The 57,671-nt window shown below is 60.0% G+C and carries 51 protein-coding genes and 5 tRNA genes (2 of these 56 cut by a window edge); 9 read left to right on the forward strand and 47 right to left on the reverse strand.

What is annotated here, in order from left to right:
* The 4 genes from ACE3O2_RS13145 to ACE3O2_RS13160 form a co-directional block, all read right to left on the reverse strand.
* Nucleotides 1-447, reverse strand: partial view of a GNAT family N-acetyltransferase gene (locus tag ACE3O2_RS13145; RefSeq protein WP_168877456.1) — the 5' portion only. 30 nt of this gene lie to the left of the window's left edge; 447 of the gene's 477 nt are visible here — the first part of the coding sequence; it begins with the start codon at nucleotides 445-447; its stop codon lies off the left edge, out of view.
* A gap of 4 nt (nucleotides 448-451) precedes the next feature.
* The gene (gene kdsA / locus ACE3O2_RS13150) at nucleotides 452-1,291 is read right to left on the reverse strand and encodes a 3-deoxy-8-phosphooctulonate synthase (protein ID WP_168877457.1); all 840 of its coding nucleotides are present in this window, start codon (nucleotides 1,289-1,291) and stop codon (nucleotides 452-454) included.
* Nucleotides 1,292-1,297: 6 nt separating this feature from the next.
* On the reverse strand, nucleotides 1,298-2,935 hold the full coding sequence (locus ACE3O2_RS13155) for a CTP synthase (protein WP_374338206.1): 1,638 nt from the start codon (nucleotides 2,933-2,935) through the stop codon (nucleotides 1,298-1,300).
* 88 nt (nucleotides 2,936-3,023) lie between these two features.
* Complete coding sequence (locus ACE3O2_RS13160) at nucleotides 3,024-3,356, reverse strand: PilZ domain-containing protein (RefSeq protein ID WP_168877459.1); 333 nt, start codon at nucleotides 3,354-3,356, stop codon at nucleotides 3,024-3,026.
* 203 nt (nucleotides 3,357-3,559) lie between these two features.
* Between ACE3O2_RS13160 and ACE3O2_RS13165 the strand changes: the two genes are divergently transcribed.
* Entirely contained in the window at nucleotides 3,560-4,330 is a 771-nt protein-coding gene (locus ACE3O2_RS13165; protein WP_374338208.1) for a DUF2189 domain-containing protein, read from the forward strand.
* 5 nt (nucleotides 4,331-4,335) lie between these two features.
* Here the strand turns inward: ACE3O2_RS13165 and ACE3O2_RS13170 are convergent, their stop codons facing one another.
* The 10 genes from ACE3O2_RS13170 to ACE3O2_RS13215 form a co-directional block, all read right to left on the reverse strand.
* Complete coding sequence (locus ACE3O2_RS13170) at nucleotides 4,336-6,282, reverse strand: diguanylate cyclase domain-containing protein (RefSeq protein WP_374338210.1); 1,947 nt, start codon at nucleotides 6,280-6,282, stop codon at nucleotides 4,336-4,338.
* Complete coding sequence (locus tag ACE3O2_RS13175) at nucleotides 6,282-6,917, reverse strand: alpha/beta hydrolase (protein ID WP_374338212.1); 636 nt, start codon at nucleotides 6,915-6,917, stop codon at nucleotides 6,282-6,284. Before ACE3O2_RS13175 ends, ACE3O2_RS13170 begins: the two co-directional genes overlap by 1 nt.
* Nucleotides 6,918-7,053: 136 nt before the next feature.
* On the reverse strand, nucleotides 7,054-7,377 hold the full coding sequence (locus ACE3O2_RS13180) for a ferredoxin (protein ID WP_374338214.1): 324 nt from the start codon (nucleotides 7,375-7,377) through the stop codon (nucleotides 7,054-7,056).
* Complete coding sequence (locus ACE3O2_RS13185) at nucleotides 7,374-7,877, reverse strand: disulfide bond formation protein B (RefSeq protein WP_374338216.1); 504 nt, start codon at nucleotides 7,875-7,877, stop codon at nucleotides 7,374-7,376. Before ACE3O2_RS13185 ends, ACE3O2_RS13180 begins: the two co-directional genes overlap by 4 nt.
* A gap of 27 nt (nucleotides 7,878-7,904) precedes the next feature.
* Nucleotides 7,905-8,252, reverse strand: a complete 348-nt coding sequence (locus tag ACE3O2_RS13190) for a hypothetical protein (protein ID WP_374338219.1) — start codon at nucleotides 8,250-8,252, stop codon at nucleotides 7,905-7,907.
* Nucleotides 8,253-8,291: 39 nt separating this feature from the next.
* On the reverse strand, nucleotides 8,292-8,717 hold the full coding sequence (locus ACE3O2_RS13195) for a YdbL family protein (protein ID WP_240947237.1): 426 nt from the start codon (nucleotides 8,715-8,717) through the stop codon (nucleotides 8,292-8,294).
* A 14-nt stretch (nucleotides 8,718-8,731) separates the two neighbouring features.
* Nucleotides 8,732-8,908, reverse strand: a complete 177-nt coding sequence (locus ACE3O2_RS13200) for a hypothetical protein (protein ID WP_168877466.1) — start codon at nucleotides 8,906-8,908, stop codon at nucleotides 8,732-8,734.
* 25 nt (nucleotides 8,909-8,933) lie between these two features.
* The gene (locus ACE3O2_RS13205) at nucleotides 8,934-10,910 is read right to left on the reverse strand and encodes a hypothetical protein (protein ID WP_374338221.1); all 1,977 of its coding nucleotides are present in this window, start codon (nucleotides 10,908-10,910) and stop codon (nucleotides 8,934-8,936) included.
* Nucleotides 10,910-11,812, reverse strand: coding sequence for a cysteine synthase CysM (cysM, locus tag ACE3O2_RS13210; RefSeq protein ID WP_374338223.1), 903 nt, complete (start codon nucleotides 11,810-11,812; stop codon nucleotides 10,910-10,912). Before cysM ends, ACE3O2_RS13205 begins: the two co-directional genes overlap by 1 nt.
* A gap of 172 nt (nucleotides 11,813-11,984) precedes the next feature.
* Nucleotides 11,985-12,350, reverse strand: coding sequence for a ComEA family DNA-binding protein (locus ACE3O2_RS13215; RefSeq protein ID WP_374338225.1), 366 nt, complete (start codon nucleotides 12,348-12,350; stop codon nucleotides 11,985-11,987).
* 183 nt (nucleotides 12,351-12,533) lie between these two features.
* On the opposite strand from ACE3O2_RS13215, the gene mfd reads away from it, so the two are divergent.
* From mfd to ACE3O2_RS13230, 3 genes are read left to right on the forward strand one after another with little or no spacing between them, the layout of a single operon-like run.
* Nucleotides 12,534-15,944 carry a transcription-repair coupling factor gene (gene mfd / locus ACE3O2_RS13220; RefSeq protein WP_374338227.1) on the forward strand — a complete coding sequence of 1,137 codons (3,411 nt, stop codon included), beginning with the start codon at nucleotides 12,534-12,536 and terminating at the stop codon, nucleotides 15,942-15,944.
* 3 nt (nucleotides 15,945-15,947) lie between these two features.
* A complete protein-coding gene (gene serB, locus ACE3O2_RS13225; protein ID WP_374338229.1) occupies nucleotides 15,948-16,787 on the forward strand; it encodes a phosphoserine phosphatase SerB in 840 nt (279 codons plus the stop codon).
* A gap of 2 nt (nucleotides 16,788-16,789) precedes the next feature.
* Nucleotides 16,790-17,401 (forward strand): pyridoxamine 5'-phosphate oxidase family protein, encoded by a 612-nt coding sequence (locus ACE3O2_RS13230; RefSeq protein WP_374338231.1) that lies wholly within the window; start codon nucleotides 16,790-16,792, stop codon nucleotides 17,399-17,401.
* A gap of 149 nt (nucleotides 17,402-17,550) precedes the next feature.
* Here ACE3O2_RS13230 and pip read toward each other — a convergent pair whose 3' ends face one another.
* On the reverse strand, nucleotides 17,551-18,537 hold the full coding sequence (gene pip / locus ACE3O2_RS13235; protein WP_374338233.1) for a prolyl aminopeptidase: 987 nt from the start codon (nucleotides 18,535-18,537) through the stop codon (nucleotides 17,551-17,553).
* 33 nt (nucleotides 18,538-18,570) lie between these two features.
* A complete protein-coding gene (locus tag ACE3O2_RS13240) occupies nucleotides 18,571-19,494 on the reverse strand; it encodes a CobD/CbiB family protein (protein ID WP_168877473.1) in 924 nt (307 codons plus the stop codon).
* Between the two features lie 356 nt (nucleotides 19,495-19,850).
* Here ACE3O2_RS13240 and ACE3O2_RS13245 point away from each other — a divergent pair, with 356 nt between their 5' ends.
* Nucleotides 19,851-20,438, forward strand: coding sequence for a superoxide dismutase (locus tag ACE3O2_RS13245; RefSeq protein WP_374338236.1), 588 nt, complete (start codon nucleotides 19,851-19,853; stop codon nucleotides 20,436-20,438).
* A 222-nt stretch (nucleotides 20,439-20,660) separates the two neighbouring features.
* Nucleotides 20,661-21,365, forward strand: a complete 705-nt coding sequence (locus ACE3O2_RS13250) for a hypothetical protein (protein ID WP_374338238.1) — start codon at nucleotides 20,661-20,663, stop codon at nucleotides 21,363-21,365.
* A 7-nt stretch (nucleotides 21,366-21,372) separates the two neighbouring features.
* Here the strand turns inward: ACE3O2_RS13250 and ACE3O2_RS13255 are convergent, their stop codons facing one another.
* The 16 genes from ACE3O2_RS13255 to dcd form a co-directional block, all read right to left on the reverse strand.
* A complete protein-coding gene (locus tag ACE3O2_RS13255) occupies nucleotides 21,373-21,798 on the reverse strand; it encodes a copper uptake system-associated protein (RefSeq protein WP_374338240.1) in 426 nt (141 codons plus the stop codon).
* 134 nt (nucleotides 21,799-21,932) lie between these two features.
* The gene (gene pnp / locus ACE3O2_RS13260) at nucleotides 21,933-24,065 is read right to left on the reverse strand and encodes a polyribonucleotide nucleotidyltransferase (protein WP_374338242.1); all 2,133 of its coding nucleotides are present in this window, start codon (nucleotides 24,063-24,065) and stop codon (nucleotides 21,933-21,935) included.
* 177 nt (nucleotides 24,066-24,242) lie between these two features.
* Nucleotides 24,243-24,512, reverse strand: a complete 270-nt coding sequence (gene rpsO, locus ACE3O2_RS13265) for a 30S ribosomal protein S15 (protein ID WP_168877477.1) — start codon at nucleotides 24,510-24,512, stop codon at nucleotides 24,243-24,245.
* Nucleotides 24,513-24,586: 74 nt separating this feature from the next.
* A complete protein-coding gene (gene truB / locus ACE3O2_RS13270) occupies nucleotides 24,587-25,513 on the reverse strand; it encodes a tRNA pseudouridine(55) synthase TruB (RefSeq protein WP_168877478.1) in 927 nt (308 codons plus the stop codon).
* Nucleotides 25,506-25,871, reverse strand: coding sequence for a 30S ribosome-binding factor RbfA (gene rbfA, locus ACE3O2_RS13275; RefSeq protein WP_168877479.1), 366 nt, complete (start codon nucleotides 25,869-25,871; stop codon nucleotides 25,506-25,508). Before rbfA ends, truB begins: the two co-directional genes overlap by 8 nt.
* 81 nt (nucleotides 25,872-25,952) lie before the next feature.
* Nucleotides 25,953-28,745: a translation initiation factor IF-2 gene (gene infB / locus ACE3O2_RS13280; RefSeq protein WP_374338245.1), complete on the reverse strand. Its 2,793-nt coding sequence runs from the start codon at nucleotides 28,743-28,745 to the stop codon at nucleotides 25,953-25,955.
* A gap of 25 nt (nucleotides 28,746-28,770) precedes the next feature.
* On the reverse strand, nucleotides 28,771-30,249 hold the full coding sequence (gene nusA, locus ACE3O2_RS13285) for a transcription termination factor NusA (protein ID WP_168877481.1): 1,479 nt from the start codon (nucleotides 30,247-30,249) through the stop codon (nucleotides 28,771-28,773).
* Between the two features lie 72 nt (nucleotides 30,250-30,321).
* Nucleotides 30,322-30,759, reverse strand: a complete 438-nt coding sequence (gene rimP, locus ACE3O2_RS13290) for a ribosome maturation factor RimP (RefSeq protein ID WP_374338247.1) — start codon at nucleotides 30,757-30,759, stop codon at nucleotides 30,322-30,324.
* A gap of 177 nt (nucleotides 30,760-30,936) precedes the next feature.
* On the reverse strand, nucleotides 30,937-32,019 hold the full coding sequence (locus tag ACE3O2_RS13295; protein WP_374338249.1) for an ABC transporter ATP-binding protein: 1,083 nt from the start codon (nucleotides 32,017-32,019) through the stop codon (nucleotides 30,937-30,939).
* A gap of 29 nt (nucleotides 32,020-32,048) precedes the next feature.
* Complete coding sequence (locus ACE3O2_RS13300; RefSeq protein WP_168877484.1) at nucleotides 32,049-32,897, reverse strand: carbohydrate ABC transporter permease; 849 nt, start codon at nucleotides 32,895-32,897, stop codon at nucleotides 32,049-32,051.
* A complete protein-coding gene (locus ACE3O2_RS13305; RefSeq protein ID WP_168877485.1) occupies nucleotides 32,890-33,792 on the reverse strand; it encodes a carbohydrate ABC transporter permease in 903 nt (300 codons plus the stop codon). Before ACE3O2_RS13305 ends, ACE3O2_RS13300 begins: the two co-directional genes overlap by 8 nt.
* A gap of 172 nt (nucleotides 33,793-33,964) precedes the next feature.
* Nucleotides 33,965-35,224, reverse strand: coding sequence for an ABC transporter substrate-binding protein (locus ACE3O2_RS13310; RefSeq protein WP_374338252.1), 1,260 nt, complete (start codon nucleotides 35,222-35,224; stop codon nucleotides 33,965-33,967).
* A gap of 230 nt (nucleotides 35,225-35,454) precedes the next feature.
* Nucleotides 35,455-35,877, reverse strand: a complete 423-nt coding sequence (locus ACE3O2_RS13315) for an EamA family transporter (RefSeq protein WP_374338254.1) — start codon at nucleotides 35,875-35,877, stop codon at nucleotides 35,455-35,457.
* 103 nt (nucleotides 35,878-35,980) lie between these two features.
* Nucleotides 35,981-37,399, reverse strand: coding sequence for a sensor histidine kinase (locus ACE3O2_RS13320; protein WP_374338256.1), 1,419 nt, complete (start codon nucleotides 37,397-37,399; stop codon nucleotides 35,981-35,983).
* On the reverse strand, nucleotides 37,396-38,073 hold the full coding sequence (locus ACE3O2_RS13325; RefSeq protein WP_168877488.1) for a response regulator transcription factor: 678 nt from the start codon (nucleotides 38,071-38,073) through the stop codon (nucleotides 37,396-37,398). The genes ACE3O2_RS13320 and ACE3O2_RS13325 overlap by 4 nt, the downstream gene beginning before the upstream one ends.
* Nucleotides 38,074-38,087: 14 nt before the next feature.
* Nucleotides 38,088-38,660, reverse strand: coding sequence for a dCTP deaminase (gene dcd / locus ACE3O2_RS13330; RefSeq protein WP_168877489.1), 573 nt, complete (start codon nucleotides 38,658-38,660; stop codon nucleotides 38,088-38,090).
* 122 nt (nucleotides 38,661-38,782) lie between these two features.
* On the opposite strand from dcd, the gene ACE3O2_RS13335 reads away from it, so the two are divergent.
* Nucleotides 38,783-39,178 (forward strand): hypothetical protein, encoded by a 396-nt coding sequence (locus ACE3O2_RS13335; protein ID WP_374338259.1) that lies wholly within the window; start codon nucleotides 38,783-38,785, stop codon nucleotides 39,176-39,178.
* Nucleotides 39,179-39,193: 15 nt separating this feature from the next.
* On the opposite strand, the gene apbC is transcribed toward ACE3O2_RS13335, so the two are convergent.
* Nucleotides 39,194-40,285, reverse strand: coding sequence for an iron-sulfur cluster carrier protein ApbC (apbC, locus tag ACE3O2_RS13340; protein WP_374338261.1), 1,092 nt, complete (start codon nucleotides 40,283-40,285; stop codon nucleotides 39,194-39,196).
* A gap of 170 nt (nucleotides 40,286-40,455) precedes the next feature.
* Here apbC and metG point away from each other — a divergent pair, with 170 nt between their 5' ends.
* Nucleotides 40,456-42,540 (forward strand): methionine--tRNA ligase, encoded by a 2,085-nt coding sequence (gene metG, locus ACE3O2_RS13345; protein WP_374338263.1) that lies wholly within the window; start codon nucleotides 40,456-40,458, stop codon nucleotides 42,538-42,540.
* A gap of 10 nt (nucleotides 42,541-42,550) precedes the next feature.
* On the opposite strand, the gene ACE3O2_RS13350 is transcribed toward metG, so the two are convergent.
* Nucleotides 42,551-45,343, reverse strand: coding sequence for a putative bifunctional diguanylate cyclase/phosphodiesterase (locus tag ACE3O2_RS13350; protein ID WP_374338265.1), 2,793 nt, complete (start codon nucleotides 45,341-45,343; stop codon nucleotides 42,551-42,553).
* A 198-nt stretch (nucleotides 45,344-45,541) separates the two neighbouring features.
* On the opposite strand from ACE3O2_RS13350, the gene fabI reads away from it, so the two are divergent.
* A complete protein-coding gene (gene fabI / locus ACE3O2_RS13355; protein WP_168877494.1) occupies nucleotides 45,542-46,327 on the forward strand; it encodes an enoyl-ACP reductase FabI in 786 nt (261 codons plus the stop codon).
* A gap of 66 nt (nucleotides 46,328-46,393) precedes the next feature.
* Here fabI and ACE3O2_RS13360 read toward each other — a convergent pair whose 3' ends face one another.
* The 13 genes from ACE3O2_RS13360 to ACE3O2_RS13420 all read right to left on the reverse strand — a co-directional run.
* Nucleotides 46,394-48,226, reverse strand: a complete 1,833-nt coding sequence (locus tag ACE3O2_RS13360; RefSeq protein ID WP_374338267.1) for a SurA N-terminal domain-containing protein — start codon at nucleotides 48,224-48,226, stop codon at nucleotides 46,394-46,396.
* Nucleotides 48,227-48,346: 120 nt separating this feature from the next.
* A tRNA-Asp gene (locus ACE3O2_RS13365) sits at nucleotides 48,347-48,423 on the reverse strand.
* Between the two features lie 57 nt (nucleotides 48,424-48,480).
* Nucleotides 48,481-48,555 (reverse strand) — tRNA-Val (locus ACE3O2_RS13370).
* 34 nt (nucleotides 48,556-48,589) lie between these two features.
* Nucleotides 48,590-48,666 (reverse strand) — tRNA-Asp (locus tag ACE3O2_RS13375).
* A 114-nt stretch (nucleotides 48,667-48,780) separates the two neighbouring features.
* Nucleotides 48,781-48,856 (reverse strand) — tRNA-Val (locus ACE3O2_RS13380).
* Between the two features lie 44 nt (nucleotides 48,857-48,900).
* Complete coding sequence (locus tag ACE3O2_RS13385; protein WP_168877668.1) at nucleotides 48,901-49,173, reverse strand: HU family DNA-binding protein; 273 nt, start codon at nucleotides 49,171-49,173, stop codon at nucleotides 48,901-48,903.
* 231 nt (nucleotides 49,174-49,404) lie between these two features.
* Complete coding sequence (gene lon / locus ACE3O2_RS13390; protein WP_374338269.1) at nucleotides 49,405-51,825, reverse strand: endopeptidase La; 2,421 nt, start codon at nucleotides 51,823-51,825, stop codon at nucleotides 49,405-49,407.
* 170 nt (nucleotides 51,826-51,995) lie between these two features.
* Nucleotides 51,996-53,261, reverse strand: a complete 1,266-nt coding sequence (gene clpX, locus ACE3O2_RS13395) for an ATP-dependent Clp protease ATP-binding subunit ClpX (RefSeq protein WP_168877497.1) — start codon at nucleotides 53,259-53,261, stop codon at nucleotides 51,996-51,998.
* Nucleotides 53,262-53,396: 135 nt separating this feature from the next.
* Entirely contained in the window at nucleotides 53,397-54,041 is a 645-nt protein-coding gene (gene clpP / locus ACE3O2_RS13400; protein WP_374338271.1) for an ATP-dependent Clp endopeptidase proteolytic subunit ClpP, read from the reverse strand.
* Nucleotides 54,034-55,344: a trigger factor gene (gene tig / locus ACE3O2_RS13405; protein WP_374338273.1), complete on the reverse strand. Its 1,311-nt coding sequence runs from the start codon at nucleotides 55,342-55,344 to the stop codon at nucleotides 54,034-54,036. Before tig ends, clpP begins: the two co-directional genes overlap by 8 nt.
* 69 nt (nucleotides 55,345-55,413) lie before the next feature.
* Nucleotides 55,414-55,498 (reverse strand) — tRNA-Leu (locus ACE3O2_RS13410).
* A 77-nt stretch (nucleotides 55,499-55,575) separates the two neighbouring features.
* On the reverse strand, nucleotides 55,576-56,664 hold the full coding sequence (locus tag ACE3O2_RS13415; RefSeq protein ID WP_374338275.1) for a glycosyltransferase: 1,089 nt from the start codon (nucleotides 56,662-56,664) through the stop codon (nucleotides 55,576-55,578).
* 67 nt (nucleotides 56,665-56,731) lie between these two features.
* Nucleotides 56,732-57,671, reverse strand: the 3' portion of a protein-coding gene (locus tag ACE3O2_RS13420) for a nucleotide sugar dehydrogenase (protein WP_374338277.1). Its footprint extends 350 nt past the window's final position; 940 of the gene's 1,290 nt are visible here — the last part of the coding sequence; the start codon falls outside the window, past its right edge; it ends in the stop codon at nucleotides 56,732-56,734.

Below are 57,671 nucleotides of genomic sequence, written 5' to 3' on the forward strand. Positions count from 1 at the left end.
GCTGCGTGGCTGGTCGACGTACTCGCCATAGGGCTCAATACGCGAATAACCCGCCCGTTCATACAGACCCACCGCTTCCGGCTGGCGGTTACCGGTTTCCAGCACGATACGACGATAGCCGAACTTGCGGGCCGCCGCTTCCAGCTCTTCGAGCAGACGGCGGGCCACACCCATGCGGCGGAAAGAAGCACGCACATACATGCGCTTGATTTCCACCGTATCGCTTTCCAGCGGCTTCAGCGCACCGCAGCCCGCCAAGGCACGGTCGCAGGTGGCCAGATAAAGTGCATTGCCCGGTTTGTCGACATCTCCCAGGCGAAACGGGCTGATGGCATAGTCGCCATAGCGTCCGGTCATTTCAGCTTCCATCTCCCCCAGCAGCATGATGGCCGCAGCATGGCGGCTGCTGCTTCGGGTTACCGTCAATTCCGGATGCTTGGCGTCCATGGCATTACACCTCGTTTTCAAACCAGCGGGCTGATTTCACGACCTTATCCAGCGCCACCAGTGTCTGTAGCAAATCACGCATCTTGCCGAGCGGCCAGGCATTCGGCCCGTCTGACTTGGCTTGCGCCGGATCCGGGTGGGTTTCCATGAACACCCCGGCGACTCCGGCAGCCACCGCTGCGCGGGCCAGCACCGGCACATGCTCACGCTGTCCGCCGGAGCTACTGCCCTGCCCACCCGGCAACTGCACCGAGTGGGTGGCATCGAACACCACCGGGCATTGGGTCTCACGCATCACAGCCAGGCTGCGCATGTCGGATACCAAGTTATTGTAGCCAAACGAGGCGCCACGTTCACATACCATGATGTTGTCGAGGCCACCATTGGCCGCCTTGGCCTTGTCCACCACGTTCTTCATGTCCCACGGCGCGAGAAACTGGCCCTTCTTCAGGTTCACCGGCTTGCCCGCGCAGGCCACGGCCTGGATAAAGTCGGTCTGGCGACAGAGAAATGCCGGAGTCTGCAGCACATCCACTACCGCCGCCACCGGCTCGATCTGCCAGGTATCGTGCACATCGGTCAGCACCGGCACACCGACTTGCTTGCGCACCTCTGCGAGAATACGCAGCCCTTCGTCCATGCCATAGCCGCGGAACGACTGGCCGGAACTGCGATTGGCCTTGTCGAAGGAGCTCTTGAAAATGAACGGCACTCCTGCTGCTGCTGCAATTTCCTTCAGCTGGCCAGCGACGTCGATCGAAAACTGCTCGCCTTCAATCACACACGGTCCAGCAATCAGGAACAGCGGCTGGTTGAGGCCGACTTCAAACCCGCACAGTTGCATGCCTGCTTACCCCTTCTTGCCGTCGTGATACTGCACGGCCGCCTTGATGTAGGCGCTGAACAGCGGGTGGCCATTGCGCGGCGTGGAGGTAAATTCCGGGTGAAACTGAACCCCCACAAACCACGGATGATCCGGCAGCTCGACTACTTCGCACAGCTGCTCTGCGCCCGCCGAGCGGCCCGACACCTTGAGGCCCGCAGCTTCCAGACGCGACAGGTAGTGGTTGTTCACTTCATAACGATGGCGGTGACGCTCTACATAACGCTCGCCACCGTAAATCTTCGAGATCAGCGAACCCGGCGTCATCACGAATTCCTGCCCACCCAGGCGCATGGTGCCGCCCAGGTTGGAGTTCTCGTCCCGCTTCTCGATCTTGCCATCGTGGTTCACCCACTCGTCGATCAGGGCTACCACCGGATACGGGGTTTCCAGATCAAACTCGGTGGAGGACGCGCCATCCCAGCCGGTTACATGGCGAGCAAACTCAATCAGCGCCAGTTGCATGCCGTAGCAGATGCCCAGATACGGCACCTTGTTTTCACGGGCAAACTGTACTGCCTTGATCTTGCCTTCCACACCACGCTTGCCAAAACCACCCGGCACCAGAATGGCGTCCATGGATTTCAGGCTATCGGTACCATCGCGCTCGATTTCTTCCGAATCCACATAGTGCACCTGGATACGGGTGCGGTTATGGATACCCGCGTGCACCAGCGCTTCGGTCAGTGACTTGTAGGAGTCCGCCAGGTCAACATATTTGCCAACCATGGCGATATTGACTTCGTGTTCCGGGTTTTCCTTGGCAAACACCAGGTTTTCCCACATCGCCAGGTCAGCCGGACGCGGGGTGAGGTGCAGCCGGCGGCAGACAATTTCGTCCAGCCCTTGCTGATTCAACACCATCGGGATCTTGTAGATGGAGTCGACGTCGTAGCAGGAAATCACCGCGTTGTCGGCCACATTGCAGAACAGCGCAATCTTGCGGCGCTCATCGTCCGGCAGCGGGCGGTCCATACGGCAGATCAGCACATCCGGCTGAATACCGATTTCGCGCAATTCCTTCACACTGTGCTGGGTCGGCTTGGTTTTGATCTCACCCGCCGCCGCAATATACGGCACCAGGGTCAGATGAACGAAGCAGGTGTTGTCGCGCCCCAGTTGCACCCCCATCTGGCGAATGGCTTCCAGAAACGGCAGCGACTCGATGTCACCTACCGTGCCGCCCACTTCCACAATCGCCACTTCTGCATCACCCGCGCCCAGGCTGATGAAGTGCTTGATCTCGTCGGTGATGTGCGGAATCACCTGCACCGTGCCGCCCAGATAATCGCCCCGGCGTTCCTTCTTGATCACCGAGTCATAGATCTGGCCGGTAGTGAAGTTGTTGGCCTTGCGCATCTTGCTGCTGATAAAGCGCTCGTAGTGGCCCAGGTCCAGATCGGTCTCGGCACCATCTTCGGTCACGAAGACTTCGCCGTGCTGGAACGGGCTCATGGTGCCCGGGTCCACGTTGATGTACGGGTCCAGCTTCAGCATGGTGACCCGAATTCCACGCGATTCCAGAATGGCTGCGAGGGATGCCGCAGCAATGCCTTTACCCAGCGAGGACACGACACCGCCGGTTACGAATACGAATTTGGTCATGGGGATAAAACAGACGTGGTTTGAATGGGTTATTTTACCCTAAACCCGCGTTCGGCATAAGGGGGGGCATGCACATCCCCCCAGACTTTCAGGGGCGACTGGCAAGCCAGCTTTTCAGCTGATCGCGCTGTTTGCTATCCATCTGGTCAATCTGAAAGCCCACCCTGAACTCGGTGCCGTGCGTCAACACACTATGCAGCACCGTCGCCTGACATTCGAGATACTGGCGCTGGCCCCCAGCGCCCAGCGGCGCCTCCATCAGCACGCGATGGCGCGCACCGGTGCGCAGGGTATGCGGAATCAGCATGGAGAAACCAGAATCCCCCATGGCAATGATCTTGCCCTGCATAGGCGAGTGGCCGTCCACCACCACAGCGGAGCGCCAACTGACCACCACCCGGTGCGCTTCTTTGACTGCCATCTGACTACCCTTTGCAGATTGACCATGTGCTTGCTGGAACTTGGAGTTATACGGGACGACAGGAAACACTGTCAATGTGACCTGTGCGTCACCTGCCCCGGGTCAAGCAACACCCTACCTGCGGGGTGCGCCTGTGCTGCAGGACAGCATGACAAGTGCGGCAAATTGCCGCAAGATCAGCCATCCCCCTGCAGGAGGTTGGCATGGTAGTGTCTGAAGAAGGCGTTCCCCCGTTTCCATCCACACGCAATGTGCCGCTGGCGGCCCCGCTGGGCTGGTTGTCAGCAGGCTGGCAAGACCTGCGGCAAGCGCCGCTGGCCTATGCCAGTTACGGCCTGGTGTTCGCCTTGTCCGGTGCTGCATTCTGGCTGGTGTTGGCGCGCTATCCCGAAGTGATGCTGGGTCTGGTGACGGGCTTCATGCTGATCGGCCCGTTTCTGGCCATAGGTACTTACCACCTGGCCCGACAGCAAGAGCTGGGCGAAGCGCCTAGCCTGAAAGATAGCCTGACGGCTTGGCGGGCGAACCTGCCCTCCATTGGTTTCATGGTGATGATCGAAGTATTGCTGATGGCCAGCTGGATACGGGTCGGCGTGGTTCTGATTGCGCTGTTTTTTGAGGGTAACCCGCCCACGCAGGACGACTTGCTACACCTGGCCTTCTATCAGGCACATTACGCCTTTGTAAGCGCCTATGTGCTGGTGGGGGCTGGCTTTGCCGCGCTGGTGTTCATGGTCAGTGTGGTGTCGATTCCACTGCTGATGGACCGGAAGATTGATGCCATCTCCGCCATTATCGTCAGCGTCATCGCCTGTGGACGCAATCCGGGTGCCATGCTGCTCTGGGGCATGTTGATTGTTGCCGCCATCAGCCTGGGCTTTTTGACAGGCTTTGTTGGACTGATCCTGACAGCGCCCTGGATCGGTGCCGCCAGTTGGCATGCCTACCGCGGGGTGCTGCTGCCAGAACGCTGAGCGGGCTACAGTACCGGGGCATCCTGCATGGTATGCGGCAGGGTGCCCAGATGGTTCCCCCCCCACTGTTTGGCCTGATGCAGCGCCAGCTCAGCGTGCTGCAGCAAATCCACCATGGTGTGTCCATTTTGCGGCGCGGATGCCATGCCGATCGTCACCGTCAGCCGAATCGAGCCTTCTTGCACCTCATAAGGCACGGCAAGGGTTCTGAGCAAGGTACGACCCAGCTTTTCACCTTCATCCGGCTCCAGCAGCTCTGGCACCACCACTGCAAACTCATCCCCACCCAATCGAGCCAGCAGCAGATCCTTGCGCTCCAGCGCCTGCAGGCGCTGGGCCAGTTGTTGCAGGATGGCATCGCCACAAGGCTGCCCATAAAGACCATTGACCTGCCTAAAACCATCTACGTCCAGCAATAGCAGTTGCAAACCCAGCGCCTCTGGCCGCTGCAGCAGCCCCGCCAGCAAGCGCTCCAGCCGGTCTGCCAGCAACAAGCGATTGGGCAAGCCGGTCAATACATCATAGTAAGCAATCTGCTTGACCAGCGCCTCATTCTCCCGCAGCAAGGCTTCCAGCCGCGAGCGCTCCTGGCTTTCCCGCTCCAGCTTGCGCAAGGTCTTGTCGAGCTCGCGGGTTTTGCTTTGTACCCGCGCCTCCAGTACGGTTTCGGAGCTTTGCAGCGATTTCAACTCGCTGGCCTGCGCCAGGAACACCTGCTGGATGGCACGCTCACCCTCTTGCTGATTCATCCGGTTACGCAGGGCCAGCGCAAACGCCAGCAGCAGCCCCTCCAGCATGGTACCCAGTTGCATCGCCTGGTGCGCCCAGATATTGGAGCCACCCACACCCAGGTTGGCGACGACCACCCCCAGCGCCCCCGTCAGCAGCAACGCATAGCCCACCACCATGAACCAGGCAGGCAGGTAACGCCGTAAAGCCATGCACAAGGATGCAAACAAACTGATCAGCACCGCCAGCAGGGTGGTGGAGTTGGTGAGAAAAATGGCCAGCGGGTGGTAGATCCATGGCGTCAGTATCACGGCCGAGAAGGCATAGGCTTGCACGGCCCAAGCTGCGCGATTCAATCGTGGCGCATATTCCACCAGATCCAGCACCCGCTGCATGTAGCGCACTCCGAACAGCGACCACAGTGCTGGAATCAACAATACCATGCGGTCTGCCGCCCAGGCCGACTCACCCCAGATCAGCTGCACTCCCTGACCACTGACCGCCAGAATGGAAAAACCGCCAAACAGTGCCGTCAGGGCGTACTCTGCAAACAGCCACTCGCGGAATGAGAACAGCAGGAACAGGTTATACAGCACCAATACCAGCATCACGCCGTAATAGAAGGCTTGCAGCCCAGAATCCAGCTGCATGGCGGTGGCCAGCCGCTCCGGCTGCCAGACACTGAGCGGGACGTTATGTGTACCGACGGTTTGAACCCGTAGATAAAAGGTAGTGGGCTGCGAGCCGGTCACCTGGAGTGGCAAGGTAAAGTGCCGGAATGACAAGGCTTGCAGCCGAGGCGGGATATGATCGCCACTTCGCAGTTCTCGCCACTGCCCCTGGCCATCCGGCATATAAAGCCGAATGTCATCCAGCCACGGATTGGCGATTTGTAACCACCACGCCCGGTCTGCTGTCCCGGTAGATTGCAGCGAGAATCGGTACCAGTGTACGCGCGGATCGACGCCAAAGCGCGCCGAATCAGGCAGGTGCTGAAAGCGGGCCGCCACCGCGGGGGTGAGAACCTGCTGCATGGTCAATTGGCCATCCGCATCCAGCAGATGCCAGACATGGCCCTGCAAGGACTGGCCCTGCCGACTCTCATGCAACAGCAGGGGTGCAGTCCCCACAGCGGCTGACCATGCCGGCCCTATCAGCACAAACAGCAGCAGGCTCAGCCCTCGCCACTCCAGGTGAAGGCGTACACTGCGGAGCATGGCCATCAGCCGGGCCAACGGATATCCACCCATTGGCTGAGCTGGCCCAGATGTCCATGGAAGAAGTGGCTGACACCCGGCAGCACCACAACCGACAGCTTCTGTGGTCGCGCCCACGCCAGTACATCAGCCAGGGGTACCACCTCGTCTTCTTCGCCGTGAACGACCAGCGTTTCCGGCGGCACGCTCGCCAGCGGAAAGCGTCCCACTGCGGGCCCAGCCAGCATCATGGCAGGCGCGGGCTCCCCAGCCTGCTGCAGACGCGCTGCCAGCTGGGCCTGCACATAGGTACCAAAGGAAAACCCGGCCAGCATCAGTGGCAGGGCCAAGGCCTGAGGCTGCTGTTGCCGCGCCCAGGCCAATACGGCGGCCATGTCGTCTGCTTCGCCCAAACCGTGGTCAAATTGCCCCTCGCTACTGCCTACCCCGCGCAGGTTCGGGCAGAGCACCCAGTAGCCCTTGCGGGCAAAGGCTTTGGCCAGCGTCTGCACTACCTTGTTCTGGTTGGTGCCACCTTGCTGTGGATTGGGGTGCGCCACCAGTGCAATACCGCGCACCGGCCCACCCTCACACCACAGGTTCAGGGTTTGCAGCGTACCCACCGGCCCTGCAATCATCAGTTCGCGTGTGCTGACTTTCATCCGGATTCCCAGCGTTGCAGGCCGTCTCCCGTCCGCACGTTGGCGAACCCGGCCTGTCATGTCAAATAATTATAACGGGATTCTGACAGTCCACCCACCCGGCCCTTGGGGCAGACCCGGCGAATTGGCACACAGGCTACTCGACGCGCAGGCGCTCGACGATCCGCCCCTGTTGCAAATGCTCATGGATGATCTCGTCGACATCCTCACGGTCAATAAAGGTGTACCACACCCCTTCCGGGTACACCACCATCACCGGCCCCGAGTCACAGCGGTCCAGACAGCCTGCCTGGTTGATACGCACCTTGCCCTGCCCATTCAGGCCGAGGGCCTTGACGCGATCCTTCGCATACGCCCGGAGTTCTGATGCACCGGCATTATTGCAGCAGGTTTCGCCAGGGCCACGTTGGTTGCAGCAGAAAAACACATGGTGGCGGAAAAAGGGTTCAGGAGTACTCATGCAGCCTTCCTTGTCATCAGCAACGACCACAACACCAAGGACAGGAAGAACAGGAATGTCCAGCCCGGAATGGTCAAGCCCAGAAACATCCAGGATTTGTCATGACACTCACCTGAGCCATGCAGCAGCTGGGTCAGCACCTGGGAGAATGGCAGGGTGTCCAGCATGTAGGACAAGCCCGGCCCACATTGCGGTACATCCCGCTCCGGCAGGTATTGAATCCAGACGTGGCGCGCCGCGATGGCCGCCCCGGATAAGCCCAGCAAGACCTGAATCCCCGCATACCAGCGAGCACCGCGCGGGCCCGGACCGTGCAGGCCCGCAATCAGGAACACCACGCCCATGGCAATGATGAACACCCGCTGCACCATGCACAGCGGGCAGGGCTCAAGGTATTTGACATACTGCAGGTACAAGGCATAAGCCATCAAGGCGGCGCACACCGCAAAGGCGGCCAGATAACACCAGCGACGCGCCGGCAAACGATCCAGCAAAGACAAGATCAACCCCCAGAAAATAGATAACGCTCAGTGTTCAACCGTTCCCGCTCGTCGCACGGGTACCGGCGCATCCGGAATCAGCCCGGTCCGGTTCATGGCCAGCAACAGGCCAAAACCCATCAGCCACAGCGGGAATTGCAAGGCAAAGCGGAACCACTCAAACACCCACAAAGCATGAATCAGCGCTGCCAGCAGAAACCCCATGCCTGTCGGCCAGCTCCGCTTGTTGACGCCTTGATCAATCAGCGTGACCAAGCCAATGGCTGCCAGCAGCAAAGACCATTTCAGGCGGCCTACCGGCAGCAGGTCCAGCTCGTACAGCAACCAGAGCAGGCCAATGGCCATCAACCACACAGGGGTCGCAAATCGTCGCACGGACCTCTCCCAGACAGTATGTGATTCAGCCAGCAGGACTTACTTTTGCCGCCAGCCGTCGCGCCCCTGCACCCACCAACCCGCCTGTGCACGCTGCGCCCAACGCTGGGCAAAGGTTTGACGGATCTCGTCTTCCCATTCCGGATGCCCATTGGCCCGCGCAATCTCGCGGTATAGCGCAGCACGATCCTGGTTTTCTTCTGTCACCAGCCGGTTGACCTCCTGCCGCTTGGGCAGGGGCACCAGATTGGCATCACGCACCCGGATGCTGCCATCCTGGGCAAAGCCTACGGCACCCGAGGCATAGTAATCGCTGAGCTGGGCGGTACGTGCCTTCATGCTTTGGGTCAAGGCCTGAATGGCAGGACTGCTGATGTCCAGATCCGCCGCAGCATGCGCGCTGATACTGGCGCCAAGGCACAGCGCCAGCAGGGTGGCGCGTAAGGTATTCATCCAACGGAACATGATCAGGCTCCGGTTCAAGGTTGGGTTGCAGGAGCAGGCGTCGCCGGGGTGGCGGGCTTTTTGACCTGCAACACTTCATCAATGATGCGGTCCGCCGCCTTTTCGGCTTCCGCAGCAGGGAAATAAATGTTGATGGTCACACACGCTGCCAGCAGCAACGGTGCCGACAGCAACAGCAAGGAACGGGTCATGGTGTATCCTTCTTCTCCGGTGAGGTCACTGCACCACTGCGGAACCACCCGCAGTAATCCGCTTCAGGCGCTGCATCAGCTCTGACCACTGCACAGCGCGATTGTAGCCGATGACGTTGATGGACGGAACGCCACCTCCCGATACCAGCACATAGCCATTGGGCGAAGCGGCAATGCCATCCATCTGGCAGACATTGTTGCGCAAGCGACAACTCACACCGAGCTGACTATAGCCAAACGTCTCAAAAAAGCGCAGGAAAGTACGTTGCAAGGCCGCGGCCGTGCCCGCCCCGCCCAGCGCGCTGATGTTTTCGACCGCACGCTGGCTGATTCGTTTCCGGTAATCGCCGGGGCTGCTGCCAATACGCGCATCAAACTGCTGCAGCTCCCAGTTGAGCAGCTGCAGATCATCCACATTGACATCCAGACGCCCCTCGATGGCACCGAACGAGAAGGTACGGGTCAGCTGCAACAGGTCCAGGTTCTGCATGGCCAGATCCGCCGAGAACCGCGGCGCCACACCAAAAGGCTCCTGCAGCCGCACATTGCGCAAGAAGGCAATGCCATCAAACGCCTGGATTTCCAGCGGGCCGAACAGGCGCAACTCTTTCGGGCTCAGCACCACCCTCGGCAAGCTGCCAGACAGTTCGCCCTCGATGCGTGGCCACTGCAGGGCCGTGGACATTTCCGGCAGCGATACGCCGGTCAGCTCTCCGCTCAGGCCTCCATGCCAGCCATCCTCCTGCTGCTTGAGCGACACATCCTTCAGCACCAGGCGCCCGCCGAGCAAGGCCTGCTCAAAGCGCGGGGTACTGAGTGCAGAGCCGTGCAGGTTCAGCTTCAACTCCGCAGCGCCCAAGGGCAGCCCCAGCACCACGCCCCCTTTCCAGCCGAGGGCTGCAGTAGTTGCCTCCGTCCGGGACCAGGGCAGGCTGCCATTCACGCCATACCAGCCCAGCTTGCCACCTTTGTCCACCAGGGACACCTCATGCAAGCCCAGCGTCAAGCGTTGTAGCGCACCTTCCTGCACCAGCAAGGACACGTCGGCCCTGCCCTCCGCTTGCAATGCTTTCAGCAGCGGGCTGGTCAACAAAGGCTGCAAGGCCGTTTCGTACAGCGGCTTCAGCGCCAAGCCTTGTCCCTGCAGCCGCACACGGTTCAGTTTGCCTTGCTGTAACAGCAGGTCAAAATCCAGTTGCCCCAAAGGTGCCCACTGCAGCTGTGCCTGCTTGACCTCCAGCTGCGGACCTTGCCACTGCCCCCGGCTCTCCAGCACCAGCGGCGAGGCATCCAGCTTCAGATAGAACGGCTCCCAGTACACCTCGCCCGCCAACCAGCGCAGCTGCCCCTGCCAGCTGCCGCCCTCGGCATTCAGGGCCAGTTGCCCTTGCCAGTCCAGATCCACCCGCTCACCTGCCCGGCTGCCACTGCTGTCCGCAAACTGCACGCCACGCAAGGACAGCTTGCCATCCAGCCTTGGGCTGCTCTGCTGCCAGTCCAGTTGCGCACTCAGCAGCCCCTGGCGGGGCTGGGGTAAATCTGTTGGCCACCACGGCAAGGCGTCAGTCACCGGCCATTGCTGTAAATCCAGTTTGCCTTGCCAGCCACCCTTGCCCGCTGTGGCGTGCAGCGAGAGCTGCTGGCCCGACTGGGGTGACAAGGTGAGCTGCAAGCTGCGGCTTTGGGGCTGATAACGCAAATTGACACGCCCGGCCACCCGCTTGCGTGGCGGCCCGTCAAAACTGAGCTGCCCCTCCAGGCACGCCAGCTCCCTGGCCTGCCAGACGAAGCGTCCGCACTGCAGTTGTAGCTGCCGCCACTGGTGTTGGCCAAACTGGAGCTGGGCCGCCTGCAGGCGCAGTTGCTGACGCTCGGTATCCAGAGAGGCTTGCAGATGGGTGAGTTGCATCTGGGGCCCAGTGAGGCTGCCCAGATCCAGTTGCAGTTGTGCAGCCCATGCCAGCATGGGCAACATCAGCAGCAAGAGCAGGACGCGTTGCATCATCCTGCCGGGAAAATACCGGTCGACAGATAGCGGTCGCCCCGATCGCAGGCAATCGACACCACCACGCCGTGTTGCAAGCCAGCAGCCAGCTGCAGGGCAGCAGCCAGCGCACCACCGGATGACACCCCGACGAAGATACCTTCCTGCTGCGCCAGCGTACGGGTCATGTCTTCTGCCGCCTGCTGGGAAACATACAGCAACCGGTCGACCCGGGCAGGGTCATAAATGCGTGGCAGATAGGCTTCCGGCCATTTACGGATCCCCGGAATCTGCGCGCCCTCTTCCGGCTGCACCCCCACCACTTCAATCGCAGGGTTCTGCTCCTTGAGGAAACGGGACGTCCCCATGATGGTACCCGTCGTCCCCATGCTGCTGACAAAGTGGGTGATGTGCCCCTGAGTATCGCGCCAGATTTCCGGGCCGGTGCCCTCATAGTGCGCCAGAGGATTATCCGGATTGCCAAACTGGTCGAGAATGCGGCCCTTGCCGTCTCGCTGCATCTGCTCAGCCAGGTCGCGCGCGCCCTCCATGCCCACCTCGCGCGGGGTGAGAATGATCTGTGCACCGTAGGCCGCCATCGACTGCCGCCGCTCTACACTCAGGTGTTCCGGCATGATCAAGATCATGCGGTAGCCCATCACCGCAGCGGCCATCGCCAGGGCAATGCCGGTATTACCGCTGGTGGCCTCGATCAGCGTGTCACCGGGCTGAATGTCGCCGCGCGCCTGCGCCCGGCGAATCATGGACAGTGCGGGCCGGTCCTTGACCGAACCTGCAGGATTGTTCCCCTCCAGCTTCAACAGAACAGAAACCCCTGCCGCAATACCCAACTGTGCTGGCAAGCGTTGCAGGGAAACCAGCGGCGTGTTGCCTACAGTCTGGGCAATGGTCAGTGTCATGATGATTCACATTTCGGGCCGAGGGCCAGGCAGGTTGAAATGCTTTGGATGGTAGCCGAAAGGCAGGGTTCCGCATTAACCGGCATGGCATGAGTTTATGCCTGCCAGGCATGAAGCAAAAGGCCACCCTGCTGGGTGGCCTGATAGGGCGGCCCATGTCGCCGTACGGAGCTTACTTGCTCGGCGCCGCCGGTTTGACATCTTTCTTGGCAGGCACAGCCGGTTTGGCTGGCGTTGCTGCCGTAGCGGGCTTACCGGCAGGCACCGCCGGCTTGGTCGTGGTGGCCGCAGCCGACAGCGTGATATCACCCTTGATCTTGTTGAAAATGCCATCACCAATACCATTGACCTGCTTCAGTCCATCCAGGGTCTTGAACGGACCATTCTTGGTACGATACTCAATGATGGCCTTGGCTTTGGCCGGACCCACGCCCTTCAGGCTTTCCAACTGCGCCTGGGTCGCAGTATTGATATTGACGGCGGCCAGCGCAAAATGCATGGCAAAAGCAGCAAACAAGCCTGCAAACAGCTTCTTCATGGCGCAACACTCCCTGTTGGTATAAATGGAATCACTGTAATGCAACATCTCGCCCGTAGCCGGGTTGTTACCAAGACCACACTTGATCAGTGTATTGCAGCGCAATATCTACCGCAAGCAGGCGGGCTGCGGTGAAAGTGGACTTCCTTTATAATCAGCGTTTTGCCGCCTGTCCTTTCGTCCATGTCGCTGAACGCCTTGCCTGACCTGTCCCTCCCCGCCGCCGGGCAGAAATTCCGCTGGCCCGCCTTGCCTGGCGCGGCTGATGCACTGGCATTGGCGCAGCTGGCCGGGCAGCGCGCTCCGCTGGTGGTGATTACCGCCACAGCACAGCATGCCCAGCGTCTGCTGGAAGAGCTGGCCTTTTTCAACCCGGCGCTACGCTGCTGCCTGTTGCCGGACTGGGAAACCCTGCCCTACGACCATTTCTCGCCGCATCATGACTTGGTCTCGGCCCGGCTGGCGACGCTCTACCAGCTGCACAGCCGCCAGTTTGATGTAGCCATCGTGCCGCTGGCCACTGTGCTGTACCGGCTGACCCCGCCGTCTTATCTGGCGGCCTATACCTTCATGCTTCGCAAGGGCGAGGTACTGGACCTCGACAAGCTGCGCGAGCAATTCACCCTGGCAGGCTATCATCACGTCAACCAGGTCTATTCGCCCGGTGAGTACAGTGTGCGCGGCAGCCTGATCGACCTGTTCCCGATGGGCTCGGTGCTGCCGTACCGGCTGGACTTGTTCGACCGCGAGCTGGAGAGCATCCGTACCTTTGATGTCGACAGCCAGCGCACCCTCTACCCGGTCGCCGACATCCGCCTGCTACCCGCGCGCGAATTCCCGACCGACGCCAACGGTGTGCAGACATTCCGCCGCAATTTCCGCGAAACCTTTGAAGGCGACCCCACCAAGTCCCGGTTGTACAAGGATGTCAGCGCCGGCATGACCCCGGCAGGCATTGAGTACTACCTGCCGCTGTTCTTTGATGAAACCGCCACCCTGTTTGACTATCTGCCACCAGAGGCCACGCTGGCATTGCATCACGATCTGGATGAGGCCTCCCAGGGTTTCTGGAAGGACACCGATTCCCGCTACCGTCTGCTGTCTGGTGACAAGGAACATCCCTTGCTGCCACCGCAGCGCCTGTTCCTGAGCGCCGAGCAATTCTTTGCCCACTGCCAGCACTGGACCCGCATCACGCTGCCGGAGCCCACGGCCGAGCATGACAGCGGCCCTTGCCTCAGTGCCCCGAAAGTATGGGTGGAGCGCCGCGAAGAAGACCCGCTGTTCCGTCTGCGCCAGCACCTGCAGGCCGCCCGTGCCCCCACGCTGCTGGTAGCCGAGTCGCTTGGTCGGCGTGAAACCCTGCTCAACCTGCTCAAGGAATACCAGCTGCAGCCGCAGGTGGTCGAGGATTTCGCCGCCTTCCTGAGCAGTGACGCGCCATTTGCGCTGTGCGTCGGTGCCCTGCAGCAAGGTTACGCCACGCCAGACTACACCCTGCTCACCGAAGCCGAACTGTACGCCACTTACAGCAGCAGCAAAGGCAAGCGGCAAGGCAAGAAAACCAATACCGAAAACTTGCTGCGTGACCTCTCCGAGCTGAAAGCCGGAGACCCGGTGGTGCATGAGCAGCACGGGGTGGGTCGTTATCTGGGGCTGGTGACGCTGGATCTGGGCGAAGGCGCCACCGAGTTCCTGCACCTGTCTTATGCCGATGATGCCAAGCTGTACATTCCGGTAGCGCAGCTGCACGTGGTGTCCCGCTATGCTGGGGTTTCCGCAGACGCCGCACCGCTGCACAAGCTGGGTTCCGGTCAATGGGACAAGGCGCGCAAGAAGGCCGCCGAGCAGGTGCGCGATACCGCCGCCGAATTGCTCAACCTCTACGCCCGCCGCGCCGCCCGCCAAGGCTACGCCTTCAAGCTCTCCGAGCATGATCATGCGGCCTTTGCCGAGGGTTTTGGCTTTGAGGAAACTCCGGATCAGGCTGCAGCCATCGCTGCGGTGATCCAGGACATGACCAGCGGCAAGCCGATGGACCGGCTGGTGTGTGGCGATGTGGGTTTCGGCAAGACCGAAGTGGCCTTGCGTGCCGCCTTTGTGGCGGTGGCCGATGGCAAACAGGTAGCGGTGCTGGTGCCCACCACCCTGCTGGCCGAGCAGCATTGGCAAACCTTCAGCGACCGCTTTGCCGACTGGCCAGTGAAGGTGGTGGAGCTTAGCCGCTTCCGCACCGCCAAGGAACAGGCGCAAGCGCTCAAGGGTCTGGCGGATGGCAGCGTCGACATCGTGATCGGTACCCATCGCCTGGTGCAGCCGGACATTGAATTTGCCCGGCTGGGTCTCGTGATCATCGACGAAGAGCACCGCTTTGGCGTGCGGCAGAAAGAACAACTGAAAGCCCTGCGTGCCGAGGTGGACGTGCTGACGCTGACGGCCACGCCGATTCCGCGTACGCTCGGTATGGCGCTGGAAGGCTTGCGCGACTTCTCGGTGATCGCCACCGCGCCGCAACGCCGGCTGGCGATCAAGACCTTTGTCGCCCCCGAGTCGGATGGTGTGATCCGCGAAGCGGTGCTGCGCGAGCTCAAACGTGGTGGCCAGGTATTCTTCCTCTACAACGAGGTCGACACCATCGAGCACATGCGCGCCCGGCTGGAAAAGCTGGTGCCGGAGGCCCGCATTGGCATCGGCCACGGCCAGATGCGCGAGCGCGAGCTGGAAACCGTGATGCGCGACTTTTACCAGCAGCGCTTCAACCTGTTTCTGTGTACCACCATCATCGAAACCGGTATCGACGTTCCCAACGCCAACACCATCCTGATTCACCGTGCGGACAAGTTCGGTCTGGCCCAGTTGCACCAGCTGCGGGGTCGCGTGGGGCGCAGCCACCATCAGGCTTACGCCTATCTGCTGACCCCGGAGAAGACCACCAACGCTGCCATCAAACGGCTGGAAGCCATCCAGATGATGGAGGAGCTGGGCTCCGGTTTCTATCTGGCGATGCACGACCTGGAAATCCGTGGCGCGGGTGAGGTGTTAGGCGACGGCCAGAGCGGCCAGGTACAGGAAATCGGCTTCAGCCTGTACTCGGAGATGCTGAATCAGGCGGTCAAAGCACTGAAGAAGGGGCTGGAGCCGGACTTCTCACAGCCGCTGGAAGTGGTGTCCGAAATCAACCTGCACGTCCCCGCCCTGCTGCCGACTGACTATTGCCCGGATGTGCATGAGCGGCTGGTCCTGTACAAGCGGCTGGCCAACTGCAGTACTGCTGACGAGCTGGATGAATTGCACCAGGAGCTGATCGACCGCTTTGGCCTGCTGCCGGAAGCCACACAAGCGCTGGTGGAATCGCACCGCCTGCGCCTGCTGGCCAAGCCGCTGGGGGTGAGCAAGCTCGACGCCACGGAAAACGGCATCAACCTGCAGTTTGTCCCCAACCCACCGATCGACCCGATGAAAATCATCACCCTGATCCAGAGCAAGCGCCATTACAAACTGGCCGGGCCGGACCGGCTGAAGGTGGAAAGCAAACTGCCGGAACTGGGCGTACGCATTGCCCGCATCAAGGAATTGTTCAAGGAACTGAGCTAAGCCATGCCTTTGATTGTTCATGCCCTTCGCGATATTGACCCTGCCCATCTGGCGCTGCTGGCCCAGTTGAGCCACAGTGCTGCGCCGGTACTGCGCCACCCGCAATGCGGGCTACTGGATGAAGCACAACCTGCAGAGCGAGCTCGTATCGCCAGCCTGTGTGCACAGTGGCAGTACGACCACGCCTGGGTGGATGCGCGACCGCTGTCGTCCTTTGGGCTGGTGGCCATGGACATGGACTCCACCTTGATCACCATCGAGTGCGTCGACGAAATTGCCGACCTGCAAGGGCTGAAGGCCGAGGTAGCCGCCATTACCGAGCGCTCCATGGCGGGCGAGCTGGATTTTGCCAGCAGCCTGCGTGAGCGGGTGGCATTGCTGGCAGGGCTGCCAGAGGCCGCGCTGGACACCGTCTACCAGCAGCGGCTGGCACTCCAGCCGGGGGCAGAGCGTATGCTGAAGCAAGTGCACGCCGCCGGTTTGCAGACGCTGTTGATTTCAGGCGGCTTCACTTTCTTTACCGAGCGGCTGCAACAGCGGCTGGGCCTGACCCACGCCATCGCCAACCGACTGGAAGTGCACAATGGTCACCTCACTGGTCGGGTGGAAGGCGAACTGATCGACGCCGCTGCCAAGGCACGCCACCTGCAGCGCTTACGGGATGCTGCCGGTCTACAGCCAGACCAGACCATTGCGTTTGGGGATGGTGCCAACGATATTCCCATGTTCCAGGCCGCGGCGGTGTCCATTGCCTTCCGTGGCAAGCCGGCGCTGAAACACGTCGCCACGGCCTGCTTCGATCATGTCGGGCTGGATGGCCTGCTTAACCTGTTCCCGAACTGACCATGCCGACCCCGTTCTACGATGACCTGAATGCCACACTGGATGCTGCCTGGCGGCTGTTGCAGCAAGGTGTACCGGATATCCGGGTACCGGCCCATGTCCCGACACTGGCCACAGTCGGCCTGGATGGCAAGCCCAAACTGCGCAGCATCATCCTGCGGGCGCTGGACATCAAGCAGCGGGTGCTGACCCTGCACACCGACAGCCGAAGCAGCAAGCTTGAGGAAATCCGGCAAAACCCGACGGTGTCGCTGCATGTGTATGATGCCGCGCAGAAGATCCAGCTGCAGTTGAGCGGACAAGCCAGCCTGCACCTGGATGACGCCCAGGCAGATGCGGGCTGGCGAGCCAGCCGCATGCTGTCGCGCCGTACTTATCTGGTCCACCCCGGCCCCGGCAAACCGCTGGATGAGCCCGGCAACGGCCTGCCGCAAGCACTGGCGTTTCGCGCCCCCAGCTCAACCGAGAGTGAACAGGGGCGCGCGCACTTCGCACTGTTACAGGTGCAGATAGAAACACTGGACTGGCTGTATCTGGCCCACTATAGCCAGCGCCGCGCCCAGTTTCACTGGACGCCGGAAGGCAAGTTGCAGTCGCGCTGGCTGGTGCCCTAAGAACCTGTTTAGGGTCTCGCGAGCGAGGGTGAGACAAGGCGAAAACGACTGAGGAAGCGGAGTTTACTCGGTGTAAATGAGCATTCTGAAGTGGTTTTCAACGCCGTATCGCCGTCGCGCAGCAGACCATAAACAGGTTCTAAGCCGGTTCAGGCAAAACGGCTGAACGCAGGCGGCTGAAAAGCCTGGAAGTCGCCGTGCTGGGCAAAATGGTTGGTCGCCGCAACCAGTGCATGGGCTATACCCGGCTCGCCTGCGGTATGTCCGGCATCGGCCACCACATGCAACTGCGCTTCAGGCCAGACTGCTTTCAGCTGGAAGGCATAGCGCAGCGGACACACCATGTCGTAACGCCCGTGGGCAATAAAGCAGGGCAAATGCCGGATCCGGTCCACCTGGTTCAGTAGCTGGTCCGGCGGCAGGAAAATGCGATGGGTAAAGTACCACGCCTCCAGTCGCCCCATCGCCGTCACCAAGGCGTCGCTCATCACCTCATCCGCTGGCGGGGGTAACAGCTGGGCACAGACGTTTTCATACTCCGCCCAGGCACGCGCGGCCGGCAGATAGAGCGCCGGATCATCCGAAAACAACCGCTTGCCGTAAGCGGCCAGCAGATCTTCACGCTCAGCCTCCGGAATATGCCCGGCATAGCGTGCCCATGCATCCGGGAACACCATGCGTATGCCATTATTCCACCAATCAATCTCCGCCTCGCTGCCCAGCCAGATGCCACGCAAGACCAGGCCAAGACAATGCTCGGGATGTGCTTCACTGTAGGCCAGCGCCAGCGTCGAACCCCATGAGCCGCCAAACACCAGCCACTTGGCAATGCCCAGCATGTGACGCAATGCTTCAATGTCAGCAATCAGATGGGCCGTGGTATTGTTGCGCAGTTCACCCAGCGGAGTGGAGCGCCCGGAGCCCCGCTGATCCAGCAAGATGATGTGGTAGCGTTCCGGATCAAAAAAGCGCCGACTGGTGGCGGAAACACCCGAACCCGGCCCACCGTGCAGAAACAGCACAGGAATACCCTCCGGGTTGCCGCAGCACTCCCAGTACAGGGTGTGCACGTCATCAACCGGCAGATGGCCGTGACGCAGCGGTTCAATGGCAGGGAACAGGATGGTATCCAGCATATTTTTACCAGGCAAAAAGGGGCAAGAGTGGGCTCAAACGCGACTGGACAGCCAGATCAGCAGAATGACCACCAGCCATAACACCACGGTACGCCAGATCAGGCCCACCGCACTCTTCAGATAATTGGGATCCGCATCATCGCCCAGCCCCAGCTCCGGCCGGTATTTGACGGTATGGTCCTGATGCACCGGGTCGCCCAGTCGTACACCAATGGCCCCTGCGCCACTGGCCAGCAGGATACCGTAGGCGTAATTGGCCCAGTTGGCTGCTTGCGAACGCCAGCAGTACACCGCGTCCTCAAAGTCACCGACGATGGCAAAGCTGGTGGCGGTCAAGCGGACCGGAATCCAGTCCAGCCACTCATAAACCTGTACAGCAAACCGGCCAAATGCGGCGTCCCCCGGAATACGCATGCTGCCCCATTTGTCATACAGGCGAGTCGACAAGCGGTACAGCACCGCCCCCATCGGGCCCGGCAGCACCATGAACCAGAAAATGGTACCAAACACAAAGCGGTGGGAATCCATCAAGCCTTGCTCAATGGCCACTTTGGACACTTCGCTGGTGGTCATCTCACTGGTGGCTTGCCCTGTCCACTGCGCCAGCAGTTCGCGCGCCTTGGGCAGATCATCATTCTGCAACGCTTCAGAAATACCGGAGAAGGCGCTGGAGAAGTGGCGGAAGCCCATGGTCAGATACAACACGGCGACACACCACAGCCACCCCGCCAGCCGATGCACATAGTGGGCCAGCCCGGCATAGATCAGCCAGGTCAGTGCACACAGCGGCAACACCGCCAGGCACCAGCCCACCACGCCGTGCGCATACTCACCGGCGTTGAATTTACGCTCAATGACATTCGCCAGCCGGGTAAACAGCAGGAAGACACGGTTACGACTGCCCAGCGGGTAGAACTGTTCCAGCAGCAGGGCAAGAATCAAGGCGAGCAAGCTCATGCACACTCCGTAGACTTAACCGCTCACGTCCCCGCATGAACATGCGGACGCCAGCACGGACTCAGGGCCATTACGCAGTACGCATGACTGCGGCTGACCCGGCGGTACACAATACCACAAGGGGCGATGGCTTGTCTTAGGCGCTGCACAAGGCATACAGGCCGTGACAGGGCATTTTCGGGATTAAAGCCAATAGTAGATCAATTTTGTCAACTATTGGCACCCTCCCCTGTGATCGGCTACACTACGCCACGACACTGGGCCATGCCCAGGCAGACCGTCATGGAACAGGCTGAGCGGTTTTCCAGCCCTTCCGACACCAACCCGGCAGCCCGCCTGCCCTTATGGAGTTGCTCATGGAACACAAACTGCCCGAACTGCCGTATGCACTGGACGCCCTGGCACCGCACATGTCCAAGGAAACGCTGGAGTACCACTACGGCAAGCATCATCAGACCTACATCACCAATCTGAACAACCTGATCAAGGGTACCGACAACGAAGCCCTGTCGCTGGAAGAGATCGTGAAGAAGGCCCCGGCGGGTGGTTTGTTCAACAACGCCGCACAGGTGTGGAACCACACCTTCTTCTGGCTGGGCTTCAAGCCAAACGCCGGTGATGCCCGCGTACCGACCGGTGCACTGGCTGACGCCATCAATGCCAAGTGGGGTTCGCTGGACGAATTCAAAAAGGCCTTCAATACCTCCGCTGCGGGCAACTTCGGCTCCGGCTGGACCTGGCTGGTGAAAAAGGCAGATGGCAGCCTGGACATCGTCAACACCAGCGCCGCTGGCACCCCGCTGACCACCGCTGACACCGCCCTGCTGACCTGTGATGTGTGGGAACACGCCTACTACATCGACTACCGCAACAGCCGCCCAAACTACCTGGAAGGCTTCTGGAAGCTGGTGGACTGGGACGTGGTCGCTCAGCGCTTTGCCTGATCAAGCCAAAGTCCAGCCAAAAAACCCTGCCATCTGGCAGGGTTTTTTATTGATGCGCGCCGGGACACCGCCGTATCATGACGTCATGAATACGCCCCACTCCGCTGCGCAGCACGCCCTGTTCCGCCGCTTTCCACTGGATCAGCACATCGAGCTGAATGGGGAAAGCCTGAGCTCTCCTTACCATGTCTACGATGGGCATTTGCTGATGCTGGGGGGCATGTGGATGGTGCAGTTGCTGCAGCCCGTTTGCCCGCCGGGCAATACCCGCTGCTGGACGAGCAGGGCCGGGCGCTGGCGGCCATCTGGCTGGGTGATTTCACCAAGGCCAGCCTCGGTGCGCATCATGAATTGCAGTTTTCCCTGTTTGCCAGCACGCAGTCGCTACCGCCCCGGCCCACTCACCCATTGCGCCTGTTCCATGCGCTGATGTGCCAGCCCGTCCACATGGTATGCCAGCACCTGTGGAACAATACCCAGCGCGTGGTGACGTTTAACCGGGATCACTTGCTGCTGGATGCCCAGCTCACCCACAGCAGCCTGCGCTGTCAGTCTCATCGCTGGCTGGGGGACTATCAGGACGCCCAGCGTGCGCCCTTGGCGCGCTTTGAGCTGGTCCATCACCGCCGCCAGCCTGGCGCGGTGCTCTGGCGCATTCTGGGACAAATCGGCATGCGCGGCTGGTGGCAGTCCGTGCGCTCACCCATCCTGAATGTCCCCGTATGCAATACCCTGCGTGAGGGTATCAGCCAGCTTGGCGTGTCGCAGACCTGGAGCCAGCCTCGCAAGCAGATCATTCGTCTGGCTCAAACAGAGGACCAGGTTGAACTGCTCGCGCCCTCGCTTTCTGCCTACGATTTCCGGCTGGACTTTGTACAGCAGATCGAAGGCTTCCGTTTCGTCTACCAGCGACCGGTACCGCTCTAGCCAGGCCCTAGTGGTGGGCCATGCCGAAGGCGTCCATCACCTGTAGCCGCTCAGCGGGCAGCGTGCTTTCCTGCTGGGTCAGCTGCTCAACCATGGCCTCGGCATCTGCAGCTGCGACTCCAGCTTCCTTCAGCATGCTCATCTGCTTTAATGCCTTGCCCGCACAGACCACAATCTGCCATTCGCCTGCCTGTTTGCGCAGCAAGGCACGTCCACCGTGTCCGGATTGCCACCAGTCCAGCAGGGCGTGGTCGTTGACCACCACCAAAGGCTGAACCTCCAGCGTTTGACCCGGCTGGTCAAACTGCCGGTGCAGCAGCTGTACAATGGCACCGCGATCGCAGCTGACGATAACAGCAAGCCCAGAATGAATGCCTTGACCTTCATGAGACCTCGCACTGTCTGACAATTGACAGGGCCAGTCTAACAGCATGCCCAGCGGACTTGCTGTGACAAACTGCCGCAAGCATGTGGCCATAGCACGCTGTACATGCGCTCCAGCCTTGCGCTCGCCACCAACAAAAACGCCACGGCAAGCCGTGGCGTTTTGTGGGATCAGACCGCGAATCAGGCTTCGTCAGCCGGGGCCGGTTTCTTCTCCGGCGGCGGCAGCAGGGCCTTCATCGACAGTTTGACACGACCCTTCTCGTCCAGCTCCAGCACCTTCACGGTGACCACGTCGCCTTCCTTCACATAGTCGGTCACATTGGCCACGCGTTCGTGGGCAATCTGGCTGATATGCAGCAGGCCATCGCGGTTCGGCAGCAGATTGACGATGGCACCGAACTCCAGCACCTTCACCACCGGGCCGGTATACACCGCGCCCACTTCCACTTCCGCCGTGATTTCTTCGATGCGCTTGCGAGCCAGTGCAGCACCTTCAGCACTCACCGAAGCGATGGTAATGGTGCCATCTTCTTCGATATTGATCTGGGTACCGGTTTCTTCGGTCAGCGCGCGGATCACCGAGCCACCCTTGCCGATCACGTCACGGATCTTCTCCGGGTTGATCTTCATGGTGTACATGCGCGGGGCATGCTGCGAAATCTCGGTGGAGGCACCAGACATGGCTTCCTTCATCAGACCCAGGATGTGCAGACGGCCCGCCTTGGCTTGCTCCAGCGCGGCCTTCATGATTTCCTTGGTGATGCCGTTGATCTTGATGTCCATCTGCAGCGCAGTCACACCGTCTTCGGTACCGGCTACCTTGAAGTCCATGTCACCCAGGTGATCTTCGTCACCCAGAATGTCGGTCAGCACCGCAAAACGGTTGCCTTCCTTGATCAGGCCCATGGCCACACCGGCCACGTGGGCCTTCAGCGGCACACCAGCGTCCATCAGCGACAGGCAGCCGCCGCACACCGAAGCCATCGAGGAGGAACCGTTGGATTCCGTGATCTCGGACACCACACGCATGGTGTAGGCGAAGTCTTCCGCTGCAGGCAGCACCGCCTTCAGCGCGCGCTTGGCCAGGTTACCGTGACCGATTTCGCGGCGCTTCGGCGAACCGACGCGACCGGTTTCACCGGTGGAGTACGGCGGGAAGTTGTAGTGCAGCATGAAGCGGTCAGAGTATTCGCCCATCAGTGCGTCGATCTTCTGCACGTCTTGCGGGGTACCCAGCGTGGCTACCACCAGCGCCTGGGTTTCACCACGGGTGAACAGCACCGAACCATGGGTACGCGGCAGCACGCTGTTGCGAATGGCGATCGGGCGCACGGTACGGGTGTCACGACCGTCGATGCGCGGTTCACCGGCCAAGATCTGACCACGAACCACCTTGGCTTCCAGCTCTTTCACCATGTTCTTGATGGCGTTGACCTGTACCGTGTCCATCTCAGCGGTGAGGACAGCGGCAAAAGTCGTTTCCTTCACTTGTGCCAGCGCCTGGGTACGCGCCTGCTTGTCGCGGATACGGTAGGCGGCTGCGATGCCTTCCTGTGCCAGCTCGGCTACACGGGCTACCAGGGCTTCGTCCTGAGCCGGTGCTTGCCAGTCCCACAGGTCCTTGCCACCTTCTTCGGCCAGATCCAGGATGGCGTTGATGGCGGCCTGCATCTGTTCGTGACCGAACACCACGGCGCCCAGCATCACGTCTTCCGGCAGGCATTGCGCTTCCGATTCCACCATCAGCACGGCGGTTTCGGTACCGGCCACCACCAAGTCCAGTTGCGAGGACTTCAGCTGGGTGGAGGTGGGGCACAGCACATACTGGCCATCCACATAACCCACACGGGCCGCGCCAATCGGGCCATCAAACGGCACACCAGCCACAGCCAGCGCGGCAGAGGCACCCAGCATGGCCGGGATGTCCGGATCAATCTCCGGGTCCACCGACATCACGGTAGCCACGATCTGCACTTCATTGAAGAAGCCTTCCGGGAACAGCGGGCGCAGCGGACGGTCGATCAGGCGGGAAACCAGAATTTCCTTTTCGCTCGGGCGGCCTTCGCGCTTGAAGAAGCCGCCCGGAATCTTGCCAGCGGCGTAGGTACGCTCTTGGTAATCCACGGTCAGCGGGAAGAAATCCTGTCCCGGCTTGACACTCTTGGCCGCCACAACCGACACCAGCACTGAGGTATCGCCCATGCTGGCCATCACGGCACCGCTGGCCTGGCGGGCGATTTCACCGGTTTCCAGGGTGACGGTATGCTGTCCAAACTGGAAGCTTTTTTTCACACTGCTCAATTGCAATTTCATGTTTTTCCTTTCAACTCAGCCCCACTGGGCATCCCTGCCGAAGGAGACTCTAAGCCTGCCAGCCGGTCTTGCAACCGCCGGGCACGATTAGAGACTCCCTCCTTCGATGTGAACATGCCACCCGTTACCCAAAGGCAAGGGGTGGCATGCAGGCAGGCGGTTTCCCGCCGGAGCAACTTATTTACGCAGGCCCAGACGTTCGATCAGCGAACGATACAGGTCCAGATCGGTACGCTTCAGGTAGTCCAGCAGCTTGCGACGACGGCTCACCATCCGCAGCAGACCGCGGCGGGAATGGTGATCCTTGCTGTTGTTCTTGAAGTGGCCGGTCAGGTCATTGATACGGGTGGTCAGCAGTGCAATCTGCACTTCGGAAGAACCGGTATCACCAGCGGCACGCTGGAACTTGCCAATCACTTCGGCTTTCTGGGCAACGGTAATCGCCATTTCAATTTCTCCATCAACCCGTGCCTTGCGGCAGTCGGGGCGGGCATTTCAGCCCTGGTTCAAAAAATAAGACCTCATTCCGCAGCAGACAGCTTGGGCTCATTGGCACCACCCATCATGCGCGACGGATACAGCATGCCGTCCAGCCTGATTTCCCCGAGTCCGAGGAAACGGCCTTCTGGCCCGTATACCCGTTGCTGCCCCGGCTGGCCGTCATGGCGTACAGCCTGACCGTGGGTCAGCCTGCCGGCATCGTTCGCCGACAGTTGCAATTGCGGCAGATCGCCCAATAGGCGGTCTACCGGCAACAACAATTCATCCCTTTGAGCAGGGTCCATCGCTTCCAGTTCCTCAACTGTCACCGCCTGATCCAGTGAAAAGCCACCGGTTTCGGTACGGCGCAGGCCCGCCAGATGCGCACCACAGCCCAAAGCCTTGCCCATGTCTTCCGCCAGGGTCCGGATATAAGTGCCTTTGGAGCAACGCACATCCAGAACAAACTGCGGAAACGAGCAAGACTGCAATTCTAACGCATAAATGTGAATCGCGCGCGCCGCTCGTTCAATTTCCTGTCCGGCACGGGCATATTCGTACAAGGGGCGGCCCTGGTGCTTAAGTGCCGAGTACAGCGGTGGCACCTGCATCTGCGGGCCAAGAAACTGCGGCAGCACGGCACGCAACGCAGCCTCATCCACGGTCACCGGCCAGGTCTGCAGCACCTCGCCTTCGCGGTCACCAGTGGTGGTGGTGGCGCCCAGTTGTACCGTGGCCCGGTAGGCTTTGTCAGCATCCAGCCAGCGCTGGGCAAACTTGGTGGCCTCACCAAAGCACAGCGGCAGCAAGCCGGTGGCCAGCGGATCCAGCACGCCGGTATGGCCCGCCTTTTCGGCCTGGTACAGCCAGCGCACCTTTTGCAGCACCTGGTTGCTGGATGCGCCCTCAGGCTTGTCCAACAGCAGCACACCGTCCACCCGCCGTTTGATACGGCGAGGTTTACTCATCGCTGGCCGGGGTTGGGTTGGCGCGGCTGATCAATTGATCCAGCTGCACCCCTTGCTCGACCGACAGGTCGTAGACAAAGTGCAGTTCCGGCATCTTGAACAGCTTGAAGCCGCGCGCCAGTTGCGAGCGCAAGAAGCCTTTGGCCGCCTCCAGCTTGTCGGCGATCTCTTCACGAGCGGTTTCCTCACCGAGGAAGGTGTAGAACACCTTGGCGTGCGAGTAATCGCGCGTTACTTCCACATCGGTGATGGTAATCAGCGAAGCACGCGGATGATCCAGCTCGGCGCGAATCAACTCGGCGATGTCTTTTTGCAGCTGCTGTGCCACCCGGTCAGCCCGGGTAAAATGTTTGGCCATTGTGTTCCAATATGATGTTCATGCTACGAGCGGCAACGCCGGACACTCGGTCCGGCGTTCCGATCCTGCACCCAGCACGCCTTACAGCGAGCGGGCCACTTCCACGACTTCGAAGATTTCCAGCAGGTCACCTTCGACCAGGTCGTTATAGTTCTTCAGCGACAGGCCGCACTCAAAGTTGGAGCGCACTTCCTTGACGTCGTCCTTGAAGCGCTTGAGCGAGTCCAGCTCACCCTGGTGGATGACCACGTTGTTACGCAGTACACGCACCCCGGCGTGACGCTTGACCATACCATCCTGCACGTAGCAGCCGGCAATCGTCCCCACCTTGGAGATGACGAACACCTGACGCACTTCCACCATACCGATGACCTGCTCGCGCTTCTCCGGTGCCAACATACCGGACAGCGCCGACTTCACCTCATCCACCGCCTGGTAAATGATGTTGTAGTAGCGGATGTCCACGCCATTGCCTTCGGCCAGACGGCGTGATTGCGCATCGGCACGCACGTTGAAGCCAATGATGACGGCGCCGGAGGCAATCGCCAGGTTGACGTCGGATTCGCTAATGGCACCCACCGCGCTGTGAATGATGTTGACCTTCACTTCTTCGGTCGACAGCTTCTGCAGCGACTGCGCCAGCGCTTCGTAAGAACCTTGCACGTCGGACTTGATGATCAACGGCAGGGTCTTGACCTCGCCCTCGCCCATCTGCTCGAACATGCCTTCCAGCTTGGCGGCCTGCTGACGGGCCAGCTTGACGTCGCGGAACTTGCCTTGACGGAACAGGGCAATTTCACGCGCCTTGCGCTCATCAGCCAGCACCATCGCATCTTCACCGGCATTCGGCACATCGGACAAGCCGAGAATCTCGACCGGAATCGACGGACCGGCTTCATCCACCGGCTTGCCGTTCTCATCCAGCATGGCACGAACGCGACCATACACGCCACCAGCCAGCACCACGTCGCCACGACGCAGCGTACCGCTGGTCACCAGCAGGGTGGTGACCGGGCCACGGCCCTTGTCCAGACGGGCTTCGATCACAATACCCTTGGCTGGCGCATCGACCGGAGCGGTCAGCTCCAGCACTTCGGCCTGCAGCAGGATGCCTTCCAGCAGTTCGTCAATGCCGGTACCTTGCTTGGCCGACACTTCGACAAACATGGCATCGCCGCCCCAGTCTTCCGGTACCACTTCATGCTGCACCAGTTCCTGACGAATCCGCTCGGGATTGGCATCCGGCTTGTCGATCTTGTTCACCGCTACCACGATCGGCACTTCAGCGGCCTTGGCGTGGTGAATGGCTTCAATGGTTTGCGGCATCACGCCGTCGTCAGCGGCCACCACCAGCACCACCAAGTCGGTCACCTTGGCACCACGAGCACGCATGGCGGTAAACGCCTCGTGACCCGGAGTATCGAGGAAGGTGATCATGCCACGGCTGGTTTCCACGTGATACGCACCAATATGCTGGGTAATGCCACCCGCTTCGCCCGATGCCACCTTGGCGCGGCGGATGTAATCCAGCAAAGAGGTCTTGCCGTGGTCAACGTGACCCATCACCGTCACCACCGGTGCACGGGACGACAGCTGGTAATCCTGATGTTGCTCGTCGGCATCGGCCAGCATGGCTTCCGGATCATCCAGCTTGGCGGCCTTGGCAACGTGACCCATTTCTTCCACCACGATCATGGCGGTTTCCTGGTCCAGCACCTGATTGATGGTGACCATCGACCCCATCTTCATCATGGTCTTGATCACTTCAGCCGCTTTCACCGCCATGCGGTGCGCCAGTTCGGCCACGGTAATGGTTTCCGGCACCGCAACGTCACGCACCATCGGCTCGGTCGGCGCCTGGAAGGTGGAGTTGGCATCGCTACCACCGCGCTTGCCACCCTTGCGGGAACGACGGTCGTTACTATCGGCACCACCGCGCACCTTCAGGCCACGCTTGCGGTTGCCATCGTCACGCTCATCACGGCCACCACCCTTGCGGGCGTCCTTGTTGTCCTTGCTCGGCGCGGCATCTTTGCGGTCGGTCGCGGCCGGTGCGGCGGGCTTGGCCGCAGCACCACGGGCCGGTGCGGCTTCCGCAGGCTTCGGCGCAGCAGCAGCCTGCTGCTGGGCAGCTTGTGCACGACGCAGACGCTCTTCGCGATCCAGACGGGCCTGACGATCGGCTTCCTGGCGAGCGCGCAGCTCCGCCTGGCGCTTGGCATCCTGCTCACGCGCGGCGATTTCTTCCGGTGTCAGGAAGGCATGTTTGACATGCAGGGTACCCTGGGTCTTGGATTTGGCCTCTGCGGCAGGCTGCGGCGCGGCTGCCGGGGCTTCAGCCACCGGCTCCGGCTGGACCGCTTCAACTTCGGCCACCACCACGGGCTCCACTACCGGCTCGGGTTCCGGTTCGACCACCACGACCGGCTCCGGCACCACCTCCACGACCGGGGCTTCGATAACCGGCTCCGGCTGGGCTACCACCACCTCAGGTGCTTCAACCACCGGCGTTTCAATCACCGGCACTGGAGCTTCCAGCGCAACTTCGGCTTCGGCCACCGGGGCTTCCGCAGCTTGAGGTTCGCGCTTCTCGAAGACCCGCTTCTTTTTGACTTCCACCTGAATGGTGCGGCCGCGACCGGCACCATCTGCTTGCTTGATGGTGGTGGTCTGGCGGCTGGTCAAGGTAATCTTCTTGTCCGATGCTGCGCCATGCTGACGGCGCAGGTAGTCCAGCAACCGGGACTTGTCGGCCTCAGACAGCTGATCATTCAATGAAGACTTGCTCACCCCGGCCGCGCGCAGCTGGTCCAGCAGCAGCTCAGGCCGCAGCTTGAGCTCTTCCGCAAATTGTGCGACGTTTGTCGTTCCCATACTCGCTCCTTGTTCCCGGAGTGTCTCAGTTAAACCAGTGTGCACGGGCCTTCAGGATCAGCGCCTTGGCGCGCTCCTCGTCGATGCCGGTCATCTCGACCAGCTCATCAACGGCCAATTCGGCCAGGTCATCACGGGTTTGAATACCATGTTCTACCAGCTTGTGTGCGATGGCGCTGTCTACACCGTCCACCGATTGCAGGTCCATTGCACCTGCTTCCAGCTGTTCCTCGCTGGCGATGGCACGGGTCAACAGTGCATTACGGGCACGACTGCGCAGTTCGTTCACAGTGTCTTCATCGAAGGCATCGATTTCCAGCATTTCGGCCAGCGGGACATAGGCTACTTCTTCCAGCGTGGAGAAGCCTTCGTCCACCAGCACGTCCGCCACTTCTTCATCCACATCCAGCGTGGTGATAAACAGCTGACGGATGGCCGCGAATTCGGCGGCATTCTTTTCTTCCGCCTGATCCACGGTCATGATGTTGATTTGCCAACCCGACAGCTCGGAGGCGAGGCGCACGTTCTGGCCACCACGACCGATGGCAATCGCCAGCTGGTCTTCATCCACCACCACATCCATGCTATGGGCTTCCTCATCCACCGAGATCTTGCTGATCTCGGCCGGAGCCAGCGCGTTGACCACAAAGCTGGCCGGATCGCTGGACCACAGGATGATGTCCACGCGTTCGCCGGACAGTTCATTGGTCACCGCCGTCACACGGCTGCCACGCATGCCAATGCAGGTACCCTGCGGGTCAATGCGCGGGTCATTGCTCTTGACCGCGATCTTGGCGCGCACACCCGGGTCACGCGCCGCGCCCTTCAGCTCAATCAGGCCTTCTTCTATTTCCGGCACTTCCAGCTCGAACAGCTTGCCGATAAATTGCGGCGAGGTGCGCGACAGGAACAGTTGCGGACCGCGTGCGGTACGCTCGACCTTGGCGAGGAACGCACGCACCCGGTCGCCCACCCGCAGGTTTTCCTTCGGTATCATCTGGTCACGCGGCAGCAGGGCTTCCAGCTTGCCGGCTTCGATGATGGCGCCGTTACGGTCCATGCGCTTGATCACGCCATTGACCAGGTGTTCTTTGCGGGCCAAGAAGTCTTCCAGCAGTTGCTCACGCTCTGCATCACGGATGCGCTGCAAGATCACCTGTTTGGCGGTCTGTGCGCCAATGCGGCCAAATTCAATGGCTTCCAGCGGCTCTTCCACGAACTCACCCAGTTCGAGCTTGAGTTCCGGATAATCCTCTTCCACCTCATGCGGCATCATTTGCTTGCTGGGGAATTCGAACACGTCCTTTTCGACGATTTCCCAGCGACGGAAGCTCTGGTATTCACCAGTGACACGGTCGATCTGCACACGCACATCGATATCTTCGCTGTAACGCTTCTTGGTGGCCGAGGCCAGCGCATACTCCAGCGCGCCAAACACCACTTCCTTGTTGACGTTCTTTTCCCGAGCCAGCGCGTCGACCAGCAACAGAATTTCACGACTCATGTCTTGCCTCCGGGGATTCCCAATAACCTTGTCATACCTGCCTGACGGCCGTTTCTCTTGAAAACGCCGCTGTTAGAATTCCGGTTCCAGCCGCACCTTGTCGACCTGCGACATCGGTACCGCCTGTGCCTGACCGTTCACATCAAGGGTCAGCACATCGTCCTGCAGCCCTTTCAGATGCCCTACCAGGCGTTTGTGCCCATCGAGCGGAGTGCGCAGCTTGACCTTGATCTTGCGACCGGCAAAGCGTACAAAATCCGCCGGTTTGTTCAGCAAGCGATCCAGCCCCGGCGAGGACACCTCCAGCCGGTCATAATCGACGTTCTCCACCAGGAAAACGTTGCTCAACTGGTTGCTGACCCGCACGCAGTCATCAATGGTGACGCCACCATTGCTCTGGTCCAGCCGGTCGATAAACAGCTGAAAGCCGCCGCGAGGGGTTACCACCAGATCAACCAGTTCAAACCCCATCCCGCCCAGCGTGTGTTCGACCAATGCGCGAATGTCCATACCCGTTCCACAAACAAAAAAAGGGCCGAGGCCCATCAGTACTGAAAAAGCGAATCCGATAAACGGCTGGATTGTACCAGACTTGATGCCGATTGACAAAACCGGTCACTGTCGCCTGATAAAAAAGGCCGGGCAGCGCGCTACCCGGCCAATGTGCACGTAAGGTGACACAGGGAATCAGTCGATACGTTGCTCGGTCTTGGGATCGAACAGTACCGCCTTGCTCAGATCAACGCCGAGGCGAATGGTTTCACCCGGCAATTTGGCATCCCGCGGATGCACGCGGCACACCACTTCCTTGTGGTTCAGCTCGACAAACACCAGGGTATCCGGACCGGTCGGCTCAATGATGTCGACCTTGCAGTCGTAACCTTCGCTGTTGGCGGTGAGTTGCTCCGGGCGAATGCCCAGCACCACGTCCTTGCCTACCCAGGCTTCCAGGCCCTTCTTCTCCGGCAGCGGGAACACCCAGTGTTGCTCACCGTGCTGAATCTCCACGCCGAGCCCACCCTCGCGGGCCACCAGCTTGGTCGGGATGAAGTTCATCGACGGCGAGCCAATGAAGCCTGCCACGAACATATTGGCCGGGTTGTCGTAGATTTCCTGTGGGCTGCCGAACTGCTGGATCACGCCATCGCGCATCACGGCAATACGATCACCCAGCGTCATGGCCTCAATCTGGTCGTGCGTCACGTACACCACTGTGGTCTTGGTACGCTGATGCAGCAGCTTGATTTCGGTCCGCATCTCCACGCGCAGCTTGGCGTCAAGGTTGGACAGCGGCTCGTCAAACAGGAACAGCCCCGGGTTGCGCGCCAGCGCGCGCCCCATCGCCACCCGCTGGCGCTGGCCACCGGACAGCTGCCCCGGCTTGCGGTCCAGCAGGTGCTCAATCTGCAGCATCTTGGCCACGCGGGCCAAGGTCTTGGTCTGCTCGTCTTTCGGCACGTTACGCATTTCCATGCCGAAGGTGATGTTCTGCCGCACATTCATGTTGGGATAGAGCGCATAGCTCTGGAACACCATGGCGATATCGCGATCCTTCGGTGGTACATCGTTCACCACCCGGTCACCGATCACGATGTCGCCGCTGGTGACGTTCTCCAGACCCGCAATCAGGTTCATCAGGGTGGACTTGCCACACCCGGAAGGCCCGACCAGGATCAGGAACTGCCCCGGCTCGATCTCGATATTGATGCCCTTGAGGATGTCGGTCCCGCCGAAGCTCTTTTTGACATTCTTGATTTTCAATGCACGCATGTTCGCATTCCTTTGCGGGGCACGCCCCGTCAGCCCTTGACGGCGCCGGCGGTGAGGCCGCGCACGAAGTATTTGCCCGCGATGAGGTACACCAGCATGGTGGGCAGACCGGCAATGATGGCCGCCGCCATGTCCACGTTGTATTCCTTCACCCCAGTGGAAGTATTCACCAGATTGTTGAGGCCCACCGTAATCGGTTTGCTGTCTGCTCCGGAGAACACCACGCCAAACAGGAAGTCGTTCCAGATATTGGTGAACTGCCAGATCAGCGTCACCATGAAGATCGGGGTGGACAGCGGCAAGATGATGCGCCAGAAGATGCGGAAGAATCCTGCGCCATCCAGCGTCGCGGCCTTCACCAGCTCATCCGGAATCGAGATGTAGTAGTTGCGGAAGAACAGCGTAGTCGACGCAATCCCCATCAGCACGTGCACCGTCACCAGTCCCCAGATCGACTCGGTCAGCCCCAGCCAGCCCAGCGTCTGCGACATCGGCAGCAGCACCACCTGCAGCGGCATGAACACGCCAAACAGCATCAGCGAGAAGATCAGGTCCGACCCCTTGAAACGCCACTTGGTCAGCACATAGCCATTGATGGCCCCCAGCAGGGTGGAGGTCAGCACAGCCGGCACCACCATCATCACCGAATTAAGGAAGTAGGGCTTGAGGCCACTGCATTCAATACCGGTACAGGCACCCGACCACGCCTTGAGCCAGGCGGTAAAGTCCAGCGCACTGGGTAAGGCCAGCAGGCCGCCGTTACGGATGTCATCCATCGACTTCAGCGAGGTGGACAGCATCACATACATCGGCATCAGGTAGAACAGCGCGGCCAGCAGCAGCACTGCATAAATCACGAAGCGTCCGCTCTTAGCCATTTTTCTTGTAACCCCGCAGCTCCGAATACAGATAAGGCACCACGATGGCCGCCAGCATAGCCAGCATCATGGTGGAACTGGCCGCCCCCATACCCAGCTTGCCGCGCTCGAACGCCATGGTGTACATGAACGAGGCCGGCATGTCGGTGGAGTAGCCCGGCCCGCGATTGGTCAGGGCAATCACCAGGTCAAAGCTCTTGATCGCCAGATGCGCCAGAATCATGATGGTGCTGAAGAACACCGGGCGCAGCGACGGGATGATGATGCGCCAGTAGATACGCGGCAGCGATGCACCATCCACCTGGGCCGCCTTGATGATGGAATCGTCAATCCCGCGCAAACCGGCAAGGAACAACGCCATCACAAAACCCGAGGACTGCCACACCCCGGCGATCACCACCGTGTAGATGGCGTAATCCGGGTTGACCAGCCAGTCGAAGGTAAAGTTGGGAAAGCCCCAGGACTGCACCAGATGCTCCAGTCCGAACTCCGGGTTCAGCATCCACTTCCAGGCGGTACCGGTCACGATGAAGGACAGCGCCATCGGGTACAGATAGATACTGCGCAGCGCCCCTTCCAGACGGATCTTCTGATCCAGCAGGATCGCCAGAAACAGGCCTAGCACCGTGCCCACCAGGATGAACAAGCCGCCGAAAATACCCAGGTTCTTGACCGCCACCCACCAGCGGTCGTTCTCCCACAGTGCCTCATAGTGCACCGTGCCCGCCCAGTCATAGTTGGGCAGCATGCGGGATTCCGAGAACGACAGGTAGCCGTTCCACAGGATGAAGCCATAAATGAAGATCAGCGACAGCACAAAGGATGGCGCAACCACCATCTTCGGCAACCACTGGTCCAGTCGGCGCGTGCCGACAACGGATGATTGATCAGACATGACAATACCTTTGCTCGTCAGGCAAGCCTGTATGCATTGACTATACAACACCCCGTGCAGGACGCACGGTCAGGGCATTGGAAAGTGAAAAGGGGCACGCAGCATGACGCTGGTGCCCCTTTTCACGCCGGGCCTGGGCCCGGCGTCAAGGCTTGCGTCAGACTGGTAACGCTTACTTGGCTTGTGCTGCAGCGGCGATCTTGGCCATGGCATCTTTGGCGCTCATGCCGTTGGTGTTCCAGTAATTGGACACAGCATCCTTGATGGCGCCTGCAGCAGCCGGGGAAACAGCCATACCGTGGGCGATGGACGGTTGCAGACCGCCATTCTTGGCCGTGGCCAGGAAGTCCTTGTTGGACTGCTGGGCGCAGCTGTCAAACTTGTCCATCTTGGAGTCAGTACGTACCGGGATGGAACCCTTGTTCAGGTTGAACACTTCCTGGAATTCCGGGCTCAGGATGGCAGCAGCCAGATCGCCTTGTGCCTTGGCATTGTTGGCATCCTTCTGCTTGAACATCACGAAGCTGTCCACGTTGAAGGTGTAGGCATTGGCGGAACCCGGAGTCGCTGCGCAGACGAAGTCGGTGCCTGGTGCCTTGCCAGCAGCAACGAATTCACCCTTGGCCCAGTCACCCATGATTTGCATGCCGGCCTTGCCCTGGATCACCATGGCAGTAGCCAGGTTCCAGTCACGACCCGGAGCGCCCTTGTCCACATAGCTCTGGATCTTCTTGAACACGGTCAGCGCTTTTTCCATGGTCGGCGACTTCAGCGCCTTCTGGTCCAGCTTCACCAGCGCATCGTTGTAGAACTTGGCACCACCGACACCCAGCACCACCGCTTCAAAGGTGGTGAAGTCTTGCCAGTCCTGGCCACCGTGTGCGACCGGGATAATGCCTGCAGCCTTGAACTTGTCGGCCAGCACGAAGAATTCGTCCCAGTTGGCCGGAGCCTTGCCGCCCACCTTGTCCAGCGCGGCCTTGTTGACCCACAGCCAGTTCACGCGGTGCACGTTCACCGGGGCAGCCACGTAAGCGCCCTTGTATTTCATCTGCTGGGACACGACAGACGGCAGCACCTTGTCCCAGTTGTTGGCCTTGGCCACGGCAGAGATGTCTGCCACGCCGCCTTCAGCCGCCCATTCCTGGATGGCCGGGCCCTTGATCTGTGCAGCTGCAGGCGGGTTGCCCGACACCACGCGCGACTTCAGCACGGTCATGGCATTGTCACCAGCACCACCAGCCACCGCGAAATCTTTCCAGGTGTGGCCCTTGGCCTGCATCATTTTCTTCAGTTCAGCCACCGATTTGGCCTCACCACCGGAGGTCCACCAGTGCAGCACTTCCACTTCACCAGCCACCGCTGCACCAGCAGCACTCACTACACCAGCTACGGTCAGGGCTTTGAGCAGGGTTTTCAGTTTCAGCGACACGTCTCTTCTCCTTACAGGAACAATTTATAGGTGACAGACAAATTGGTGTTGCTGCCTGTTACAGCACGCCAATTGCTGCTCACTATAGACAGCTACCTTACAGAAGTAAATAGTTTTTGTAAGTTTTGAGTAAGTTTTTTAAGAGAGTTAAGTAAGCGAATGCGCGCCACGGTGACAGCATGCTGTCAGCCCCGCACCTGAGGCGGCTTTCCGTGCATAGGCGAACAGGTTTACTTGCGGGCAATCACCAGCAAGCCGCTGACAATCAAGCCAGCGCCCAGCAGCATGCGTACGCTGATCTGCTCCCGCAACACGAGCCAAGCCAGCAGCATGGCCACCACGACACTGCCCTTGTCGATCAAGGCCACGGTAGCCACATCACCGGCCTTCAGTGCCTTGTAATAAAACACCCAGGAAATGGCAGTGGTCACACCTGATAAGCCCAGCCACAGCAGATTACGCCCATGCAAGGTCTGCAAGCTGGACAGCGGCACCGCTTGCGCGGCAAACAGCAGAATGAAGATGGCGACAAACAGCGTACGCACGGTCAAGCCCAGCTCCGCCGAGATGCCCTGTAACCCTTGCTTGGCGACCACAGAAGTAAAGCCCGCAAACAACATGGATACCACGGCATAGCCCACCCAGCGTTCCATGTTCACCCTCCTTCCATTGCACAGCATCACAGGTGTTTGGACTTACCGACCGGGTACTAGACCAGGCATGACCATTGCAGCCATCCCACATACACGCCAGCAATCAGTCCGCCTCCAGCGGGAAACGGACCTGCACCCGCAAGCCGTGCGGCACCACATCCTGCAGCAGCACTTCGGCGGCATGACGGCGGGCGATTTCCTGTACGATGGCCAAGCCCAGCCCGCAGCCATTGCCCGTTTGCACACCTCGATAGAAACGCTCGAACACGCGCTCCTTGTCCGCTTCAGCGATACCCGGCCCGTCATCCTCTACTTCGACCACGGCCAGGTCGCCCTCCCGACGCAAACGGACGGTCACCGTACCGTTTTGCCCAACATAGCGGTTGGCATTGTCGATCAGGTTTAGCAGCAACTCCCGCAACAGCGCACTATTGCCCGCAATGTGCACCGCCTCCGTCCCGACCTCGCAACCCAGATCCACCCCGGCCTGCAAGGCACGGGGTACAGCCTCGGCGGTCACTTCCCGTAACAGCTTGCCCAGCTCCACCGGAGCCCGCAGCAAGGCATGCTCTTGCTCGGGCTCTGCCCGGGCCAGCGTCAACAGCTGGTTGACCAGGTGAATACTGCGAGTTGCACTGGTATGCACCCGCTGCAAGCGCTCGCGCAGCTGGGCTGGATCAGTTTCCTGCATGGCCAGTTCAGTCTGTGATTTCAGCCCTGCCAGCGGGGTGCGCAGCTGATGTGCAGCATCCCCGATAAAGCGGCGCTGCACACTGATACTATGGTTGACGGCCCCGAGCAGGGCATTCAGCGCCTCGGCCAGCGAGCGCACTTCGTCCGGCGCGCTGTGCAATTCGATCGGTGCCAGATCTTGCGGGTTGCGATTCTCGACCTGACGACGCAAACGCCGCAAAGGGTTAAGGCCACGGCTGATCCCGCTCCACACCAGCACACTGGTCAGGCCCATCAGGATGGACAGTGGCACCACGGTGGCGTACAGAATCTCGCGCGCCAACTCTTCGCGCGCCACCACCCCCTTGGCCACCTGCACCAGCAGCAACTGCGGCTGTTTGACCGAGCCATAGTTGAGGTACAACGCCGCCACACGGACAGTCAGGCTGCCCAGTTTGCCATCGTAAAAGAAGGGATCATTCAGGTGCACGCTCTGGCGTGACGGCACCGGTGGCAAATTGCGGTTGCCCAGGATAAAACGGCCCGGTGGGGTGCTGACCATGTAGTACACCCGGTCATCCGGGTCTTCTTCCAGAATCTGCTGTGCCGCCTTGGGGAAATCAATATAGAGGCCGCCGCCCAGTGGCTGCACCTGACGGGCCAAGGCTTTACTGGATTGCCACAGGCTGCGGTCAATCGCGATATTGGCGTAGCGCAAGGCCACGTTGTAACTGACCCAGGCCCCCGCCACCCACAGCACCAGCTGAGGTAGCAGCAACCAGATCAGCAGCAGCCGTCGCAAGGACAGCTTCCTGGGCCCCAGATTGGCTTTGGCCCAGCGCTGGGTCACGCTTCGCTGCCCTGCTGTTCCAGCAGATAACCCAAGCCGCGTATGGTGCGGATACCAACATGGCAGGGTTCCAGTTTCTTGCGCAGTCGGTGGATATAAACCTCAATGGCGTTCAGCCCCACCTCGCTCGGCTCTTCGGTCAAGCCTTCCGCGATCTGTTCCTTGGTCACCACCCGGTCACGCCGGGAGATCAGGATATCCAGCACCGCCAGCTCGCGAGCCGACAGATCCAGCGGCGTACCCGCGTACCAGGCGCGTTGCGCAGCGCGGTCCAGCATCAGTTCGCCAAACTGCTGAGCAGAAGGCGGCAGAATATGGCTGCGACGCATCAAGGCGCGCAAGCGGGCTTCCAGCTCGGGGAACTCGAAGGGTTTGGCCAGATAATCATCCGCACCCGCGTCCAGCCCGGCCACCCGGTTGTCCAGCCCGTCCAGCGCGGTGAGCAGCAGAATGGGCAGCGAGGGCTTGAGCATGCGCACCCGCCGCAGCAGGGTGAGTCCATCCAGCGAGGGCAGGCCAATATCCAGAATGGCGAGGTCAAACTCTCCATTCAGCAAGCGCCGCTCAGCCACCGCGCCATCGGTCTCCCACTCCACCGTAAAGCCATGCTTGCCCAGACCGGTGCACAGCGCGTCCGCCAGGATGGTGTCGTCTTCTGCAAGAAACAGGCGCATGCCGCTCTGCCCGGTCAGGTTTTGGGCAAGGTGACACCCACCTGCCCTTGATATTTGCCACCGCGGTCGCGATAGGAGGTTTCGCAGACATCATCGGCATCCGCTTCGAAGAACAGCACCTGCGCGCAACCTTCATTGGCATAAATCTTGGCAGGCAGCGGCGTGGTGTTGGAGAACTCCAGCGTCACATAGCCTTCCCACTCCGGCTCAAACGGGGTGACGTTGACGATGATGCCGCAGCGGGCGTAGGTGGACTTGCCCAGGCAAATGGTCAGCACTTCGCGCGGGATGCGGAAATACTCTACCGTGCGCGCCAAGGCAAAGGAATTCGGCGGGATGATGCAGACGTCACCCTGAAAATCGACAAAGTTGTTGTGGTCGAAATCCTTGGGGTCCACGATGGTGCTGTTGATATTGGTGAAAATTTTGAATTCATTGGCGCAACGTATGTCATAGCCATAACTGGAGGTGCCATATGACACCACACGCTGTCCGTGAACTTCTTTCACCTGGCCCGGCTCAAAGGGCTCGATCATGCCGTGTTGCTCGGCCATGCGGCGTATCCACTTGTCGGACTTGATGGACATCTGCTCCCCTTTCAATCTACTGCACGGCTTGCAGCAATGGTCTATTGTAACGTTGAACCGGCATGCTGCGCCAATGCCCCACACCGGACCCTGAAATGACAATGACAACAGGACTGAGCATCATGGACCCCGCCGCACCCGACCCTGCGCCGACTGAGCCGTCCTCATCCACAGCACCGGTCAAGCTCAAACGTTGGCAACGTTTCTGGGACATGCTGGGTGGGCCGGCAGGCTGGGTGCTGGCCTTCCTCAATGCGGTGCTGGTGGGCTGCGCACTGTGCTACTGGCGACTACTGGATGACAACACCACGGTGGACGATGCCATTCGCGCAGGTATCCTGGGCGGCAGTCTGCTGCTGCTGCCCCTGCTCGCCAGCTGGCCCATCCCGGCATTACGTCCCGGCATCCGCTGGCTGGGCCTGTGCGGTTATGTGCTGTTGCTTGCCGCACTGATTGCCTTGCTCACCGCCAGCGGCATGCTGCTGCAGCTGCTGGTACAAGTCCTGCACGTTTATTGAGCAGGCGCTACGCCATTAACTCTGCTGGATGACGATCTTCGGGAATTTGGCGCTGAAATCCTGCTGCATGTCGCCCACCCGCACCGCCACCCGGCGGGCAATCTGCCGGTAGATCTCCGCGATTTGCCCATCAGGCTCGGCCACCACCGTCGGCGAGCCCGCATCCGTGCTGCGACGAATGCCCAGGTCCAGCGGCAGTTGGCCCAGCAGTTCAACCTTGTAGTCCTGTCCCATGCGCGCCCCGCCCCCTTCGCCAAAGATCGGCTCAGCATGCCCGCAGTTGGAGCAAATGTGCATGCTCATGTTTTCCACGATGCCGAGAATGGGCACATTCACTTTCTCGAACATCTTCAAGCCCTTGCGGGCATCGATCAGCGCAATGTCCTGTGGTGTGGTCACGATCACGGCACCGGTCAGCGGCACCTTCTGCGCCAGCGTCAGCTGGATATCGCCGGTACCGGGTGGCAGGTCCACTACCAGATAGTCCAGGTTGTCCCACTGCGTTTCGTTGATCAATTGCAGCAGCGCCTGGGTGACCATCGGCCCGCGCCAGACCATCGGCTGCTCCGGGTCGATCAGAAAACCGATGGACATGATCTGCAGACCATGGCTTTGCACCGGCGTCATGTGCTTGCCATCGGGTGACTCGGGGCGAACGCTTTCCACCCCCAGCATGGTCGGCTGGCTGGGGCCATAGATATCCGCATCCAGCATGCCCACACGCGCACCTTCCGCGGCCAGCGCCAGTGCCAGATTCACAGCGGTTGTCGATTTGCCGACGCCACCCTTGCCACTGGCCACCGCAATCACATTCTTCACGCCCGGAATATGCGGCACACCCCGCTGCGCGGCATGCGCCACAATCTCGCTGCGGATCTGTACCTGCACAGAAGCGGCACCGGTCGCGGCCTGCACCGCCTGACGGATCTGCTCGGCAAATTGCGGGAAAAAGCGCTGCCCGGGGTAGGGCATGGCCAGCTCGAGCTGCACCGTATTGCCGTCCAGGTGCAGGCGTTTGACGGCTTTGCTGCTGATCAGGTCCTTTCCAGTATTGGGGTCGATGTGCTGTTGCAGTACCTCGCGTACTGCCTGTTCGCTGAATGCCATGATGCGCTTTCGTGCCGAAGTGTGCGCCCGGCAGAACAGTGCCGGGTCCATGCGTGATGTGCAGATTGTACCAAAGCCCACCGCCAGCGGCAGCCGGGAATTGCCGACAGCCGCGCAGTGATGGTTTAGAATGCCAAGTTATTGTTCCCATTACCAGCTGAAGCCCTAACATGACCACGCCTCCTTTTGCCAAACGCCAGATTCTGGTCACCAGCGCCCTGCCCTATGCCAACGGCCCAATCCACCTCGGCCACATGCTGGAGCAAATCCAGACCGACATCTGGGTGCGATTTCAGAAAATGCGCGGGCATGAGTGCTACTACATCTGTGCGGACGACACCCACGGTGCGCCCATCATGCTGCGCGCCGAAAAGGAAGGCATCACGCCTGAAGCACTGGTAGCGCGCTCACTGGTAGAGCACCGGCAAGATTCGGCGGGCTTCCTGATCCAGCACGATAATTACTACAGCACGCACTCGGATGAAAACCGCAGCTACGCCGAAATCATCTACGCGGCGCTGAAAGCCAATGACAAGATTGCGGTACGCACCATCAACCAGCTGTTCGACCCGGAAAAGGAAATGTTCCTGCCGGACCGCTACGTCAAAGGCGAATGCCCGAAGTGTGGCGCCAAGGACCAGTATGGGGACGCCTGCGAAGTCTGCGGCACCACCTACGCCGCCACCGAACTGAAGAACCCCTACTCGGCGGTATCTGGTGCCACACCGGTACTGCGTGAATCCGAGCATTACTTCTTCCGTCTGACCGAGTGCAGCGACATGCTGCGTGACTGGACCCGTGGTGAAACCACGCTGGCGGATGGTCGTGTGCAACCACACTTGCAGCCGGAATCGCTGAACAAGATGAATGAGTGGATCGAGGGGGGCCTGTCCGACTGGGACATCAGCCGTGATGCGCCCTACTTCGGTTTCCCGATTCCGGGCACCGACGGCAAGAAATTCTTCTACGTCTGGCTGGATGCGCCAATTGGCTACATGGCTTCGTTTCGCAACCTGTGCGACCGCATCGGGCTGGATTTCAACACCTTCTTCGGCAAGGACAGTAAAGCGGAGCTGTATCACTTTATCGGCAAGGACATCCTCTACTTCCACGCCCTGTTCTGGCCCGCCATGCTGCACTTCAGTGGCTTTCGCAAGCCGACCGGGGTGTTCGCACACGGGTTTGTCACGGTCGACGGTGCCAAGATGTCCAAGTCGCGCGGTACCTTCATCAACGCAGGGGCTTACCTCAAGCACCTGAGCCCGGAATACCTGCGCTATTACTTTGCCGCCAAACTGAACAACCGCATCGAAGACATCGACCTGAATCTGGAAGACTTCGTGGCGCGGGTGAACAGTGATCTGGTCGGCAAGTTTGTCAACATTGCCAGCCGCAGCGCCGGTTTCATCAGCAAGCGCTTTGCCGGCAAGCTGGCCAGCCAACTGGACGACACCCGCTTGCTGGAAAAACTGCAGGCCGCCAGCGAAGAAATCGCAGCCCACTACGAAGCGCGCGATTACGCCAAAGCCCTGCGCGACATTATGGCGCTGACCGACTTGGCCAACCAGTACGTGGACGAGATGAAACCGTGGGAGCTGGCCAAGCAGGAAGGGGCAGATCACCAGCTGCAACAGGTCTGCAGCGTGGCGCTCAACCTGTTCCGCCTGCTCACCCTCTACCTGAAGCCGGTGCTGCCCGCGCTGACCGAAAAGGTGGAGGGCTTCCTCTGCATCAGCCCGCTGACCTGGCAGGATGCAGGCAACCTGCTACTGGACCATACCATCCAGCCTTACCAGCACCTGATGACCCGTATCGACAAGAAACAGGTAGACGCCATGATTGAAGACAACAAGCTGGCGCTGGCGGCGGCCGCCGAGCCAGCAGCGGCTGAACCGGCTGCCAGCGCGGTTGAGCCGATTGCCGACACTGTCGGCATTGACGATTTCAGCAAGGTCGACTTGCGCATTGCCCGTATCGTGAATGCTGAACATGTGGAAGGCGCAGCCAAGCTGCTCAAGCTGACGCTGGACATCGGTAGCGAAACCCGTACCGTGTTCTCCGGCATCAAGGCCCATTACGACCCGGCCAGCCTGATCGGCAAACACACGGTGATGATCGCCAATCTGGCACCACGCAAGATGAAGTTTGGCCTGTCGGAAGGCATGGTCCTGGCCGCCAGCGGCACCAGTGATGACAGCGGCGTGTTCCTGCTGGAACCGCATGAGGGCGCCCTGCCCGGCATGCGCATCCGCTAATCCTGCTCGATTAGAGTTTTGGCGTGGCTTTCTGCAGAAAGCCACGCAGGCGCTCCAGCCAGATCGCCAGCTGAATATCCTGCGCGGGAACCGGTCGATCCAGTACATAGCCCTGTATCTTGGACACCCCGATGTCCTTCAGCCGCTGCAAGACCGCCACATCCTCCACTCCCTCCGCCACCAGATCCAGCCCCAGGGTCTCCGCCAAGCGCACAATGGTGCGGATGATGGCTTCACTCTGGGGTTTGTTCAGCACATCCAGCACAAACGAGCGGTCGATCTTCAGCGCATCAAAGTGAAAACGGTGCAAATAGCTGAGCGAGGAGAAGCCGGTGCCAAAATCATCGAGCACCACCTTGATACCATTGGCCCGCAAGCGATCCAGGGTACGAGCCGCCAGGTCCGGGTCGGCCAGCAAGGCACTTTCGGTCAGCTCCAGCTGGATCCGTTCAGGAGGTACGTGATAACGGTGCAACAAGGCCATCACCTCATCCACCAGCTCACTGCGGGACATGCTATAGCTGGAGCAATTAACATGCACCGGCGGACAGTCGCGGGCCTCGTGACTGGCTAACCAGCGGCATACCTGCTCCAGCATGTACAAGTCGATACGCCCAATCAGGCGAGACCCTTCGGCCTCCAGCAAGAAGGCAGCGGGCGACAAAATGTTGTCAGGCCCCCTGCGCCAGCGGATCAACGCCTCCAGCGCCACTACCTGACCATTGTCCAGATCAGCGATCGGCTGATAGTACGGGATCAGCTGGCTGGTTTCCTTCAGCGCCCGCCGCAAGGCGGTCTCGGTTTCCACCTGCCCGCTGACCTTGCGCCGTAGCATGCGGCTGAACAGCACATAGCCATCACGCCCGTTGGCCTTGGCCTGATACATGGCAATATCGGCATCACGCAGCAAGTCACTGGCCGTCTGTCGATGCTGCACATCTGTGGTCACAATGCCGATACTACAGCTGGTGAAGACCGATTGCCCCATCAAGGTAAACGGGCGGTCAAACATCTCTACAATACGCTGCGCCAGTTTTTCTGCCGCCTTGGCCGGCGCATCCGGAGCCAGTACGGCGAATTCATCCCCTCCGAGCCGGGCCAGCAGATCCTCTGTGCGCAAACACTCACGCAGCCGCTGCGCGGCGGCGATGAGGAGCTGGTCGCCCGCCAGATGCCCCATGCTGTCGTTGATGACCTTGAAACGATCCAGATCAATGAACATCACGGCAAAGCGTGCCTTGCTGGCCAGCGACTGCTCAATCCGGCTCAACAGGTGACTGCGATTGGGCAGGCCGGTCAGAGTGTCGTGCAGATTGTCATAGCGCAGCCGGGCATTGACCTCGTCCAGCTCCTGCGTACGCTGCTGCACCCGGTTCTCCAGTTCCTGATAGGCCGAGTCCAGTGCCGCTGCAGCCTGACGTCTTGTCACCGCATTGGCGATATGGGCCGAGACGAAACTGAGCAGCTCCATATCGCGCGGTACATAGCAGTGCCGCGCGTCGTAGCTTTGCACGGCAAGCACCCCACATACCTGGTCACCATCCAGCAACGGTGCTCCCAGCCAGGACTGGGGTTCCTGCTCATCGAGGCGCCGCGACTTCACGGCACCTTGCTCCCGCAGGGTCATAATATCTGCCTGCGACAGCAGGATGGGCGATCCTCGCTCAATCACGCACTCAGTCAGCCCATTACCGGGGTGCCGATCTGCGGGCACCGGGTTGTCCCCGTCCACATAGTAGGGAAAACTGATCAGATCGGTTTCGCGGTCATACAAGGCCACATAGCAGTTGTCAGCATGCAGCAACTGTTGCAGCGCCTTGTGCAGCTCCGCATAGAAGTCATCCAGTCTGCCACGACGGCTGGAGATCTCGGCGATGGTCAGCAGCACGGACTGCAAATGCTCGGCGCGCTGACGCTCTTCCACTTCCAGCTGCAATTGCTGGTTCAATGATGACAACTCCACCGTCCGCGCCGCCACCTGCTCCTCCAGATTGGCGCGGTGCAGAATGCGATCCAGACCGAGCCCGATATGCTGAGCCACCGCCAAAAAGAGTGCCCGGTCTTCCGAGCTGAGTACCTGTTCGGGTAAATAGGACTGGGTCACCACGGCACCGAATACGGTACCTTCACCATCATGCACCGGCACACCCAGCCAGTACTCCGGGGGCTGGCCAATACAGCGCAGCTCACCGGCTTGCAAAGCACGGTTCAGCTCCGCGCGCGTCAAGGACAGCACCTGCCCGCGTGACAGTACCGCCCCGGTCAGTGACACCACCTCGCCGTCGATGGATTCCCATTCATCGGGCGCCGGAATGTGGTCAACATCGACCAGATCCGCATAGTAGGGAAAGCGAATGCGTTTGTGATCGTTGTCACACAGGCTGACGAAAAAGTTCTCCACATACATCAGCTCACGAATGATCTGGTGTGTCTGCTGCAGGAAGCGGCCAGGTTCACGCTCACTGCTGGAGAGGTGGGCGATCTGAAACAAGGCACGCTGGGTACGTCGTGTGCGCCGCAACTGCTCGCGCTGCAGCAGGTCGCCCAGGCGCAGGGCCACCATCTGCATGACACCATCGCCGCTTTCCACACCCGGCACCACCAGATAACCAAGCGGTTGCTCCGCCCAGCCGGTGGTCCAGCGCCCGGCATGTCGCTGCCCGCACACCTCGGCAAGCTCGCGCAGGGACAAGCTTTCCGGCCACTGCGCCGGCTCCGCCACAGCCTGACGCTGCAACCAGAAATCGCCGCAGACATACCAAGCCCAACCTTGCTCTGGTAGCACGGTTTGCAGCAGGTGCAATACTTGCTCTGCCCGGGTCAGCCGCCAGAGTTTCTCCAGCCATGCCGGGCTGTTCCATTGGCTATCCAGTTTGCGCCCCCTTGCTGTTCAGTGCATGCGCTTTATTACACCTTAGTCCAACAAGAGACAGTCATCAATGCAAGCGACGGCTGCGGTATAATGCGCGGGTAGCAACCACCAGACAAATGTGAGGAGTCTATGGGATTTCTGGCCAACAAGCGCATCCTGATTACCGGTCTGCTGTCCAACCGGTCGATCGCCTACGGGATTGCCCAAGCCATGCACCGTGAAGGCGCAGAACTCGCGTTTACGTATGTGAACGATGATCTGAAAGACCGTGTAGCCGAAATGGCCGCCGAGTTCGGCAGCAACATCCTGCTCCGCTGCGATGTGAGCAGTGATGAGGAAATTGATGCCCTGTTCGCTGGCCTGAAGCAGCACTGGGACACACTGGATGGCTTTGTCCACTCCATCGGCTTTGCGCCACGTGAAGCCCTGTCCGGTGACTACCTGGATTCGGTCAATCGCGAAGCATTCCGCATTGCCCACGATATCAGTTCCTACAGCTTTGCCGCCATGGCCAAAGCCGCCCGCCCGATGCTGGCCCCGAATTCGGCCCTGCTCACCCTCACCTATCTGGGGGCAGAACGGGTGATGCCGAACTACAATGTGATGGGCCTGGCCAAGGCAAGTCTGGAAGCCAATGTCCGCTACATGGCTACCAGCCTGGGTGCGGAAGGTCACCGGGTGAATGCGGTTTCTGCCGGTCCGATCCGCACGCTGGCCGCCAGCGGTATTTCCAACTTCCGCTCGCTGCTGAAGATTGCCGAAACCCGCTCCCCGCTCAAGCGCAATGTGACCATTGAAGAGGTGGGCAATGTGGTCGCCTTCATGATGAGTGATCTGGCCAGCGGCATTACCGGTGAAGTCACCTATGTGGATGCGGGCTTCAACGTTACCGCCGGGGTGCTGGACGAAGCTTGAACGCGTTACTTGCCCCATGAAAAAAGGCACCTTCGGGTGCCTTTTTTCATGGGAGTGGTGCTGGGCTTACTGCGCTTGTTGCAGCAGCTTGCTGTGCACTTCCACCTTCATCTCGCCTTGCAGCCACTTCTGGTATCCCAGCATTTCCTGCATGCCCATCGCCTGCGCCATCTGCAAGCGGATCAGCTTGCGCAGCTCAGGCGTCAGCGCCGCCGGGGCTTCCACCTTGCTGATACGCACCAGCCCTGAGCCCCCCTTGGGCAGATCAAGCACCACATAGGCCGGCAGCTTCTGGACCCCAGCAGCAAATACCGCCTTGAGGCTGGCTTCATTCAGCGGGCCTGGATTGGCACGACTGACCTTCTCAGCTGTGGACCAGTTGCCTGCAGGCTCCTGCCCGGCTTGGGCGGCCTTCAATCGCGATTCAGCCTCTGCACGCGCCAGCTTGGTCGCTTGCTGTTGCGTCAGCAGGCTACGGATCACCGGCGTCACTTCTGCCAGCGTCTTGGTACGGGCTGCCTCGCGCGCCACAATGCGAGCGGCGAAGTAACGATTGGTCCCCAGCGGCACCATGGCGGTGTTATAGCCTTTGAGCACATCCTGCTGGAACACGGCATCACGCACTTCAGCCGTGTTCAGCTCCGCATTCAGCGCCAGCTTGCGGTCCATCCAGTCACTTTGCCGTACTTGCAGGCCAAACTTGTCCGCCACCGGTTTCAGGCTCTTGCCCTGTTCCGTCAGCATATTGTCAAACGCGGTGGTGTCACGCGCCACCAGCTTGGCGGCTTCTTGCTGTTTCAGCTTCAGCTCGATCTGTGGCCGTGCAGCCTCCAGCCCCGTCGGCTTGATCTCCGTCACCTGCAGGATGTGGTAGCCAAAGCGGGACTCCACCACTTCACTGATACCGTTGAGCGGCAAGCTGAACGCGGCCTTGTCGAGCGCAGCCTCACCCAGCTCTCCTTGCTTGAGCACACCCAGGTCGCCGCCATTCTCTGAAGAACTGCTGTCCTGTGACTGCACTTTGGCCACTGCAGCAAAATCCTGTGGCGCCTTCTTCAGTTCTGCCAGCAGCGCTTCCGCATGCGCCTTGACCTTGGCCTTGTCTTCCGGCTTGGCATCTGCTGGCGCAGTCAGCATGATATGGCTGATGCGGCGTTGCGCCAGATCGTACAGTTTGGGATTCGCCTTGTACTCCGCTTCAACGGCACCCGCTGCCAGCTGGACCTTGGGCAGCTGGGAGTCGGCATCCAGAATCACGTACTCCAGCTTGACCCGCTCTGCCACTGCATACTGCGCCAGATGCGTATCGTAATATTGCTTGATCGCTTTATCATCGAGCTTGACTGCAGCAGTGTAGTCCGTTGCCGGAATGGGCAGCAGGGCTATCTCGCGTTGTTGCCCACGCATTTGCCAATAGGCATCCACCTGGGCATTGCTGACCAGAGAGGACCCGGCCAGCGGCCCCAGGACGTTACGGATCGCCAGCTTCTCGCGCTGCTCCGCTTCAAATGACGCTTCTGTGTAGCCCCTGGGGCCATTCAGCAGTTGCTGGTAGCGTGCAAAATCAAACTTGCCCTTGACCTGGAACTCCGGCATCGCCTGGATCGTCTGCTGCACCACCGAGTCTGTCACTGCCAGCTGCAGGCGGCTAGCCTGACGCGCCAGCATCTTTTCCTGAATCATTTGCTGTAAAACGGCCTGCCGTTGCGCAGCATCGGCGTTACCCTGCAGCCGTCGAGCCAAGTCACGGATATCAATGCCATGCCCGTCCACCTCGGCCACCGTGGTGCTGCCAGGGCTATTCACATAGCCAGCCCCCAAGCCAATCACCATGGCGACAGTAACCGCGCCCAGTACGATCTTGATGGCGGTGCGATTGTTCTCTACGAAATCAAACATCGGCGAATCCTGCGACAGGCCTGCCACTGCAGCAGGCAAGGGTTTGCAAAGCGGCTGAGCTTAACAGAAATCAGGACAATGAAAAAGGGCAAGCTTGCGCTTGCCCTTTTTCATTACTGCTGGCGGAGCGGACGGGGCTCGAACCCGCGACCCCCGGCGTGACAGGCCGGTATTCTGACCAACTGAACTACCGCTCCAAACTGTTGGATCTGCAGATTTCCCTGCACATCCGGCGTCTTGCGACACCAAATTCGTGGTGGGCGATACTGGGATCGAACCAGTGACCCCTGCCGTGTGAAGGCAGTGCTCTACCCCTGAGCTAACCGCCCGAACCTGGGTGGCGATTCCGATTTCAAGCTTGTTTGGCGGAGCGGACGGGGCTCGAACCCGCGACCCCCGGCGTGACAGGCCGGTATTCTGACCAACTGAACTACCGCTCCGCAGTCAGGCTTGAATCGAAAAGAGCGCGCATTTTAGCGAGGCATTTTGTGTTTGTCTACCACTTTTTCAAACACATTTTTACATCAAAAATCCGCCTCACTGCGCTTTCTTGATGGTGGGTGCTGACGGGGTCGAACCGCCGACCGCCTCCTTGTAAGGGAGATGCTCTACCAACTGAGCTAAGCACCCGACTCGTGATTGCTGCACCGCAGCGCTGCAATCACGAAAGACAATCAGTTTACAGCATCTTTCAGAGATTTACCAGCCCTGAATTTAGGAGATTTTGCAGCCTTGATGTTGATCGGCTTGCCGGTACGCGGATTACGGCCGCTGCGCGCAGCACGTTCGCCCACGTAGAAGGTACCAAAGCCCACCAGGGTCACCATGTCGCCACGTGCCAGCGAGTTCTTCACGGCAACCAGAGCGGCATCCAGAGCACGGCCAGCAGCCGCCTTGGAAATTTCTGCCGTCGCTGCGATTTCATCGATCAGTTCGGATTTGTTCACTTCCATCCCCTTCCAGTTTGGGTTTAAAGACGTTACCAGCACAAGCTTTATAGCAAGCCCCAAATTGGCATGTCAAGCATAGAACCCAGCAAACATGCGGCTTGGCGGCAAATTTGTGTGTTGAAACAGCCCAAACGGGCTGAAATACCACAATCTCAGCCGAAATCAGACGTCATAAAACAAAAGACCGACACATCGTTGTGTCGGTCTTTTGTTTGGGTGCGCGGCGCTTTAATGCTTGAGTGGCGCCGCAGCGGTACTGTCCGTCGCACTGCCCGGTAGGGCCTCGGCTACCGGCTTGTCTGCCTCCGGCAACGGCTCAGGCTGGCGTTCCAGCGCCAACTCCAACACTTGATCGATCCATTTCACCGGATGAATGGTCAGCTTGTGCTTGATGTTGTCCGGAATGTCGACCAGGTCCTTCACGTTTTCCTGCGGGATCAACACATTCTTGATGCCGCCGCGATGGGCTGCCAGCAGCTTCTCTTTCAGGCCACCAATGGCCAGCACCTCGCCACGCAGCGTGATTTCACCGGTCATCGCCACGTCGCAGCGCACCGGAATGCCGGTCAGCGAGCTGACCATGGCGGTGGTGATGGCGATACCCGCCGAAGGACCGTCCTTCGGCGTCGCCCCTTCCGGCAAGTGAATGTGCACATCCTGCTTCTGGTAAAACTCTGGATCGATCCCCAGTCGCTGGGCGCGGCTGCGCACCACCGTACGTGCCGCCTGGATCGACTCCTGCATCACGTCACCCAGCTGCCCGGTCTGGATCATGTTGCCCTTACCGGCCATCACTGCACTTTCCACCGTCAGCAGTTCCCCACCGACCTCGGTCCATGCCAGTCCGGTCACTTGCCCCACCTGATTGGTCTGCTCGGCAATGCCGTAGCTGTAGCGGCGCACCCCTAGGTATTTGTCCAGGTTGCGCGCAGTAACACTGGCCTTGCCATCCTTCGGCTTCATGACACGAGCCTTGACCACCTTGCGCGCCACCTTGCCGATCTCGCGCTCCAGTCCACGTACCCCGGCTTCCCGGGTGTAGTAGCGCACGATATCGCGTACTGCGCTCTCGGCAATGCTGCACTCCTCGGCCTTGAGACCATTGGCTTCCAGCTGCTTCGGAACCAGATAGTTCAGCGCAATATTGACCTTCTCGTCCTCGGTGTAACCGGCCAGACGGATGATTTCCATCCGGTCCAGCAAAGGACCAGGGATGTTCAGCGAGTTGGCGGTGGCCACAAACATCACATCAGACAGGTCGTATTCTACTTCAGCATAATGGTCCACAAAGGTGCTGTTCTGCTCCGGGTCCAGCACTTCGAGCAAGGCACTCGACGGATCACCGCGGAAATCCTGACCCAGCTTGTCCACCTCATCGAGCAGGAACAAGGGGTTCTTCACCGCCACCTTGGTCATGTTCTGCAGGATTTTGCCGGGCATCGAGCCAATGTAGGTACGGCGGTGACCACGAATCTCGGCCTCATCGCGCACCCCGCCCAGGCTCATGCGCACAAACTTGCGGCCAGTGGCCTTGGCGATGCTTTGCCCCAGCGAAGTCTTGCCCACACCCGGCGGCCCGACCAGACACAGAATCGGTGCCTTGACACGGTCCACCCGCTGCTGCACCGCGAGATACTCAATGATGCGTTCCTTGACCCGGTCCAGACCATAGTGATCGGCATCCAGCACATTTTCTGCCGCCGCCAGGTCCTTGCTGATCTTGGTCTTCTTCTTCCACGGCAGATTGGTCAGCGTCTCGATATAGTTGCGCACCACCGAAGCCTCTGCCGACATCGGCGACATCAGCTTGAGCTTCTTCAGCTCGCTTTCTGCCTTTTCGCGGGCATCCTTCGGCATGTGAGCGGCCTTGATGCGACGCTCCAGCTCATCCAGATCGCCGTCCTCATCACCCTCACCCAGCTCTTTCTGGATGGCCTTGACCTGTTCGTTCAGGTAATACTCGCGCTGGCTTTTCTCCATCTGCCGCTTCACGCGGCCACGGATGCGCTTCTCGACCTGCAGGATGTCGATTTCCGATTCCATCAAGCTGAGCAAATGCTCCAGCCGACGCCCCACCTCGAACATCTCCAGAATGTCCTGCTTCTGTTCCAGCTTGAGCGGCAAGTGCGCGGCCACGGTATCGGCCAGACGGCCTGCACTTTCAATACCCGCCAGCGAGGTCAGCACTTCCGGCGGGATTTTTTTGTTCAGCTTCACATACTGGTCACACTGGGCCAGCATGGCACGGCGCATGGCTTCCAGCTCAGGCGCATCACCCGATGGCGTCTCCACCGGAATGGCCTGTGCCGAGAAGTAGCCTTCCTGATCGGAAACCGCCGCCACTTGCGCGCGCTCGCTGCCTTCCACCAGCACCTTGACGGTACCATCCGGCAGTTTCAGCATTTGCAGGATGGTGGCCACAGTACCAATATCGTACAGGTCCTCGGCGGACGGCTCATCTTTGGCAGCTGATTTTTGTGCCAGCAGCAGAATGGTTTTATCGCCCTCCATCGCGGCTTCCAATGCCTTGATGGATTTGGCCCGCCCCACGAACAAGGGGATCACCATGTGGGGGAAGACCACCACATCGCGCAGCGGGAGCAAAGGCAGGTGCAGGGTTTTATCCTGCTGGAGTGTAGCTTCGGTCATTGCAGACTCGCTTCAGGGACATTACTCAAGCAGATGGCAGCGAAACGCCGGAATTCAAGGGGCAAAATGCAGGGAATTCACCCTCGCCCATGCTACCCGCTCCACCCACAAAACAAAACAGCCAGTGTGTCACCACACTGGCTGTCTGGACAAACGGCACAGTGCGAAGTTCAGCCGGCTTCTGGCAAACGCGCGGCTTCTTCGGCATAGACCAGCAAGGGCTGGCTGTCGCCTTCAATCACCGACTCGTCTACTACCACTTTGGCGACGTTTTTCATCGACGGCAGCTCATACATGGTATCCAGCAGCGCGCCTTCCACGATGGAACGCAGGCCACGGGCCCCCGTCTTGCGCTTGATGGCGCGCAGCGCAATCGCATGCAGCGCTTGCTCGCGCAACTCCAGCTCCACGCCTTCCAGCGAGAACAGCCGCTGGTACTGTTTGACCAGGGCATTCTTCGGCTGTGTCAGAATGGTGATCAGTGCGTGCTCGTCCAGCTCTGCCAGGGTGGCCACGACCGGCAAACGGCCCACCAGTTCCGGAATCAGACCGAACTTGATCAGGTCTTCTGGTTCCACTTCCTTGAACAGGGAGGAGGCGCTGCGACTGTCGTCCTTGCTGCGTACCTGCGCACCAAAGCCGATCCCGCCCTTTTCGGTTCGATCGCGGATCACCTTTTCCAGGCCATCAAACGCGCCACCACAAATGAACAGGATGTTGGTGGTATCAACCTGGATGAATTCCTGGCTCGGGTGCTTGCGGCCACCTTGCGGCGGTACGGAGGCAATCGTGCCTTCGATCAACTTCAGCAGGGCTTGCTGTACGCCCTCACCGGACACATCCCGCGTAATCGACGGGTTATCCGACTTGCGGGAGATCTTGTCGATTTCGTCGATGTAAACAATGCCACGCTGCGCTTTGTCCACATCGTAGTCGCACTTCTGCAGCAGCTTCTGGATGATGTTCTCAACGTCCTCGCCGACATAACCAGCCTCGGTCAGGGTGGTGGCATCGGCCATCACGAACGGGACGTTGAGCAAGCGTGCCAGCGTCTGCGCCAGCAAGGTCTTGCCAGAACCGGTTGGACCCACCAGCAGGATGTTGCTCTTGGCCAGCTCGACATCATCTTTCTTCGGCGGATTGGCCAGGCGCTTGTAATGGTTGTACACCGCCACCGCCAACGCTTTCTTGGCGTACTCCTGGCCGATTACATACTGGTCCAGCTCGGAACGCAGCTCGGCCGGAGTCGGCAGGCGGGCCTCGCCGCTCACACCAGCCGATTGGCCCTGCAATTCTTCCCGGATGATGTCATTGCACAGGTCGATACACTCGTTGCAGATAAAGACCTGTGGGCCGGCGATCAACTTGGTGACTTCGTGCTGGCTCTTGCCGCAGAAGGAACAATAGAGCAACTTCTCGTCGCCGTTTTTGCTCATGGAAAACCTCTAGAAACCGCGTGTTGCAAAGACGAATGCCGCCGCCCGGGACTGCGCCAAGACGACGGCATGATCACGTTACACTTCTGATTGTGCGCTGAGCAGCCAGTTTTGCCAAGCCGTTTCGTCCGCCACTCAAGTCTGACGGGAAGTCAGCACCTGATCAATCAAACCATAGGTTTGAGCCTGATCCGCGTCCATGTAGTTGTCACGGTCGGTATCACGCTCGATGGTCTCGACAGTCTGACCCGTGTGCTTGGCCAACAGTTCATTCATGCGTGCCTTGGTTTTCAACAAGGCGCGGGCATGAATTTCGATGTCCGACACCTGCCCGCTCAAGCCACCACCCGCCAGCAGCGGTTGATGAATCAGAATGCGCGAGTTCGGCAGCGAAAACCGCTTGCCTGGCGCACCGGACGCCAGCAGGAACGCACCCATGCTGGCCGCCATGCCGATGCACAGCGTGGACACATGCGGCTTGATGAACTGCATGGTGTCGTAGATCGACATCCCGGCCGAGATGGAACCCCCTGGCGAATTGATGTACAGGGAGATGTCCTTGTCCGGGTTTTCCGACTCCAGAAACAACAGCTGCGCCACCACCACATTGGCGGTGGCGTCGTCGATCGGTCCGACCAGAAAAATCACCCGCTCACGCAGCAAGCGAGAGTAGATGTCGTAGGCGCGCTCACCGCGCCCGCTTTGCTCGATGACCATCGGCACATAGCCGAGGCCCTGCGGCTCAACTCCGGTACTGCCGATCATGCCGTGTTTATGCATTCTGGTTTGCACCCATCAGTTCATCAAAAGAGAAGGACTTCTCTTCCACTTTAGCACGGGACAGCACCCAAGCGACCACATTGTCTTCCGTGGCCAGCGACTCCGGTCCTTCCAGACGGCTGGCGTCGGCATAGTACCAGCGCACCACATCTTCCGGCTGCTCGTAGCTGGCGGCAAAATCGTCGATCACCGCACGCACTTGTTCCGGCTTGGCACGCAGGTCCTGGCTGTCTACCAGCTCGGACAGGATCAGGCCCAGTGCCACACGACGCTCGGCTTCCTTGGTGAACAGGTCAGTCGGGAACGGCATCTTGCTGACATCCATACCACGGGACTGGAAGTCCTTCTTGGTTTGTTCAGCCAGGCGCTGCACTTCCAGTGCGACCAGTGCTTTCGGCAATTCCAGCGGGGTAACGTCCAGCAGGGCAGCCAGCACCACATCCTTGGTCTTGGCCTTCAGGCGGCGCGACACTTCACGCTCGACGTTCTCGCGGATTTCCTTCTTCATCTGCTCGACGTTACCATCGGCCACACCCAGCAGCTTGGCAAAGGCCTCGTCCACTTCCGGCAGCACGGCCTCAGAAACCGACTTCACGGTGATGGTGAACTGTGCAGTCTTGCCAGCCACATCTTTGCCGTGATAGTCCGCCGGGAAGGCCAGATCGAATTCCTTGGCTTCGCCCGCCTTCAGACCTTGGGCTGCGGCTTCAAACTCCGGCAGCATCTGGCCTTGACCGAGGGTGAACGGGAAGTCTTCCGACGAACCACCGGCAAAAGCTACGCCATCAATCTTGCCAACAAAGTCCACCACCAGGCGATCGCCCTCCTTGGCAGCGCGATCCACGGCGCTGTAGGTCACGCGTTGCTTGCGCAGCACGTCGATGGTCTTATGCACTGCTTCATCGGTCACTTCGGTCACCGGCTTTTCCACAGCTTTGTCAGCCAGTTCGCCAACCTTCACGTCCGGGTACACTTCAAACACGGCAGCGAACTCGAACGCTTCACCGTTTTCGCCTTCAACCGCTTCAAAGCGCGGATAACCCGCCACTTTCAACTGGTTTTCACGTACAGCGTCAGTAAAGCTGGCGTTCACCGTGTCGTTCATCACGTCTTCACGCACTTGCAGGCCGTAATTCTGTGCCACCACCTTCATCGGGGCCTTGCCCGGACGGAAGCCCTGTACCTTGGCGGTACGGGCCACTTTCTTCAGGCGGTTTTCCACCTCAACGTCGATCTTGGCGAACGGCACCGCGATCTTGATGCGGCGCTCCAGGTTGCTCAGGGTTTCCACGTTGACTTGCATTTTTACCAAATCCTTGATTAATCCAGGGTTATGCACACAGCCGTGCAGTTTTTCAGGCCTTGTCCAGGCTGGTGCGAAAGGCGAGACTCGAACTCGCACACCTTGCGGCGCTGGAACCTAAATCCAGTGCGTCTACCAATTCCGCCACTTTCGCTCAGGGCATGCCCGATTTCGGGAAGATGGGGATTATTACACAAGCTTTGGCAAGGTCACAACCTCGCCAGTCGTGTTTTACGAAGAACGCCGACGCAGCCAGCGTGGCGAGCGGAAGCGGACAATGCTGCGATACAGCCAGACATAGCTGACGATAAACAGCACCGCAAAGGCCTGCAGCACCCGCGTGTGCTGCCAGAACAAGACCGCCGGGATCACCCCCAGGCTGGACAGCATCCACAAGTAGGGCGACGTCATGGCATTGCGGGTCAGGCGAAAATCCGGATGCGAACGGTTCAACACCCAGCGCACCAGTCTTTTGTACACCAGCTGATGCAAATGCGCAGCGTCCGGCATGCCCGGCGAACGACCACGCAACACCACCCGACGATAGATCGAGAACAGGGTTTCCACAATCGGGTAGATGACCAGCAGCAGCGGAAACCAGGCGGATACTTGCGGGTGACGCACCACCAGCAGGACAGAGAGCTCAGCCAACAAGAAGCCCAGCAGGTAGGCACCACCGTCCCCCAGAAAGATATGCCCACGCGGGTAGTTCCACACCAGAAAGCCCAGCAACGCCCCCACCAGCGCCAGACAGATATTCCAGATCTGGTCGTCGCCCACCTGCCGTGCCACATAGGCCAGCGCACAGAACATGACCAGTGTAACGACTCCGGCAAGCCCGTTGTAACCATCGATGATGTTCACCGCATTGGCCACCCCGGCGACCGCCACCAGCGTCACCAACAGGGAGAGTGGCCCCCAGCGCAGCACCGCATCCAGCCAGCCAATATCGAGCCGGGCGAGCCCGGCGCCCAGCACATAGAAGCCACACCCAGCGGCCAGCATGGTGAGCAGCAAGCGCGCCAGCGGGCCTACCCGCTTGGTCAGGTCTTCCACCAGGCCACCCGCAAAAGCGGGTACTGCCACCAACAGCACCAGAAAAAAGCTGCCGCTGCGCTTCTGCAGCCAGACCAAGGCACCCGCCGCCAGCAAGCCCAAGGCCAGTGAGAGCCCCCCGACCCGCGGCACCGGCGCATCATGGAATTTCTGCACCCCGTCCAGGTCATGATCCGCCGTCAAATGCTCATGCAGATGCGCATAACGGATGATGCCCAAGGTACACAGCAGGGAAACCAAAAAAGCCAGAATCAGGATTTGCATGCCAATACTTTATCCATGCCGCCGCACCCTCGCTCGACCAGTGCTCTTGCCATGTCTAGCATATACCTTACAGGCGCCAGACCACAAACCCGGCAGCCTGCAAGGCCGCCCGATCCAGCACCGACTTGACATCCACCACCACAGGCTGACCTGTTGTCAGCTGCTTCAGCTGTGCCGGCGACCATGCCAGATAGTCTTGATGCGACACTGCCAGCACCACTGCAGCAGCAGGCTGCAGTGCATCCAGCGCACACAGGGTCACCCCATATTCGTGCAAGGCTTCCTCAGCATCCGCCAGCGGGTCATGCACCTGCACCGCCACACCGAACTCTTCCAGCTCGCGGATCACATCAATCACCCGTGAATTGCGCAGGTCAGGGCAATTTTCCTTGAAGGTCAGCCCCAGCACAGTCACCTTGCTGCCCTTGATGGCGTGGCCAGCGTGGATCATCTGCTTGATGGTCTGCTGCGCCACAAAGCGGCCCATGCCATCGTTGATGCGACGGCCCGACAAGATCACCTGCGGGATGTAGCCCATGCGCTCGGCTTTGTGGGTCAGATAATACGGATCGACGCCAATACAATGCCCACCAACGAGGCCTGGCTTAAAGCGCAGGAAATTCCATTTGGTCGAGGCCGCATCCAGCACGTCCTGGGTGTCGATACCCATCTGCTGGAAGATCATCGCCAGTTCGTTCATCAGCGCGATATTCAGGTCACGCTGGGTGTTCTCGATCACTTTGGCGGCTTCGGCCACCTTAATGGAGGCGGCGCGATACACGCCAGCCGTCACCACCGAGCCATACACATCGGCCACAATGTCCAGCGTTGCCGCATCCTGTCCGGAGACCACCTTGCAAATTTTGGTAAAGGTATGTTCCTTGTCACCGGGATTGATCCGCTCCGGGCTGTAACCTACGGTGAAATCCACCCCGCACTTGAGGCCAGACACCCGCTCCAGCACCGGCACACACTCATCTTCGGTGACACCGGGGTAGACCGTGGAC

The sequence above is a fragment of the Leeia sp. genome (genome assembly GCF_041909055.1).
Classification (GTDB): domain Bacteria; phylum Pseudomonadota; class Gammaproteobacteria; order Burkholderiales; family Leeiaceae; genus Leeia; species Leeia aquatica.

Excerpts from the sequence above, each read along its gene's own strand:
- tig (WP_374338273.1), bottom strand. The coding sequence starts at position 55,344 with ATGCAAGTCAACGTGGAAACCCTGAGCAACCTGGAGCGCCGCATCAAG.
- ACE3O2_RS13205 (WP_374338221.1), bottom strand. The coding sequence starts at position 10,910 with ATGCAACGCGTCCTGCTCTTGCTGCTGATGTTGCCCATGCTGGCATGG.
- apbC (WP_374338261.1), bottom strand. The coding sequence starts at position 40,285 with ATGGCATTCAGCGAACAGGCAGTACGCGAGGTACTGCAACAGCACATC.
- clpP (WP_374338271.1), bottom strand. The coding sequence starts at position 54,041 with ATGCATAAACACGGCATGATCGGCAGTACCGGAGTTGAGCCGCAGGGC.
- ACE3O2_RS13295 (WP_374338249.1), bottom strand. The coding sequence starts at position 32,019 with ATGCGTGCATTGAAAATCAAGAATGTCAAAAAGAGCTTCGGCGGGACC.
- ACE3O2_RS13305 (WP_168877485.1), bottom strand. The coding sequence starts at position 33,792 with ATGTCTGATCAATCATCCGTTGTCGGCACGCGCCGACTGGACCAGTGG.
- metG (WP_374338263.1), top strand. The coding sequence starts at position 40,456 with ATGACCACGCCTCCTTTTGCCAAACGCCAGATTCTGGTCACCAGCGCC.
- ACE3O2_RS13230 (WP_374338231.1), top strand. The coding sequence starts at position 16,790 with ATGCCGACCCCGTTCTACGATGACCTGAATGCCACACTGGATGCTGCC.
- mfd (WP_374338227.1), top strand. The coding sequence starts at position 12,534 with ATGTCGCTGAACGCCTTGCCTGACCTGTCCCTCCCCGCCGCCGGGCAG.
- ACE3O2_RS13300 (WP_168877484.1), bottom strand. The coding sequence starts at position 32,897 with ATGGCTAAGAGCGGACGCTTCGTGATTTATGCAGTGCTGCTGCTGGCC.
- kdsA (WP_168877457.1), bottom strand. The coding sequence starts at position 1,291 with ATGCAACTGTGCGGGTTTGAAGTCGGCCTCAACCAGCCGCTGTTCCTG.
- clpX (WP_168877497.1), bottom strand. The coding sequence starts at position 53,261 with ATGAGCAAAAACGGCGACGAGAAGTTGCTCTATTGTTCCTTCTGCGGC.
- ACE3O2_RS13180 (WP_374338214.1), bottom strand. The coding sequence starts at position 7,377 with ATGAGTACTCCTGAACCCTTTTTCCGCCACCATGTGTTTTTCTGCTGC.
- fabI (WP_168877494.1), top strand. The coding sequence starts at position 45,542 with ATGGGATTTCTGGCCAACAAGCGCATCCTGATTACCGGTCTGCTGTCC.
- rimP (WP_374338247.1), bottom strand. The coding sequence starts at position 30,759 with ATGGACATTCGCGCATTGGTCGAACACACGCTGGGCGGGATGGGGTTT.
- ACE3O2_RS13240 (WP_168877473.1), bottom strand. The coding sequence starts at position 19,494 with ATGAGCTTGCTCGCCTTGATTCTTGCCCTGCTGCTGGAACAGTTCTAC.
- lon (WP_374338269.1), bottom strand. The coding sequence starts at position 51,825 with ATGACCGAAGCTACACTCCAGCAGGATAAAACCCTGCACCTGCCTTTG.
- pip (WP_374338233.1), bottom strand. The coding sequence starts at position 18,537 with ATGCTGGATACCATCCTGTTCCCTGCCATTGAACCGCTGCGTCACGGC.
- ACE3O2_RS13170 (WP_374338210.1), bottom strand. The coding sequence starts at position 6,282 with ATGGCCATGCTCCGCAGTGTACGCCTTCACCTGGAGTGGCGAGGGCTG.
- dcd (WP_168877489.1), bottom strand. The coding sequence starts at position 38,660 with ATGTCCATCAAGTCCGACAAGTGGATACGCCGCATGGCCGAGCAACAC.
- ACE3O2_RS13175 (WP_374338212.1), bottom strand. The coding sequence starts at position 6,917 with ATGAAAGTCAGCACACGCGAACTGATGATTGCAGGGCCGGTGGGTACG.
- ACE3O2_RS13195 (WP_240947237.1), bottom strand. The coding sequence starts at position 8,717 with ATGTTCCGTTGGATGAATACCTTACGCGCCACCCTGCTGGCGCTGTGC.
- pnp (WP_374338242.1), bottom strand. The coding sequence starts at position 24,065 with ATGAAATTGCAATTGAGCAGTGTGAAAAAAAGCTTCCAGTTTGGACAG.
- ACE3O2_RS13200 (WP_168877466.1), bottom strand. The coding sequence starts at position 8,908 with ATGACCCGTTCCTTGCTGTTGCTGTCGGCACCGTTGCTGCTGGCAGCG.
- ACE3O2_RS13165 (WP_374338208.1), top strand. The coding sequence starts at position 3,560 with ATGGTAGTGTCTGAAGAAGGCGTTCCCCCGTTTCCATCCACACGCAAT.
- ACE3O2_RS13245 (WP_374338236.1), top strand. The coding sequence starts at position 19,851 with ATGGAACACAAACTGCCCGAACTGCCGTATGCACTGGACGCCCTGGCA.
- nusA (WP_168877481.1), bottom strand. The coding sequence starts at position 30,249 with ATGAGTCGTGAAATTCTGTTGCTGGTCGACGCGCTGGCTCGGGAAAAG.
- ACE3O2_RS13255 (WP_374338240.1), bottom strand. The coding sequence starts at position 21,798 with ATGCTGTTAGACTGGCCCTGTCAATTGTCAGACAGTGCGAGGTCTCAT.
- ACE3O2_RS13215 (WP_374338225.1), bottom strand. The coding sequence starts at position 12,350 with ATGAAGAAGCTGTTTGCAGGCTTGTTTGCTGCTTTTGCCATGCATTTT.
- rpsO (WP_168877477.1), bottom strand. The coding sequence starts at position 24,512 with ATGGCGATTACCGTTGCCCAGAAAGCCGAAGTGATTGGCAAGTTCCAG.
- truB (WP_168877478.1), bottom strand. The coding sequence starts at position 25,513 with ATGAGTAAACCTCGCCGTATCAAACGGCGGGTGGACGGTGTGCTGCTG.
- ACE3O2_RS13315 (WP_374338254.1), bottom strand. The coding sequence starts at position 35,877 with ATGGAACGCTGGGTGGGCTATGCCGTGGTATCCATGTTGTTTGCGGGC.
- serB (WP_374338229.1), top strand. The coding sequence starts at position 15,948 with ATGCCTTTGATTGTTCATGCCCTTCGCGATATTGACCCTGCCCATCTG.
- ACE3O2_RS13160 (WP_168877459.1), bottom strand. The coding sequence starts at position 3,356 with ATGGCAGTCAAAGAAGCGCACCGGGTGGTGGTCAGTTGGCGCTCCGCT.
- rbfA (WP_168877479.1), bottom strand. The coding sequence starts at position 25,871 with ATGGCCAAACATTTTACCCGGGCTGACCGGGTGGCACAGCAGCTGCAA.
- ACE3O2_RS13360 (WP_374338267.1), bottom strand. The coding sequence starts at position 48,226 with ATGTTTGATTTCGTAGAGAACAATCGCACCGCCATCAAGATCGTACTG.
- ACE3O2_RS13335 (WP_374338259.1), top strand. The coding sequence starts at position 38,783 with ATGGACCCCGCCGCACCCGACCCTGCGCCGACTGAGCCGTCCTCATCC.
- ACE3O2_RS13415 (WP_374338275.1), bottom strand. The coding sequence starts at position 56,664 with ATGCAAATCCTGATTCTGGCTTTTTTGGTTTCCCTGCTGTGTACCTTG.
- ACE3O2_RS13325 (WP_168877488.1), bottom strand. The coding sequence starts at position 38,073 with ATGCGCCTGTTTCTTGCAGAAGACGACACCATCCTGGCGGACGCGCTG.
- infB (WP_374338245.1), bottom strand. The coding sequence starts at position 28,745 with ATGGGAACGACAAACGTCGCACAATTTGCGGAAGAGCTCAAGCTGCGG.
- cysM (WP_374338223.1), bottom strand. The coding sequence starts at position 11,812 with ATGACACTGACCATTGCCCAGACTGTAGGCAACACGCCGCTGGTTTCC.
- ACE3O2_RS13155 (WP_374338206.1), bottom strand. The coding sequence starts at position 2,935 with ATGACCAAATTCGTATTCGTAACCGGCGGTGTCGTGTCCTCGCTGGGT.